At 55.0% G+C, this 57,671-nt stretch carries 52 protein-coding genes, 4 tRNA genes and 1 rRNA gene (1 of these 57 running past the window's edge); 13 read left to right on the top strand and 44 right to left on the bottom strand.

Annotation, left to right across the window (positions count from 1 at the left end):
* Positions 1–49 precede the first annotated feature (49 nt).
* The 5 genes from OGY35_RS11365 to pepQ all read right to left on the bottom strand — a co-directional run bounded on the left by OGY35_RS11365 (position 50) and on the right by pepQ (position 5,963).
* Positions 50–1,591: ribosomal RNA gene (locus OGY35_RS11365) — 16S ribosomal RNA — on the bottom strand.
* 379 nt (positions 1,592–1,970) lie between these two features.
* A complete protein-coding gene (gene hemG / locus OGY35_RS11370) occupies positions 1,971–2,516 on the bottom strand; it encodes a menaquinone-dependent protoporphyrinogen IX dehydrogenase (protein ID WP_178827665.1) in 546 nt (181 codons plus the stop codon).
* 11 nt (positions 2,517–2,527) lie between these two features.
* Positions 2,528–3,979, bottom strand: a complete 1,452-nt coding sequence (trkH, locus tag OGY35_RS11375; protein ID WP_152401016.1) for a Trk system potassium transporter TrkH — start codon at positions 3,977–3,979, stop codon at positions 2,528–2,530.
* Positions 3,980–4,017: 38 nt separating this feature from the next.
* Positions 4,018–4,632 (bottom strand): IMPACT family protein, encoded by a 615-nt coding sequence (locus tag OGY35_RS11380; RefSeq protein ID WP_286632329.1) that lies wholly within the window; start codon positions 4,630–4,632, stop codon positions 4,018–4,020.
* The gene (gene pepQ / locus OGY35_RS11385) at positions 4,632–5,963 is read right to left on the bottom strand and encodes a Xaa-Pro dipeptidase (protein WP_286632330.1); all 1,332 of its coding nucleotides are present in this window, start codon (positions 5,961–5,963) and stop codon (positions 4,632–4,634) included. The genes OGY35_RS11380 and pepQ overlap by 1 nt, the downstream gene beginning before the upstream one ends.
* A gap of 188 nt (positions 5,964–6,151) precedes the next feature.
* Here pepQ and fadB point away from each other — a divergent pair, with 188 nt between their 5' ends.
* Both fadB and fadA read left to right on the top strand, forming a co-directional pair.
* Positions 6,152–8,341: a fatty acid oxidation complex subunit alpha FadB gene (fadB, locus tag OGY35_RS11390; RefSeq protein WP_152401000.1), complete on the top strand. Its 2,190-nt coding sequence runs from the start codon at positions 6,152–6,154 to the stop codon at positions 8,339–8,341.
* Positions 8,342–8,350: 9 nt separating this feature from the next.
* Positions 8,351–9,514: an acetyl-CoA C-acyltransferase FadA gene (fadA, locus tag OGY35_RS11395; RefSeq protein WP_178823346.1), complete on the top strand. Its 1,164-nt coding sequence runs from the start codon at positions 8,351–8,353 to the stop codon at positions 9,512–9,514.
* Positions 9,515–9,784: 270 nt separating this feature from the next.
* Here the strand turns inward: fadA and fre are convergent, their stop codons facing one another.
* Positions 9,785–10,486, bottom strand: coding sequence for an NAD(P)H-flavin reductase (fre, locus tag OGY35_RS11400; protein ID WP_152400996.1), 702 nt, complete (start codon positions 10,484–10,486; stop codon positions 9,785–9,787).
* 38 nt (positions 10,487–10,524) lie between these two features.
* Positions 10,525–12,018, bottom strand: coding sequence for a 4-hydroxy-3-polyprenylbenzoate decarboxylase (ubiD, locus tag OGY35_RS11405; protein ID WP_178826689.1), 1,494 nt, complete (start codon positions 12,016–12,018; stop codon positions 10,525–10,527).
* 168 nt (positions 12,019–12,186) lie between these two features.
* Here ubiD and rfaH point away from each other — a divergent pair, with 168 nt between their 5' ends.
* Positions 12,187–12,675 carry a transcription/translation regulatory transformer protein RfaH gene (gene rfaH, locus OGY35_RS11410; RefSeq protein ID WP_152400991.1) on the top strand — a complete coding sequence of 163 codons (489 nt, stop codon included), beginning with the start codon at positions 12,187–12,189 and terminating at the stop codon, positions 12,673–12,675.
* Positions 12,676–12,682: 7 nt separating this feature from the next.
* On the opposite strand, the gene tatD is transcribed toward rfaH, so the two are convergent.
* The 9 genes from tatD to udp all read right to left on the bottom strand — a co-directional run bounded on the left by tatD (position 12,683) and on the right by udp (position 20,628).
* Positions 12,683–13,465, bottom strand: coding sequence for a 3'-5' ssDNA/RNA exonuclease TatD (gene tatD, locus OGY35_RS11415; RefSeq protein ID WP_286632331.1), 783 nt, complete (start codon positions 13,463–13,465; stop codon positions 12,683–12,685).
* Positions 13,466–13,506: 41 nt separating this feature from the next.
* Positions 13,507–14,298 (bottom strand): Sec-independent protein translocase subunit TatC, encoded by a 792-nt coding sequence (tatC, locus tag OGY35_RS11420; RefSeq protein ID WP_152400987.1) that lies wholly within the window; start codon positions 14,296–14,298, stop codon positions 13,507–13,509.
* Between the two features lie 2 nt (positions 14,299–14,300).
* On the bottom strand, positions 14,301–14,831 hold the full coding sequence (gene tatB, locus OGY35_RS11425; protein ID WP_178826684.1) for a Sec-independent protein translocase protein TatB: 531 nt from the start codon (positions 14,829–14,831) through the stop codon (positions 14,301–14,303).
* Between the two features lie 3 nt (positions 14,832–14,834).
* Positions 14,835–15,104 carry a Sec-independent protein translocase subunit TatA gene (gene tatA, locus OGY35_RS11430; protein ID WP_061075744.1) on the bottom strand — a complete coding sequence of 90 codons (270 nt, stop codon included), beginning with the start codon at positions 15,102–15,104 and terminating at the stop codon, positions 14,835–14,837.
* A gap of 78 nt (positions 15,105–15,182) precedes the next feature.
* Complete coding sequence (gene ubiB / locus OGY35_RS11435) at positions 15,183–16,823, bottom strand: ubiquinone biosynthesis regulatory protein kinase UbiB (protein ID WP_286632332.1); 1,641 nt, start codon at positions 16,821–16,823, stop codon at positions 15,183–15,185.
* Positions 16,820–17,425 carry a ubiquinone biosynthesis protein UbiJ gene (gene ubiJ, locus OGY35_RS11440; protein WP_286632333.1) on the bottom strand — a complete coding sequence of 202 codons (606 nt, stop codon included), beginning with the start codon at positions 17,423–17,425 and terminating at the stop codon, positions 16,820–16,822. The genes ubiB and ubiJ overlap by 4 nt, the downstream gene beginning before the upstream one ends.
* A 13-nt stretch (positions 17,426–17,438) precedes the next feature.
* Positions 17,439–18,194, bottom strand: a complete 756-nt coding sequence (gene ubiE / locus OGY35_RS11445; protein WP_046493037.1) for a bifunctional demethylmenaquinone methyltransferase/2-methoxy-6-polyprenyl-1,4-benzoquinol methylase UbiE — start codon at positions 18,192–18,194, stop codon at positions 17,439–17,441.
* 94 nt (positions 18,195–18,288) lie between these two features.
* Complete coding sequence (rmuC, locus tag OGY35_RS11450; RefSeq protein WP_286632334.1) at positions 18,289–19,716, bottom strand: DNA recombination protein RmuC; 1,428 nt, start codon at positions 19,714–19,716, stop codon at positions 18,289–18,291.
* A 150-nt stretch (positions 19,717–19,866) separates the two neighbouring features.
* Positions 19,867–20,628: a uridine phosphorylase gene (gene udp / locus OGY35_RS11455; protein WP_042998824.1), complete on the bottom strand. Its 762-nt coding sequence runs from the start codon at positions 20,626–20,628 to the stop codon at positions 19,867–19,869.
* 259 nt (positions 20,629–20,887) lie between these two features.
* Here udp and OGY35_RS11460 point away from each other — a divergent pair, with 259 nt between their 5' ends.
* On the top strand, positions 20,888–21,697 hold the full coding sequence (locus OGY35_RS11460) for a dienelactone hydrolase family protein (protein ID WP_286632335.1): 810 nt from the start codon (positions 20,888–20,890) through the stop codon (positions 21,695–21,697).
* Positions 21,698–21,735: 38 nt separating this feature from the next.
* Here OGY35_RS11460 and metE read toward each other — a convergent pair whose 3' ends face one another.
* A complete protein-coding gene (gene metE / locus OGY35_RS11465) occupies positions 21,736–23,997 on the bottom strand; it encodes a 5-methyltetrahydropteroyltriglutamate--homocysteine S-methyltransferase (protein ID WP_286632336.1) in 2,262 nt (753 codons plus the stop codon).
* A 235-nt stretch (positions 23,998–24,232) separates the two neighbouring features.
* Here metE and metR point away from each other — a divergent pair, with 235 nt between their 5' ends.
* Positions 24,233–25,186 (top strand): HTH-type transcriptional regulator MetR, encoded by a 954-nt coding sequence (metR, locus tag OGY35_RS11470; RefSeq protein WP_286632337.1) that lies wholly within the window; start codon positions 24,233–24,235, stop codon positions 25,184–25,186.
* Here metR and bioP read toward each other — a convergent pair.
* The 3 genes from bioP to pldB all read right to left on the bottom strand — a co-directional run bounded on the left by bioP (position 25,074) and on the right by pldB (position 27,885).
* Positions 25,074–25,973 (bottom strand): biotin transporter, encoded by a 900-nt coding sequence (bioP, locus tag OGY35_RS11475; protein WP_152400971.1) that lies wholly within the window; start codon positions 25,971–25,973, stop codon positions 25,074–25,076. The two genes, metR and bioP, sit on opposite strands and share 113 nt — an antisense overlap.
* Positions 25,974–26,053: 80 nt before the next feature.
* The gene (yigL, locus tag OGY35_RS11480) at positions 26,054–26,854 is read right to left on the bottom strand and encodes a sugar/pyridoxal phosphate phosphatase YigL (RefSeq protein WP_152400969.1); all 801 of its coding nucleotides are present in this window, start codon (positions 26,852–26,854) and stop codon (positions 26,054–26,056) included.
* Between the two features lie 8 nt (positions 26,855–26,862).
* Positions 26,863–27,885 carry a lysophospholipase L2 gene (gene pldB, locus OGY35_RS11485; protein ID WP_286632338.1) on the bottom strand — a complete coding sequence of 341 codons (1,023 nt, stop codon included), beginning with the start codon at positions 27,883–27,885 and terminating at the stop codon, positions 26,863–26,865.
* Between the two features lie 111 nt (positions 27,886–27,996).
* Between pldB and rhtB the strand changes: the two genes are divergently transcribed.
* Positions 27,997–28,617 carry a homoserine/homoserine lactone efflux protein gene (rhtB, locus tag OGY35_RS11490; protein WP_061075760.1) on the top strand — a complete coding sequence of 207 codons (621 nt, stop codon included), beginning with the start codon at positions 27,997–27,999 and terminating at the stop codon, positions 28,615–28,617.
* Between the two features lie 42 nt (positions 28,618–28,659).
* On the opposite strand, the gene rhtC is transcribed toward rhtB, so the two are convergent.
* The 3 genes from rhtC to pldA all read right to left on the bottom strand — a co-directional run bounded on the left by rhtC (position 28,660) and on the right by pldA (position 32,131).
* Positions 28,660–29,280 carry a threonine export protein RhtC gene (gene rhtC / locus OGY35_RS11495; protein ID WP_042998816.1) on the bottom strand — a complete coding sequence of 207 codons (621 nt, stop codon included), beginning with the start codon at positions 29,278–29,280 and terminating at the stop codon, positions 28,660–28,662.
* A 67-nt stretch (positions 29,281–29,347) separates the two neighbouring features.
* Positions 29,348–31,177 (bottom strand): ATP-dependent DNA helicase RecQ, encoded by a 1,830-nt coding sequence (recQ, locus tag OGY35_RS11500; RefSeq protein ID WP_286632339.1) that lies wholly within the window; start codon positions 31,175–31,177, stop codon positions 29,348–29,350.
* 84 nt (positions 31,178–31,261) lie between these two features.
* Positions 31,262–32,131 carry a phospholipase A gene (pldA, locus tag OGY35_RS11505; protein WP_046493012.1) on the bottom strand — a complete coding sequence of 290 codons (870 nt, stop codon included), beginning with the start codon at positions 32,129–32,131 and terminating at the stop codon, positions 31,262–31,264.
* Positions 32,132–32,295: 164 nt separating this feature from the next.
* Between pldA and yigI the strand changes: the two genes are divergently transcribed.
* Positions 32,296–32,763, top strand: a complete 468-nt coding sequence (gene yigI, locus OGY35_RS11510) for an acyl-CoA thioesterase YigI (RefSeq protein ID WP_152400963.1) — start codon at positions 32,296–32,298, stop codon at positions 32,761–32,763.
* Between the two features lie 43 nt (positions 32,764–32,806).
* Positions 32,807–33,700, top strand: coding sequence for an EamA family transporter RarD (gene rarD, locus OGY35_RS11515; protein WP_286632340.1), 894 nt, complete (start codon positions 32,807–32,809; stop codon positions 33,698–33,700).
* Between the two features lie 90 nt (positions 33,701–33,790).
* Here rarD and corA read toward each other — a convergent pair whose 3' ends face one another.
* The 8 genes from corA to lptM form a co-directional block, all read right to left on the bottom strand.
* Positions 33,791–34,741, bottom strand: coding sequence for a magnesium/cobalt transporter CorA (gene corA, locus OGY35_RS11520; RefSeq protein WP_046492960.1), 951 nt, complete (start codon positions 34,739–34,741; stop codon positions 33,791–33,793).
* A 153-nt stretch (positions 34,742–34,894) separates the two neighbouring features.
* Complete coding sequence (gene ysgD, locus OGY35_RS11525) at positions 34,895–34,951, bottom strand: YsgD/CorL family protein (RefSeq protein WP_212723238.1); 57 nt, start codon at positions 34,949–34,951, stop codon at positions 34,895–34,897.
* Positions 34,952–35,099: 148 nt separating this feature from the next.
* Complete coding sequence (gene uvrD / locus OGY35_RS11530) at positions 35,100–37,262, bottom strand: DNA helicase II (protein ID WP_152400958.1); 2,163 nt, start codon at positions 37,260–37,262, stop codon at positions 35,100–35,102.
* A 146-nt stretch (positions 37,263–37,408) separates the two neighbouring features.
* A complete protein-coding gene (gene yigB / locus OGY35_RS11535) occupies positions 37,409–38,125 on the bottom strand; it encodes a 5-amino-6-(5-phospho-D-ribitylamino)uracil phosphatase YigB (protein WP_152400956.1) in 717 nt (238 codons plus the stop codon).
* A complete protein-coding gene (xerC, locus tag OGY35_RS11540; RefSeq protein WP_152400954.1) occupies positions 38,125–39,021 on the bottom strand; it encodes a tyrosine recombinase XerC in 897 nt (298 codons plus the stop codon). The genes yigB and xerC overlap by 1 nt, the downstream gene beginning before the upstream one ends.
* A complete protein-coding gene (locus tag OGY35_RS11545; protein ID WP_061075765.1) occupies positions 39,018–39,725 on the bottom strand; it encodes a DUF484 domain-containing protein in 708 nt (235 codons plus the stop codon). The genes xerC and OGY35_RS11545 overlap by 4 nt, the downstream gene beginning before the upstream one ends.
* Positions 39,722–40,546 (bottom strand): diaminopimelate epimerase, encoded by an 825-nt coding sequence (dapF, locus tag OGY35_RS11550; protein ID WP_042326115.1) that lies wholly within the window; start codon positions 40,544–40,546, stop codon positions 39,722–39,724. The genes OGY35_RS11545 and dapF overlap by 4 nt, the downstream gene beginning before the upstream one ends.
* A gap of 36 nt (positions 40,547–40,582) precedes the next feature.
* A complete protein-coding gene (gene lptM / locus OGY35_RS11555) occupies positions 40,583–40,786 on the bottom strand; it encodes an LPS translocon maturation chaperone LptM (RefSeq protein WP_286632341.1) in 204 nt (67 codons plus the stop codon).
* Positions 40,787–40,923: 137 nt separating this feature from the next.
* Here lptM and cyaY point away from each other — a divergent pair, with 137 nt between their 5' ends.
* Complete coding sequence (gene cyaY / locus OGY35_RS11560) at positions 40,924–41,244, top strand: iron donor protein CyaY (protein WP_152400950.1); 321 nt, start codon at positions 40,924–40,926, stop codon at positions 41,242–41,244.
* Between the two features lie 33 nt (positions 41,245–41,277).
* Here cyaY and cyaA read toward each other — a convergent pair whose 3' ends face one another.
* Positions 41,278–43,824, bottom strand: coding sequence for a class I adenylate cyclase (gene cyaA / locus OGY35_RS11565; protein ID WP_152400948.1), 2,547 nt, complete (start codon positions 43,822–43,824; stop codon positions 41,278–41,280).
* A gap of 390 nt (positions 43,825–44,214) precedes the next feature.
* Here cyaA and hemC point away from each other — a divergent pair, with 390 nt between their 5' ends.
* The 4 genes from hemC to hemY are packed head-to-tail and all read left to right on the top strand — an operon-like array spanning position 44,215 to position 48,304.
* Positions 44,215–45,156 carry a hydroxymethylbilane synthase gene (gene hemC, locus OGY35_RS11570; protein WP_286632342.1) on the top strand — a complete coding sequence of 314 codons (942 nt, stop codon included), beginning with the start codon at positions 44,215–44,217 and terminating at the stop codon, positions 45,154–45,156.
* Positions 45,153–45,893: a uroporphyrinogen-III synthase gene (gene hemD, locus OGY35_RS11575; protein ID WP_152400944.1), complete on the top strand. Its 741-nt coding sequence runs from the start codon at positions 45,153–45,155 to the stop codon at positions 45,891–45,893. Before hemC ends, hemD begins: the two co-directional genes overlap by 4 nt.
* Before the next feature lie 21 nt (positions 45,894–45,914).
* Entirely contained in the window at positions 45,915–47,105 is a 1,191-nt protein-coding gene (hemX, locus tag OGY35_RS11580; RefSeq protein ID WP_286632343.1) for a uroporphyrinogen-III C-methyltransferase, read from the top strand.
* A gap of 2 nt (positions 47,106–47,107) precedes the next feature.
* Positions 47,108–48,304, top strand: a complete 1,197-nt coding sequence (hemY, locus tag OGY35_RS11585; RefSeq protein ID WP_178827873.1) for a protoheme IX biogenesis protein HemY — start codon at positions 47,108–47,110, stop codon at positions 48,302–48,304.
* Between the two features lie 575 nt (positions 48,305–48,879).
* Here hemY and OGY35_RS11590 read toward each other — a convergent pair.
* The 12 genes from OGY35_RS11590 to rfbA all read right to left on the bottom strand — a co-directional run.
* Positions 48,880–48,956: transfer RNA gene (locus OGY35_RS11590), tRNA-Pro, on the bottom strand.
* A gap of 42 nt (positions 48,957–48,998) precedes the next feature.
* Positions 48,999–49,085: transfer RNA gene (locus OGY35_RS11595), tRNA-Leu, on the bottom strand.
* Between the two features lie 19 nt (positions 49,086–49,104).
* Positions 49,105–49,180, bottom strand: a tRNA-His gene (locus OGY35_RS11600).
* 56 nt (positions 49,181–49,236) lie between these two features.
* Positions 49,237–49,313: transfer RNA gene (locus OGY35_RS11605), tRNA-Arg, on the bottom strand.
* A 102-nt stretch (positions 49,314–49,415) separates the two neighbouring features.
* Entirely contained in the window at positions 49,416–50,801 is a 1,386-nt protein-coding gene (gene thrP, locus OGY35_RS11610) for a bifunctional threonine/serine APC transporter ThrP (RefSeq protein WP_152400939.1), read from the bottom strand.
* A gap of 203 nt (positions 50,802–51,004) precedes the next feature.
* On the bottom strand, positions 51,005–51,745 hold the full coding sequence (gene wecG, locus OGY35_RS11615) for a lipopolysaccharide N-acetylmannosaminouronosyltransferase (protein ID WP_286632344.1): 741 nt from the start codon (positions 51,743–51,745) through the stop codon (positions 51,005–51,007).
* 2 nt (positions 51,746–51,747) lie between these two features.
* Positions 51,748–53,100, bottom strand: coding sequence for an ECA oligosaccharide polymerase (wzyE, locus tag OGY35_RS11620; RefSeq protein WP_286632345.1), 1,353 nt, complete (start codon positions 53,098–53,100; stop codon positions 51,748–51,750).
* Complete coding sequence (locus OGY35_RS11625) at positions 53,097–54,176, bottom strand: TDP-N-acetylfucosamine:lipid II N-acetylfucosaminyltransferase (protein WP_178825261.1); 1,080 nt, start codon at positions 54,174–54,176, stop codon at positions 53,097–53,099. Before OGY35_RS11625 ends, wzyE begins: the two co-directional genes overlap by 4 nt.
* Positions 54,173–55,423, bottom strand: a complete 1,251-nt coding sequence (gene wzxE, locus OGY35_RS11630; RefSeq protein WP_286632346.1) for a lipid III flippase WzxE — start codon at positions 55,421–55,423, stop codon at positions 54,173–54,175. The genes OGY35_RS11625 and wzxE overlap by 4 nt, the downstream gene beginning before the upstream one ends.
* Position 55,424: 1 nt before the next feature.
* On the bottom strand, positions 55,425–56,555 hold the full coding sequence (gene rffA, locus OGY35_RS11635; protein ID WP_152400927.1) for a dTDP-4-amino-4,6-dideoxygalactose transaminase: 1,131 nt from the start codon (positions 56,553–56,555) through the stop codon (positions 55,425–55,427).
* 4 nt (positions 56,556–56,559) lie between these two features.
* On the bottom strand, positions 56,560–57,237 hold the full coding sequence (rffC, locus tag OGY35_RS11640; protein ID WP_286632347.1) for a dTDP-4-amino-4,6-dideoxy-D-galactose acyltransferase: 678 nt from the start codon (positions 57,235–57,237) through the stop codon (positions 56,560–56,562).
* Positions 57,215–57,671: the 3' portion of a glucose-1-phosphate thymidylyltransferase RfbA gene (gene rfbA, locus OGY35_RS11645; protein WP_178825751.1), read on the bottom strand. It continues 425 nt past the right edge of the window; the window shows 457 of its 882 coding nt (coding positions 426–882); its start codon lies off the right edge, out of view; its stop codon occupies positions 57,215–57,217. The genes rffC and rfbA overlap by 23 nt, the downstream gene beginning before the upstream one ends.

Raw genomic sequence — 57,671 nt, forward strand, 5'->3', positions numbered from 1 at the left:
TTTTCATCAGACAATCTGTGTGGACACTACAAAGGCAGGTTCTTTAAGGTAAGGAGGTGATCCAACCGCAGGTTCCCCTACGGTTACCTTGTTACGACTTCACCCCAGTCATGAATCACAAAGTGGTAAGCGCCCTCCCGAAGGTTAAGCTACCTACTTCTTTTGCAACCCACTCCCATGGTGTGACGGGCGGTGTGTACAAGGCCCGGGAACGTATTCACCGTGGCATTCTGATCCACGATTACTAGCGATTCCGACTTCATGGAGTCGAGTTGCAGACTCCAATCCGGACTACGACATACTTTATGAGGTCCGCTTACTCTCGCGAGGTCGCTTCTCTTTGTATATGCCATTGTAGCACGTGTGTAGCCCTGGTCGTAAGGGCCATGATGACTTGACGTCATCCCCACCTTCCTCCAGTTTATCACTGGCAGTCTCCTTTGAGTTCCCGGCCGGACCGCTGGCAACAAAGGATAAGGGTTGCGCTCGTTGCGGGACTTAACCCAACATTTCACAACACGAGCTGACGACAGCCATGCAGCACCTGTCTCACAGTTCCCGAAGGCACCCTCTCATCTCTGAAAGGTTCTGTGGATGTCAAGACCAGGTAAGGTTCTTCGCGTTGCATCGAATTAAACCACATGCTCCACCGCTTGTGCGGGCCCCCGTCAATTCATTTGAGTTTTAACCTTGCGGCCGTACTCCCCAGGCGGTCTATTTAACGCGTTAGCTCCGGAAGCCACGCCTCAAGGGCACAACCTCCAAATAGACATCGTTTACGGCGTGGACTACCAGGGTATCTAATCCTGTTTGCTCCCCACGCTTTCGCACCTGAGCGTCAGTCTTCGTCCAGGGGGCCGCCTTCGCCACCGGTATTCCTCCAGATCTCTACGCATTTCACCGCTACACCTGGAATTCTACCCCCCTCTACGAGACTCAAGCCTGCCAGTTTCGAATGCAGTTCCCAGGTTGAGCCCGGGGATTTCACATCCGACTTGACAGACCGCCTGCGTGCGCTTTACGCCCAGTAATTCCGATTAACGCTTGCACCCTCCGTATTACCGCGGCTGCTGGCACGGAGTTAGCCGGTGCTTCTTCTGCGGGTAACGTCAATTGCTGCGGTTATTAACCACAACACCTTCCTCCCCGCTGAAAGTACTTTACAACCCGAAGGCCTTCTTCATACACGCGGCATGGCTGCATCAGGCTTGCGCCCATTGTGCAATATTCCCCACTGCTGCCTCCCGTAGGAGTCTGGACCGTGTCTCAGTTCCAGTGTGGCTGGTCATCCTCTCAGACCAGCTAGGGATCGTCGCCTTGGTGAGCCGTTACCTCACCAACAAGCTAATCCCATCTGGGCACATCCGATGGCAAGAGGCCCGAAGGTCCCCCTCTTTGGTCTTGCGACGTTATGCGGTATTAGCTACCGTTTCCAGTAGTTATCCCCCTCCATCGGGCAGTTTCCCAGACATTACTCACCCGTCCGCCACTCGTCAGCGAAGCAGCAAGCTGCTTCCTGTTACCGTTCGACTTGCATGTGTTAGGCCTGCCGCCAGCGTTCAATCTGAGCCATGATCAAACTCTTCAATTTAAGTTTGATGCTCTTAGAATTAAACTTCGTAATGAATTACGTGTTCACTCTTTGAGACTTGGTATTCATTTTTCGTCCGAGGACGTTAAGAATCCATGTCACTTTGAGTGCCCACACAGATTGTCTGATAAATTGTTAAAGAGCAGTGCCGCTTCGCTTTTTTCTCAGCGGCGCGGGGTGTGCATAATACGCTTTCCCGCTTCAGAGTCAAGCATTTATTTCGCTTTTCTCTGTGGGCGTTCATCTCTGAACCCCGCTGACCCGGCGGCTTGCGTGCCGTTGTTCCGTGTCAGTGGAGGCGCATTATAGGGAGTTATTTCGGGCTGACAAGGGGAAATTTAAAATAATTTTCCGAGTGCGCATTTTTTATTCTTTACGTTTATTTAACCAACGAATCGGGGGTTAACTGAGCGATTTCTCGGGCAAAACTCGCGACTTGTTCCCAGTCGGTATAAATAACTTCTTTACGCGTATCCGTTTCGCCGCCCGACATTTTCATAATGAGTTTAATCATCATTCGGTCATACCAGCGATAGCGCGGATAAAGTAGCGCCCCGGCGATAACCGCAGAACGGTCTGGCCGCCACTGCGAGTTCATTAAAAACTTGCGCGCGTAGCTGTTGGTTTGCGGCGTCCGCTTTTCCGGTTTCCGCGCCACCAGGTTGACGGAGTAAAACGCACTTGGCATGCGATTCAAGCGTGTTGCATGTTTCTTCACAAACGCGAGGAAGGCAGAATGATAGTGCCCATAACGAATCGATGCGCCAATGACTACCCGGTCATAGCGTTCCCAGTCAGGTTCATCGGTACGATGCAGATTGACCACATCCGTGCAGATACCAAGTTCTTTGAGTTCTGACGCCAGATAAGCGGCGATTTCCTGGGTCTGCCCGTCACGGGATGAGAAAAGAATCAGTGTTTTCACGTGTTACTCCATTATTCACGCCAGAAAGTCGGGGTAAAAAGTACCAGCAGAGTGAAGACTTCCAGACGACCGAACAGCATGTTGGCAATCAGGATCCATTTCGCCACCGGATTCATACTGGCAAAGTTGTCCGCCACGACGCCCAGCCCAGGCCCAAGGTTGTTCAGCGTCGCCACCACGGAAGCGAAAGCGGAGAAATCGTCCACACCGGTCGCGATAATCGCCAACATACTGATAATGAAGACCAGCGCATACGCCGAGAAGAATCCCCAGACGGCTTCAAGAATACGTTCCGGCAGCGCGCGGTTCCCCAGCTTGATGCTATAGACCGCATTGGGATGCACCAGACGCTTCAGTTCGCGGTTCCCCTGTTTGAACAGCAAGAGGATACGGATAACCTTCAATCCCCCGCCCGTTGAGCCCGCACAGCCACCTATAAACGCGGAACATAGCAGCAGTACCGGCAGGAAAAGCGGCCAGCGCGCAATACTGTCGGTCGTAAATCCGGCCGTGGTGGCCATCGACACTACCTGGAAAAAGGCCTGGTTGAGCGTCGTCAGCGCGGAGCTATAGATATTATGGAACCAGAGCACTAATGTGCAGATGACCACCAGCGTCAGTTGGACACCAATGAACATACGAAATTCGGGGTCACGCCAGTAAACCTTCAGGCTGCGGCCACTCAGTAACGAGAAGTGCAGACCGTAGTTACAGCCGGAGATTAATAAGAAGATAGCAATAATGGTGTTAATCGTTGGGCTGTCAAAGTAGCCCACGCTGGCATCATGGGTGGAAAACCCGCCGATCGCGATAGTGGCAAAACTGTGTCCGATGGCATCAAACGCCGGCATGCCGGCAAACCATAGCGCCAGTGCACAGGCCACCGTCAGCAGGACATAGATCAACCACAGCGTTTTTGCCGTCTCGGCAATACGCGGGCGCATCTTGTTATCTTTCAGCGGTCCGGGCATTTCAGCGCGATAGAGCTGCATCCCACCGACACCGAGTATTGGCAGAATCGCGACGGCCAGCACAATGATCCCCATCCCGCCAAACCATTGCAGCATCTGGCGATAAAAGAGGATCGCATGTGGTAGCGAATCCAGCCCCACCAGCGTAGTGGCACCGGTCGTGGTCAGTCCGGAGAATGATTCGAAGAACGCATCGGTAATCGTGAGGTTCGGGCTTTCAGAAAAGATGAAGGGCAACGCACCCACGCTGCCCAGCACAGTCCAGAACAGCACGACGATCAAAAACCCTTCGCGGGATTTCAGTTCGCCTTTCTCACGACGGTTCGGCCACCACAGCATGGAGCCAATCACCAGCGCGACAAAAAAGGTTTGCGTAAATGCGCGTCCCGCCCCATCACGATAGATAAGCGCTACCAGCCCCGGGAGGATCATCGTGCCCGAAAATAAGATGACCAGTAGTCCTACGATTCGGGTAATGGCGCGAAAATGCATCTCTGCCGCTTCCTTAGTTCTTCAAAATGAGGTGGGGATTATTCTTCAATCGCTAACAATTGCAATGAACCACGACTAAAATCCGCCAGCTTTGCTGAAAATTCATCCACTTTCGCATAAGGAAGCGCTACCCGTAACCGAATGAATGCCTGGTAATCACTGGTGACGATTTTGCCGTCATGTTGACCCAGAAGTGCTTCAACGCCAGCCAACTGCGCGTACTCACACTGCAAAGTATATTCGGTTAATGGCGTCTTGCGCTGCGTCGTTAACTGACGCAATGCCTGGTTTACGCCACCGCCGTAGGCTTTAACCAGTCCGCCGGTGCCGAGCAAGACTCCGCCGTAGTAGCGCACCACAACGGCGGTGATTTCCCCAACGCCGCTGCCCATCAACTGCGCGAGCATCGGCTTACCTGCCGTTCCCGCCGGTTCACCGTCATCAGAAAAGCCCAGTTGCTGTGAATCATCCGGCGCGCCCGCCACCCACGCCACGCAATGGTGGCGGGCGCTCGGGTGCTCCGCTTTCACTGACTCCACAAACGCTTTTGCCGCCTCTACGCCCTCGGTATGCGACAGCAGCGTAATGAAGCGGCTTTTTTTGATCTCTTCAACAACGGTGACCGGCGCCGCAGGGATTAACCAACTGTCCATTACGCCAGTTTCAGATCCCGCGTCATGTTCTCAACGTTGTTTTCGTGGATCACCACGTTGTCTTCAATACGAATACCGCCAAACGGTTTCAGTGCTTCAATTTTTTGCCAGTTGAAGTGTTTGCTGAACGGCCCTTCACGCCACGGCGCGAGCAGCGATTCGATGAAGTAAAAGCCTGGTTCAATGGTCAGCACCATACCCGGCTGGAGCACACGGGTGCAGCGCAGATACGGATATTTAGACGGCGCGGCGAGATGCGTACCAGAGTCATCCTGCATAAAGCCAGCAACATCATGCACCTGCAAACCCAGTGGATGGCCGATACCGTGCGGCATAAACGGTCCGGTGAGATCGTTTTCGACCATCGCCTCTTCGCTCAGATCGGTGACGATCTGGTGCTTACGCAGCAGTTTCGCAATACGCTGATGGAACTGAACGTGATAGTCCACATAGCTGACGCCCGCTTTCATAGTGGCGATCAGCGCCAGCTGTTCGTCATTCACATCTTTCACTAACTGCGCATACTCATTGTCGCTTTTCGCCGACCAGGTACGGGTCAGGTCTGCGGCATAGCCGTTATACTCCGCACCGGCATCCAGCAGGAAGCTGCGGATTTCAGACGGTGCCTGATGATCCAGTTTCGTGTAATGCAGAACCGACGCATGCTCGTTCAGCGCCACGATATTGCTGTACGGCACATCGGTGTCGCGATGACCGGTTGCGGTCAGATAAGCCAGGTTGATGTCGAACTCACTCATCCCTGAACGGAAGGCTTCTTCCGCCGCACGGTGCCCATTCACCGCCATTTTCTGCGCTTCACGCATGCAGGCCAGTTCGTAATCCGTTTTGTAGGCACGGTAATAATGCAGATAGTCGATCACCCCTTTCGGGTTGATGTTGTTGGCCGCAATCTCCAGTTGCAGTGCACGCTCCGGAACCGGGCCAATATAGCCAATATTGCCACGAGCGGCTGGCAGTTGACTGCCAATACCATCCGCTTTCGGCAGGGCAATCACCTCAACTTCTTCAGTCCAGAAGGAGGTCGGCAGCGGCTCAACGTTGTGCCAGTAGTCGACCGGCAAGTAGAACCACAGTTTGGGTTTGTTCACCCCATCAACCAGCAGCCAGCAATTTGGCACCTGAGTCACCGGTACCCAGGCTTTAAACTGCGGATTGACCTTAAACGGGTAAGGATGATCGTCGAGGAAAACATTAAACAGCTCGCCGGAGTGAATAAGAAGCGCATCAAGCTTAAAGCGTTCCAGCGCATCACGCGTCCGTTCTTGTAGGGTAACGATATGATTTTTATAGAGTGCGGCCAGTGATTCCATTTTCTATCCTTCTGTTTTTCGACCTCAAGTCTCCGCATCTTAGCACATCGATTCGAGAGAGCGTGATTTCTGCCAGGTGTGATCGGATCGGCATTTCTTTAATCAGTCATTTGCATTTTATTAACATAAAATACACACTTCGCTTCATCTGGTATGACCAGATCACCTTGCGGATTCAGGAGACTGACATGCTTTACAAAGGCGACAACCTGTACCTCGACTGGCTGGAAGATGGCATCGCCGAACTGGTGTTCGATGCCCCAGGCTCAGTGAACAAACTCGACACGGCAACCGTCGCCAGCCTCGGCCAGGCGCTGGACGTACTGGAAAAACAAACAGATTTAAAAGGGCTGCTGCTGCGTTCGAACAAAGCGGCCTTTATCGTCGGTGCGGATATCACCGAATTCCTGTCGCTGTTTCTCGTTCCCGAAGAACAGCTCAGCCAGTGGCTGCATTTCGCCAACAGCGTCTTTAACCGTCTGGAAGATCTGCCGGTCCCGACCCTTTCTGCCGTTAACGGCTATGCGCTGGGCGGCGGCTGCGAATGCGTGCTGGCGACCGATTACCGTCTGGCGACACCGGATCTGCGTATCGGTCTGCCAGAAACAAAGCTGGGTATCATGCCAGGCTTTGGCGGCTCCGTACGTATGCCGCGCATGTTAGGCGCGGACAGCGCGCTGGAGATCATTGCAGCCGGTAAAGACGTTGGGGCCGAGCAGGCGCTGAAAATCGGCCTGGTCGATGGCGTTGTGAAAGCAGAAAAGCTGATTGAGGGCGCAAAAGCGGTATTACGTCAGGCCATCAACGGCGATCTGGACTGGAAAGCGAAGCGCCAGCCGAAGCTGGAACCGCTGAAGCTCAGCAAAATTGAAGCCACCATGAGCTTCACCATTGCTAAAGGCATGGTCGCGCAAACGGCAGGTAAACACTACCCGGCTCCGATGACAGCGGTGAAAACCATTGAAGCCGCCGCGCGCTTTGGTCGTGAAGAAGCACTGAATCTGGAAAACAAAAGTTTTGTCCCGCTGGCGCACACCAATGAAGCCCGCGCGCTGGTCGGTATTTTCCTTAACGATCAGTATGTGAAAGGCAAAGCGAAGACGCTGACCAAAAACGTTGAGACGCCAAAGCAGGCTGCAGTGCTGGGCGCGGGCATTATGGGCGGCGGCATCGCGTATCAGTCGGCATGGAAAGGCGTGCCGGTTATCATGAAAGATATCAACGACAAATCCCTGACCCTCGGGATGACCGAAGCCGCGAAACTGCTGAACAAACAGCTTGAGCGCAACAAAATTGACGGTCTGAAGATGGCTGGCGTGATTTCGACCATTCATCCTACGCTGGACTACGCCGGTTTTGAGCGCGTAGACGTCGTCGTCGAAGCCGTCGTTGAAAATCCAAAAGTGAAAAAAGCGGTACTGGCGGAGACGGAAGATAAAGTTCGCCCGGACACCGTGCTGGCATCGAACACCTCCACTATTCCCATCAGCGAGCTGGCAAGCGTGCTGAAGCGCCCGGAAAACTTCTGCGGGATGCACTTCTTTAACCCGGTTCACCGGATGCCGCTGGTTGAGATCATTCGTGGCGAAAAAAGCGCCGATGAAACCATCGCGAAAGTGGTCGCCTGGGCCAGCAAAATGGGCAAAACGCCGATCGTGGTCAACGACTGCCCTGGCTTCTTTGTTAACCGCGTGCTGTTCCCTTACTTCGCCGGATTCAGTCAGTTACTGCGCGACGGTGCGGACTTCCGCAAAGTCGACAAAGTGATGGAAAAACAGTTCGGTTGGCCGATGGGCCCGGCGTACCTGCTTGACGTCGTGGGCATTGATACCGCGCATCACGCACAGGCCGTGATGTCCGCAGGTTTCCCGCAGCGAATGCAAAAAGATTATCGCGACGCGATTGATGCGCTGTTTGACGCCAGTCGTTTTGGTCAGAAGAACGGTCTGGGCTTCTGGCGCTATAAAGAAGACAGCAAAGGTAAGCCGAAGAAAGAAGAGGATGCCACCGTTGACGGCCTGTTGGCTGACGTCAGTAAAGCGAAGCGGGATTTCAGCGACGAAGAGATTATCGCCCGCATGATGATCCCGATGGTCAACGAAGTGGTGCGCTGTCTCGAAGAAGGCATTATCGCCAGTCCGGCAGAGGCCGACATGGCGCTGGTTTACGGTCTGGGCTTCCCTCCGTTCCACGGCGGGGCGTTCCGCTGGCTGGATACGATCGGCAGCGCGAAATATCTCGATATGGCGCAACAGTATCAGCACCTCGGTCCGTTATACGACGTTCCGGAAGGTCTGCGTAATAAAGCGCGTCATAATGAACCGTATTATCCCCCGGTTGAGCCTGCCCGTCCGGTTGGCGACCTGAAAACGGCTTAAGGAGTCACAATGGAACAGGTTGTAATTGTTGATGCGATCCGTACCCCGATGGGCCGTTCGAAAGGGGGCGCATTTCGCCACGTGCGCGCGGAAGATCTCTCCGCGCATTTGATGCGTAGCCTGCTGGCGCGAAATCCGGCGCTGGAAGCGGCAGCGCTTGACGATATCTACTGGGGCTGCGTGCAGCAAACGCTGGAGCAGGGCTTTAACATCGCCCGTAACGCGGCGCTGCTGGCGGAAGTCCCGCATTCCGTTCCGGCGGTGACCGTCAACCGGCTGTGCGGTTCCTCCATGCAGGCATTGCATGACGCGGCGCGGATGATCATGACCGGTGATGCGCAGGCCTGTCTGGTGGGCGGTGTGGAGCATATGGGCCATGTGCCGATGAGCCACGGTGTTGATTTCCACCCGGGCCTGAGCCGCAATGTCGCCAAAGCGGCGGGCATGATGGGGCTGACAGCAGAGATGCTCTCCCGCATGCACGGTATCAGTCGAGAAATGCAGGATGTCTTTGCCGCACGTTCACATGCCCGTGCCTGGGCTGCAACGCAGTCTGGCGCGTTTAAGAATGAAATTATCCCAACCGGCGGGCATGACGCCGATGGCGTGCTGAAGCAGTTTACCTATGACGAAGTGATTCGTCCGGAAACCACGATTGAAACGCTGTCCACCTTGCGTCCGGCGTTTGATCCGGTCAGCGGTACGGTTACGGCAGGTACTTCTTCCGCACTCTCCGATGGCGCGGCCGCCATGCTGGTGATGAGCGAAAGTCGTGCGCGTGAGCTGGGTCTGAAACCGCGCGCCCGCGTGCGCTCAATGGCGGTGGTGGGCTGCGATCCTTCCATCATGGGATACGGTCCGGTTCCGGCATCAAAACTGGCGCTGAAAAAAGCGGGACTTTCCGCCAGCGATATCGGTTTGTTTGAGATGAACGAAGCGTTTGCCGCGCAGATCCTGCCGTGCATTAAAGATCTGGGCTTGATGGAGCAGATCGACGAGAAGATCAACCTTAACGGCGGTGCGATCGCGCTCGGTCACCCGCTGGGCTGCTCCGGTGCGCGTATCAGCACCACGCTGCTGAATCTGATGGAACGCAAAGATGTCCAGTTCGGTCTGGCGACGATGTGTATCGGATTGGGTCAGGGTATCGCGACGGTGTTTGAGCGGGTTTAAGTTCATGTAGGCCGGATAAGACGCGCCAACGTCGCCATCCGGCATGTTTGCCGGGGGCGCTTCGCTTGCCCGGCCTACAACAGTGTTATCTCAAAGCCATTGGTGCCAGAACAAGGCGGCAAGCGAACGAATCCCGATGAGCTTACATAAGTAAGTGATTCGGGTGAGTGAGCGTAGCCAACGCAGTTATGGTGACAATGGCGAAGAGAGAGTTTAGTTGCCGTTCTTCCCGCCTGTCAGGGGCGGGTTTTTTCTGCTTCATTTTTCTTCTTAGATAAATGCAAACGCATCGCCAAACAGGCGATCTTCCCGCGCACTGCGCTCATTACAGAACAGGTCACGCGCGATTTTCGCCATCTCAAAGCGGCCCGCAATGTAGATGTCATGCTCAGCCAGCGTTCCGTGATCCTGCATCACCGCCGTTAAGACCGTTCCCGTACGCCCACGCCAGCCGGTTTCAGGCTGTTCCACCACCGCTTCAACGCGCAGGTTAGGATGGTTGACAGAGAGCGCTTCAAGTTCAGAGAGATCGTAGAGGTGCTTCTCTTCACGGCCGCCCCAGTATATGGTGACCTCACGATTGGGATTACGCGCCAGCGCCGTCAGCAGAATGGAACGGGCGTAGGAAAAGCCTGTGCCCCCGGCGATCAGGATCAGCGGACGCTCTTCATCATCACGCAGCCACGCGTCGCCGTGTGGAATATCCACCGTAATTTCATGGTCCTTCAGGATGCGATCCATCACCGCTTTGGCATAGAGGTTAATTTCTGATGCGCCAATGTGGAGCTCAATAAAACCCTGATCATTCGGCGTAGAGGCCATCGAGAACGGACGTTTATCCCGCTCATCCATCACGACCATCAAATATTGACCGGCGCGAAAGGAAAATGCCGCATCGGGTACTAAACGAACACGGTATACGGTATCAGTGATAGCTTCTACCGAGGTCACTTTACAGCTTAAGGTTGTCATGCGCTCCCTCTATGGGTCTGTAGGGCAAAACGAGCGCCTCAGGCGCCTTTACCGTCATTAAAGATGGCCAGTTCATCCCAAATCGCATCGATACGGGCGGTAACGTCAGGATCTTTTTTAATTGGACGTCCCCACTCGCGTTGGGTTTCACCTGGCCATTTGTTCGTGGCATCCAGCCCCATTTTTGAACCCAGGCCGGAAACCGGCGAGGCAAAATCCAGATAATCAATTGGCGTGTTTTCTACCAGCACCGTGTCCCTGGCCGGATCCATTCGGGTGGTAATCGCCCAAATCACATCATTCCAGTCGCGTGCATTGACGTCATCATCACAAACGATAACAAATTTGGTGTACATAAACTGGCGTAAAAATGACCAGACACCCATCATGACGCGTTTCGCATGACCGGCGTACTGTTTTTTGATCGTGACGACGGCCAGACGATAAGAGCATCCTTCCGGCGGCAGATAAAAATCGACGATTTCCGGGAACTGTTTTTGCAGAATCGGCACAAACACTTCGTTTAGCGCGACGCCGAGCACGGCGGGTTCGTCCGGTGGACGACCGGTGTAGGTCGAATGGTAAATCGCGTCCTCACGCTGGGTAATATGCGTGACGGTAAAAACCGGGAAGCTATCCACTTCATTGTAATACCCCGTATGGTCGCCATACGGGCCTTCCGGCGCCATTTCACCCGGGTCGATATACCCTTCCAGCACAATCTCCGCACTGGCGGGCACTTCAAGATCGTTAGACAGGCATTTGACCACTTCGGTTTTTGTGCCACGCAGCAGACCGGCAAACGCGTACTCTGAGAGCGTATCCGGTACCGGCGTCACCGCGCCAAGAATGGTGGCAGGGTCGGCACCCAGCGCAACGGAGACCGGGAAACGTTCACCCGGATGCGCCGCACACCACTCCTGATAATCAAGCGCGCCGCCACGGTGGGACAGCCAGCGCATGATCAGTTTATTTTTGCCAATCAACTGCTGGCGATAAATGCCCAGATTCTGCCGCTCTTTATGCGGGCCACGCGTCACGGTCAGCCCCCAGGTGATGAGCGGTGCGGCGTCTTCAGGCCAGCAGGTCATGATTGGAATACGGTTTAAGTCGACGTCATCGCCAGAGATGATTTTTTGCTGACAAGGCGCACCACGCAGTCGCTTCGTCGGCATATTCAGCACCTGCTTGAACTGTGGCAGCTTATCAAACAGATCGCGAAAGCCTTTCGGCGGCTCCGGCTCTTTCAAAAATGCCAGTAATTTACCCACTTCCCGCAGCGCGGAGACATCATCCTGCCCCATGCCCATCGCGACACGTTTTGGCGTACCAAACAGGTTGCACAACACCGGCATCGAATAGCCTTTGGGGTTTTCAAACAGCAGTGCAGGGCCACCAGCACGTAGCGTGCGGTCGGCAATCTCGGTGATTTCCAGGTGCGGATCCACTTCAAGCGTGATGCGTTTGAGTTCACCCTGTTGTTCAAGCAGCGTCAGGAAGTCGCGTAAATCGTGATATTTCATGGCGTCCATTATGGCCTCTTCGTAAGCGCCTCATTATACGGCGTTCACCATCGTGATGCTGTATTTTTGTTAAATTAGCGTGAACTCTGGCAGCCCACCGGCTCCACCGGGATTATAATTAACTTCACGCTTTGCTTTTGCTATGCTTGCGCCCCGGACAAGCGGATAAGAGTTATTATGCAATCCTGGTATTTACTGTACTGCAAGCGCGGGCAACTTCAGCGTGCCCAGGAACACCTCGAAAGACAGGCAGTGAGCTGCCTGACGCCGATGATCACCCTGGAAAAAATGGTGCGAGGAAAACGTACTGCAGTCAGCGAACCGCTGTTCCCAAACTATCTGTTCGTGGAATTTGATCCGGAAGTGATTCATACCACGACGATCAATGCCACGCGCGGCGTCAGCCATTTTGTCCGCTTTGGCGCATCACCCGCGATAGTCCCTTCCACGGTGATTCACCAGCTCTCCGTTTATAAACCGGAAGGCATTGTCGATCCCGAAACGCCTTACCCCGGCGACCGCGTGGTCATCACGGAAGGGGCTTTTGAAGGCCTGCAGGCTATTTTCACTGAACCGGACGGCGAGGCGCGCTCCATGCTACTGCTCAACCTGCTAAATAAAGAGGTGAAGCAGAGCGTGATAAATACCGGTTTCCGTAAGCTTTAACGGCGACTCAGAACGAAATTCCAAACAGCTTCCTGACATTCGCATCCGTTATGGCGGAAAGCCATTGCGGATCGTCTCCACGCCAGTGAGCAATACGCTCAAGAATATGTGGCAAATGCGCCGGTTCGTTACGCCGCGACGCGGGCTTCGGCGAAAGATCGCGCGGCAACAGATACGGCGCGTCGGTTTCAATCAGCAGTTGTTCGGCCGGAATAAACGGTAGCAATTCGCGCAGCTCAAGCCCACGACGTTCATCACATACCCAGCCCGTAATACCGATGTACATGCCCCTGTCGACACACTCCTGCATCTCCCCGCGCGTACCGGTAAAACAGTGCAGCACCGCGCCCGGGAGTTTGTCCAGCCACGGTTCCAGCAGCGTCATGAATCGCACGTGCGCATCACGACAATGCATAAAGACCGGCATTTGTAACTCAGCGGCAATACGCAACTGCGCGTCAAACGCCCGCTCTTGTTCCTGCGGAGTGGAAAAATTGCGATTGAAATCGAGGCCACATTCGCCAATCGCCACGACCTCCGGCTGGTTCGCCAGTGCCACAATCGCCTCCTCTGTTTCAGGTTGCCACTGGCTGCTGTCATGCGGGTGAACACCGGCCGTCGACCAACAGTGAGGATAAGTCTGCGCCAGCCGTTGCGCCTGCTGGCTTTCATGTAGATTGGTTCCGGTAAGAAGCAGCCCCTTCACGCCAGCAGCAGTCGCGCGTGCGACGACCTCATCACGGTCTTTCAAAAACTGCGAACTGGTTAAATTAACGCCGATATCAAACATGCTTCGCTCCATATAACAACCGCCCTGACGGGCGGTTGAATTTACTCTTCTGTCTTCTCGGCTTTCTCAGCTTCGGCTTCTGATTCCGCCTCGTTATCTTCATCCCGCGTCTGTCGCTTGCCGACGTAGAAACGTGAGAAGAAAACGCCGACCTCAAACAGGCAGTACATCGGAATCGCCAGTAACGTCTGCGAAAAAACATCCGGCGGCGTCAGCAGCATCCCTACCACAAACGCACCAACCAGCACGTAAGGCCGTTTTTTACGCAAGTCATCCGGTGTCGTCACACCCATCCAGCAAAGCAGCACGATGGCAACAGGCACCTCAAACGAGACGCCGAACGCCATAAACAGTGCCATAACAAAGCTCAGATAGCTGGCAATATCCGTCGAGACCTGCACACCTTCCGGCGCAGTATTGGCAAGGAAGCCAAACGCCAGCGGGAACACGACAAAGTAGGCAAACGCCATACCGATATAGAACAGTAAAGAACTGGAGACCAGCAGCGGTACCACCATGCGCCGTTCATGCTTGTACAGCGCTGGCGCGATAAACGCCCAGACCTGATAAAGGATCACCGGCGCTGACAGGATCAGCGACACCATGAAGGTCAATTTGATCGGGGTGAAGAACGGTGATGCGACATCCGTCGCGATCATGGTCGCACCCTGCGGCAACTGTTTGATGAGCGGCGAGGAGACCAGGTGATAGATGTCATTGGCAAAATAGACCAATGCCAGAAAGATCACGATAACCGCAATAATGCAGTTAAGCAGACGTTTACGCAGCTCAATCAGGTGCGTGATAAGCGGTTGAGTATCTTCTACAGCCATGTTTACGGTTTATCACTCGACGTAGGGGAGGAGCCAGCAACAGGGGCAGCGGTTTTCGGTTCAGCGTCCTTCACGTTGACGGCAGGGGGAGTTTCCCCGGCAATCTCTGGAGCCTGTTCCGGTGCGCTGGCCTGGACTTCAGCAGTGGCGGGCGTGACCCCTTCATGCTGTTCTTCATTCCCTTTCACCACCGGGTTATGGATGGTATGCGCTTCGTCGCTCGCTTTTTCGGGCTCGTTCACGCTATAGGAACGTTTCATTGACTCCGCCGCCTGACGCAGTTCATCCATCGAGGCTTTTAGCTCGGGAGTCAGATTTTCCAGGCTCGCTTTCTCAACCTTTTTCAGGCTGTCCTGAAACTCCTGGAGCTTAAGCTCCTGGGTCAGTTCATTCTGAACGGTTGTCGCAAGGGATCGCAGTGCGCGTACCCAGCCAGCTATCGTTTTGACGGCTACCGGCAATCGCTGCGGCCCCAGAACAACGAGGCCGATAATAAACACCAGTAACAGTTCGCTAAAACCGATATCAAACACGAATTACACCTGCTCTTTATCGTGGCTTTTCGCGTCTTCTTTTTTCGCAGTTTCTTTATCAGCGTCTGCCGGTTTGTCAGTAATAGATTTCGCGGTAAAGTCAGCGTCCTGACTGGCTTTATCCTGTTTAGCATCATCATCACTCATGGCTTTTTTGAAGCCTTTGATGGATGCGCCAAGATCGGAACCGATGGAGCCGAGCTTCTTGGTGCCAAACAACAGTACAACGATGACGGCAATGATCACCAACTGCCAAATACTGATACCACCCATACATGTTCCTCTGTGATAGATGATGAATTAATAAGGCCGTAGTATACGTTACCCGGCCTGCCTTGAGCGATGAAAAAATCAGCGAGTTTTGCGCCAGCCGACAATCCAGGCAACCAGGCCGCCCGCCATTAACCAACCGGGCATGTAGCCCCATTCAGGGCGATTAATCAACAAGAACGTCCCACTTAACAGCAACGTTGCGCCAATTCCCAATAAGTAACGGGATTGCCCCTGACGGACATGATTCTCCTGAAGCTCGCGCGCAATCTTATCAACACTGTGCTGTAAATATTTGCCCTGGCGCAAACTGTCGTACACCAGTTCAGGGAGTTCTGGCATTTTTTCGACCCAGAACGGCGCTTTTTCCTTAAATGCTCTGATCAGCGCTGGAATACCGACCTGATCTTTGATCCATGACTCCAGAAAAGGCTTCGCTGTTTTCCAGAGATCCAACTGCGGATAGAGTTGGCGGCCTACGCCCTCAACATACAATAATGTCTTCTGCAACAATACCAGTTGCGGCTGCACTTCCATGTTAAACCGACGCGCCGTATTGAAAAGGTTTAACAAAACGTGGCCAAACGAGATTTCCGCCAGCGGCTTCTCGAATATCGGCTCGCACACCGTACGAATCGCAAATTCAAACTCTTCAACGTTGGTATCCGGTGGTACCCAGCCAGAATCGACGTGCAGTTCCGCAACTTTGCGGTAATCACGATTAAAAAACGCGATGAAGTTCTCCGCAAGGTAACGCTTATCTTCCTTATTTAACGAGCCAACAATGCCGCAATCAATGCCAATATATTTCGGGTTTTCCGGGTGTTCATAGCTGACAAAGATGTTACCGGGGTGCATATCCGCGTGGAAGAAGCTGTCACGAAAGACCTGAGTGAAGAATACCTGTACGCCGCGCTCCGCCAGCAACTTCATGTTGGTGCCGTTTTTCTCCAGCGTCACCACATCGGAAACCGGGATACCGTAAATGCGTTCCATCACCATCATATTCTCACTACAGTAGTCAGAATACACTTCCGGGATGTAGAGCATTGGGCTGTCTTCAAAGTTTCGCCGCAGTTGAATAGCGTTGGCGGATTCACGCAGCAGATTCAGCTCATCAATCAATGTCTTTTCATATTCCCGCACGACTTCCGTCGGACGCAGGCGGCGGCCATCTGGCAGCAAGCGTGGCACCCAGCGAGCAAGACGATAGATCAGTCTCAGATCCGCTTTGATAACCGGCAGAATGTCCGGGCGGATGACTTTGATGACAACCTCTTTGCCGTTCGATTTCAGTCTCGCCGTATGCACCTGGGCAACCGACGCCGACGCCAGCGGTTGAATATCAAATTCATCAAACCAGGCTTCAACAGGCAGTCCGCCCATGGCTTCTTCGATTTGCGCTTTCGCAAGTTTTCCATCGAAGGGAGCGACTTTGTCCTGTAACAACGCCAGCTGATCGGCAATATGCGGGGGAAAGAGATCGCGTCGGGTCGAGAGCATTTGACCAAACTTGATCCACACCGGCCCTAACTCCTGCAGAGCCAGTCTCAGTCTCTCTCCCAGTAGTTTTTCTTTATGTCGGTTTGGCATCCAGAACAGGCAATAACGCCATAACCGCAGCGGCAGCGTGATCCGCATTTTTGGGATGAGCTCATCAAGTCCGTAACTTAAGAAAGTGCGAATGATGAAATATAGGCGCCGTACTTCACCTGGCGTCATTTAGCCTCCAGTTTTTCCAGCCGCCGGGTCAGTGCATCGACAGCACGCTCCACGGCTGCCGTTTCTTCCGCAAACCAGGCAACCTCAAGCGATCCGGGTGCCATTCGCCACTCTTCCGTAATGGCTTCGGCAACATAGCGTTGCTGACGTTGGATCCCGTGTCGGAGAAATTTGACCCCGCCGCGTAGCGCTTTGCTGATCCCTTCTGCTGCGATGTCGCCGGTATAAGGAGCCAGCAGTTCAGCAGGATCGAATTCCGCCAGATCGGCAAGGGCAACGAAATTCTGTACAACCTGAATATCACCCTGCACTTCCAGTTCGCCACTGCGAATCAGCGCGGTCAGTTGCTGGCGGTCGCGTAATTTTGGCAACACGCTGGCATGGGTGATTACCGTGCAGTCGGCCTCGCCAGCCCACTCGCCCAGCACGTCAACCTGACGTTCGCTGAACAGCAGAATTAATGATGTCGAAAAGCCTTTTAGCTCCACACGCAGCACTTTTCCCAGCAGACGCGCTCGCGCCGTTTTCAACGCCGGCGAACGATACAGGAATGAATTAAGCAGACTTTCCATTCCTGCAGTCACTAAGGGTTTAAAAGGCATCCCCGTTCTCCTGTCAGAACTTATAGCCACGATGCAGCGCAACCACACCCGCTGTCAGGTTGTAATAGTCGACGCTTTCGAACCCGGCGTCCTGCATCATCGCTTTCAATGTGTCCTGATCGGGATGCATACGGATGGATTCCGCCAGATAGCGATAGCTGTCGGCATCATTGGCGACCATAGAACCAATACGCGGCAAGATATGGAAAGAGTAGGCATCGTACGCTTTACTCAGCGGTTCGATAATCGGTTTAGAAAATTCCAGCACCAGCAGACGGCCGCCCGGTTTCAGGACTCGGTACATGGAGCGCAAGGCTTTGTCTTTGTCCGTGACGTTACGCAAACCGAAGGAAATGGTAATGCAGTCAAAGGTATTGTCCGGGAACGGTAGCGCTTCCGCATTGGCCTGAACGTATTCCACGTTGCCAATCACGCCGATATTGCGCAGCTTCTCGCGACCCATTTTGAGCATTGAGTCATTGATGTCCGCCAGAATAACCTTGCCGGTCTCACCGACCAGGCGAGAGAATTTGGCCGTCAGATCGCCGGTCCCCCCGGCTAAGTCCAGCACTGTCTGACCACGGCGAACGCCGCTACAGTCGATGGTGAAGCGTTTCCACAAACGATGAATGCCAAAAGACATCAAATCATTCATGACATCATATTTTGATGCCACAGAATGAAAAACGTGGGCCACCATGTCCGCTTTATGCTCTTTAGCGACAGTCTGAAAACCAAAGTGCGTCGTTTCTTGTGAATTATCCACCATCTCAGTGCCTGCTCATCTAAAAATTGTTCGAGAAGTGTAACAGATTGGGGCGCATTGCCCTACCCTTCTGCCCGTCCCGGCTGACCCGAACGGACTAATTCGATTGCTGCTTTATCCCGTCATCGTCGGAATAAGACGTGTTTTCCTGCTCTTCGGGTACCGATCGCAACCGATACTCTTCATCCTGCGTCGTGGCCTGTTCCGCCAGTTCAGGATTAATCTCGCGCTTAATTTCGACTCCTAAACCGCGAAACGCTTCGGCCTGCGCCAGCACGTTACCACGTCCCGACGAGAGTTTTTTCATCGCCTGACGATAGTTATCTTGCGCTTTATCCAGGCTCTGCCCGATGGCGGACATATCATCGACAAAGAGGCGCATTTTGTCATAGAGCTTGCTCGCACGGTCTGCAATCTGTTGCGCATTACGACTTTGATGTTCGTAGCGCCACAGATTCGCAATGGTCCGCAACGCCACCAGTAATGTCGTTGGGCTGACCAGCATAATATTATTTTTAAGCGCCTCGGTAATCAGTTCAGGCTGTCGGTCAAGCGCCAACAGAAAAGCGGGCTCCACAGGGATAAACATCAGCACGTAATCCAGGGTGCGCAGCCCCGGAAGTTGCTGGTAATCCTTACGCCCCAGCAGACGAATATGGTTACGCACCGAGGCAATGTGCTCCTGGAGCGCGTTTTCGCGGGTGTCATCATCTTGCGCATTAAAATAGCGCTCATAGGCCACCAGCGTCATTTTGGCGTCGATCACCACATCTTTGCCCTGCGGCAAACGCACGATCACGTCAGGCTGCATACGGGAACGAACGTCATTTTCAATGCTGACCTGCGTTTCGTACTCGTACCCTTCGCGCAGTCCGGACGCCTCCAGCACACGGGTGAGCACCACCTCGCCCCAGTTCCCCTGCGTTTTGTTGTCGCCTTTTAGCGCACGCGTCAGGTTGACCGCTTCCTGGGTCATTTGCGCATTAAGCTGTTGGAGATTGCGAATTTCATGCGCCAGGGTATGACGCTCGCGCGCTTCCTGACCAAAGCTCTCCTGGACCTGGCGACGAAAACCGTCCAGTTGTTCTCGCAGCGGCGTCAGCAGACCGTTCAGGCTCTGTCGGTTTTGCTCATCAACCCGGCGATTGCTCTGTTCAAAGATTCGGTTCGCCAGATTTTCAAACTGTTCGCTCAGACGCTGCTCGCTGTTGATCATCTGGCGGATTTTATCTTCCGCATGCTGCTGCGTCGCTTCCATCCGCGTAGTCACTTCACGCAGATCCGCTTCCAGCGAGGTGTTAATACTGCGCAGGCTACGTAATTCGTTATTGAGCAACTCACACTCATCGCGCCAGTGTTCGCTTTGGGCTATCTGTTGTTTTGCTGCGCTTAATGCCGCAACCATCTCTTCACGTTCAGCGAATTGCTCGGCTTTCTGTTGTGCATGCTGATAGCTGGCCAGCAGCCAGCCAAGCGCAACACCCACCAGCGCAATAACCGCATAAATGATGATTGAGATATCCAAAATGCCTCCCGACGCCATACATCACCCGCACAAAATAGAATTGTGCTGTATAAACGTCCAGTTTTAAAGAACTTTCCTGCGAGGCGCTACGCAAATAATCGCGTAAAGCAAAAGGCCGAACGCGTCGGCCTTTTATGGAAGGGAAGAGGATTAGATCAGACGACGCGCCGCTTCCACCACGATTTTCACCGCATGGCTTTCGGTCTGTTTCATCGTCTCAGCATTCGGGATCTCCTGCTGAGTACGGTTAACGATCACGCCCGCTACCATCCCGGCGCGCAGGCCCTGGCTTGCGCACATGGTCAGCAGCGTGGCGGACTCCATTTCGTAGTTCATCACGCCCATTGACTGCCACTCTTCCATAGAGCCTTTGAAACGACGCACCACGCGACCGGAGAAGGTGTCGTAGCGTTCCTGACCTGGGTAGAAGGTGTCAGAAGAGGCGGTCACGCCCACATGAGTGGTGGCACCGATGGATTTTGCCGCTTCAACCAGCGCGGTGGTGCATTCAAAGTCAGCGACTGCCGGGTACTCCATCGGCGCAAAATGCAGGCTCGCGCCATCCAGACGAACGGACGCCGTGGTGACCAGCACATCGCCGACATTAATATGCGGCTGAATAGCACCGGTGGTGCCGATACGCAGGAAGGTACGAATGCCCAACTGAGCCAGTTCTTCCACCGCAATAGAGGTAGACGGGCCGCCGATACCGGTCGAGCAGACAATGACGGCTTTACCGTCCAGTTCTGCACGCCAGGTGGTGAATTCACGGTGAGATGCCAGTTTAACCGGCTTCTCCATCAGCGCGGCGATCTTTTCCACACGTTCCGGATCGCCAGGGACGATAGCCAGCGTAGCCCCTTGTAAATCGTTCTTGGTGAGGCCGAGATGAAAAACGTCAGACCTGGACATATAAAACTCCTCTGTGATTCGGTTTTTGTCAGAAGAAGCAAAAAGACACTTTACCGAAGGACTTAAGATATTTTCGTGACCCTCATCACCATGACACAAATCAGTTGCATAAACTTACCGATAAATAGTGATTCAAATCACATTAACGGCCCGATTTTTTCTTTCTCCGCAAAAAAGCGAGCCGTTTGAGGCAGTGTGAATGGTTAAAGGCTGTCTATAGTTAATAGTGCGCTATTTTTCTAAGGGTACGGAGAATACCATGACATCAACACAACAAACCGGTTTTGCACCTGCAGCATCCCCGATTGCCTCTACCTCAGTTCATACCCCGGACGACACTATTGTCGCGGGCATTACGTCGATCCCTTCCCAGGGTGACGACATGCCGGCGTATCACGCGCGCCCGAAAAAGAGCGATGGCCCTCTGCCTGTGGTCATTGTAGTGCAGGAAATCTTTGGCGTGCATGAACATATCCGCGACGTCTGCCGTCGCCTGGCGCTGGACGGGTATCTGGCTATCGCGCCAGAACTCTATTTCCGCGAGGGCGATCCGAATGATTTCGCCGATATTCCGACCCTGCTCAGCGGTCTGGTGGCGAAAGTGCCGGATTCTCATGTACTGGCCGATCTGGATCACGTTGCCAGTTGGGCGTCCCGTAACGGTGGGGATGTTCATCGCCTGATGATCACCGGCTTTTGTTGGGGCGGACGTATTGCCTGGCTGTACGCGGCGCATAACCCGCAGTTGAAAGCCGCAGTGGCCTGGTATGGAAAGCTGGTGGGTGATAAGTCGTTGAATTCGCCGAAGCATCCTGTCGATGTGGCGACCGATCTGAACGCCCCGGTGCTGGGTCTGTACGGCGGTCAGGATAACAGTATTTCGCAGGAAAGCGTGGAGACCATGCGCCAGGCGCTACGCGCCGCTAACGCCAACACGGAGATTATCGTCTATCCCGATGCCGGTCATGCCTTCAATGCCGACTATCGCTCGAGCTATCACGAAGAATCCGCCAAAGACGGCTGGCAAAGAATGCTGGCATGGTTTGCGCAGTACGGAAGTAAGAAATAAGTTCTGGCCCGGAAACAACCGGGCCAGATTTTTCAGGATCACGCCTGACGCAGATTCTGTGCTGCCTGGACCATGTTTGCCAGCGCGGCGCGGGTTTCTGCCCAACCGCGGGTTTTCAGGCCGCAGTCCGGGTTCACCCACAGGCGTTCAGCCGGGATACGCTGCGCCGCTTTTTGCAACAGCGCCTCAATCCACTCTACGCTCGGGACGTTCGGCGAGTGAATGTCATACACGCCCGGTCCAATTTCGTTTGGATAGTCGAACTCTTCAAATGACTCCAGCAACTCCATGTCGGAACGTGAGGTCTCAATGGTTATCACGTCGGCATCCAGCGCGGCGATAGAATCCATGATGTCGTTAAACTCGCAGTAACACATGTGGGTGTGGATCTGGGTATCATCCTTCGCCACCGCTGCATTGATACGAAATGCCTCCACGCCCCACGCCAGATAGGCGGCCCAGTCGCTACGGCGCAGCGGAAGCCCTTCACGTAGTGCGGGTTCATCAATCTGGATGATGCCAATGCCTGCCGCTTCAAGATCTGCCACCTCGTCACGTAGCGCCAGCGCGATCTGTTTGGCAATCGTTTCACGGCTGACATCTTCACGCGGGAACGACCAGCAAAGAATCGTCACCGGGCCGGTCAGCATCCCTTTCACCGGTTTGTCGGTCAGAGACTGGGCGTATTTCGCCCACTCGACGGTAATCGCTTCCGGACGACTAACGTCACCGATCACCACCGGCGGTTTAACACAGCGGGAACCGTAGCTCTGCACCCAACCGTTCTGGGTGAAGACGAAACCGTCCAGATGTTCACCAAAATATTCCACCATGTCATTACGCTCGGCTTCACCGTGAACCAGCACGTCCAGCCCCAGCCGCTCCTGCTCAACAATCGCCTGCTTGATATGCTCCGCGATGCCGGTGCGGTAGTGGTTGGCATCGAGATTGCCCTTTTTGAAGTCCAGACGCAGGCCGCGGATTTCAGTGGTCTGCGGGAAAGAACCGATAGTGGTCGTTGGCCAGGCCGGCAGGTTGAAGCGCGCACGCTGGGCTTCAGCACGCACCTCATACGGGTTCGCGCGCTGGCTGTCCTGTGCGGTGATGGCCGCCAGACGTTTTTCCACTGCCGCATTGTGTACACGGGTTGAGTGGCGACGAGCCTGAATCGGTGCGCTCCATTCGGCGATGGCGGCGGTATCGCCGCTGTTCAGCGCATCGCGCAGCAGCGTCAGTTCGCCACATTTTTGCAGAGCAAAGGCAAACCAGCTCTTCACTTCCTCATCCAGACGCGTTTCGACGCTCAGGTCGATCGGGCTATGCAGCAGCGAGCAGGAAGAAGCCACCCACAGCGCACGAAGGCCTACGATATCGTTAATCTGGGCATATTTTTCTGTCAGATCGGCACGCCAGACGTTACGTCCATTGACCAGACCGGCAGACAGCAGCCAGTCAGACGGCAGGCGTTTGTGCAGCGCCGCCACGTCATCTTTACCGTGGACCAGGTCAACGTGCAGCCCCTGTACCGGCAGCGCGGTAATGGTATCAAGGTTCGGCGTTACGCCTTCAAAGTAAGTGGTCAACAGCAGTTTCACCTGCCCGGAAAGTGCATCGTAGGCCGGTTTGAAGGCGTTCAGCCACGCCTGCGGCAGCTCCAGCACTAACGCCGGTTCGTCAATCTGCACCCACTCGATACCGCGTTTTGCCAGCTCAGCCAGCACCTGTTTGTACACCGGCAGAATGTCATTCAACAGGCTCAGGCGGTCGAACGATTCGCCTTTCACTTTCCCCAGCCACAGATACGTCACCGGCCCCAGCAGCACGGGTTTCACCTTGTGACCCAGCGCCAGCGCCTCGTCCACTTCATCCAGCAGCTGTGTCCAGGTCAGTTTGAACTGCTGACCTTTAACGAACTCCGGCACCATGTAGTGATAGTTGGTGTTAAACCACTTGGTCATTTCCGCTGCTGCCGCAGGTTCACCGGTCGGCGCACGACCACGACCAATGCGGAACAGCGTGTCGATATCGACACAACCGTCTTTGTTCTGATGACGAGCCGGCACGTTGCCGAGCAGCAGGCTGGTGGTCAGAACATGGTCATACCAGGCGAAGTCACCCACCGGCAGAAGATCGATACCCGCTTGCTTTTGTTGATCCCAGTGGCGCGCTCGCAGCTCGCGGCCCACCGCCAGTAGCTCTTCACGGGTCGCATTACCCGCCCAGTAGCTTTCTTGCGCTTTTTTCAGCTCGCGACGCAGGCCAACGCGAGGGAAACCGAGGGTGTGATTCAATATTGTCATTTTACTGCCTCTAATTATATGTAAATCCTATGGATTTTGAATTTAGGGAAGGCGGCAAGTTTGCTCATCCCCGGGAGCTTACTGAAGTAAGTGACCGGGGTGAGTAAACGCAGCCAACGCACCATAAATTTAAAAGACGAAGGATTTTAGACGTCCAGATGTTTACACATCCATAATTGACAGTTACTGTATATTCCTCAAGCGCAATTTGTTCATGCCGAAGTGAAGGACTTTCATGATCGAGATTAAACACCTGAAAACGCTCCAGGCGTTGCGGAATACCGGGTCGCTGGCAGCCGCCGCGGCGACGCTGCATCAAACCCAATCCGCCTTGTCTCACCAGTTCAGCGATCTGGAGCAGCGCCTTGGCTTTCGGCTATTTATTCGTAAAAGCCAGCCGCTACGTTTCACCCCTCAGGGTGAGATCCTGCTACAGCTGGCCGGTCAGGTCCTGCCGCAAATTAACCGCGCGTTGCAGGCCTGCAACGAACCGCAGCAGACTCGTCTGCGCATCGCTATTGAGTGTCATAGCTGTATTCAGTGGCTGACCCCGGCGCTGGAAAACTTCCGCGCTAAATGGCCGCAGGTGGAGATGGATTTTAAATCCGGCGTGACGTTTGACCCCCAGCCTGCGCTCCAGCAGGACGAACTGGATCTGGTAATGACCTCTGACATTCTGCCGCGCAGCGGGCTGCACTATTCGCCAATGTTCGATTTTGAAGTTCGCCTGGTGCTGGCCCCCGATCATCCGCTGACCAGCAAGACACAGGTAACGCCGGAAGATTTAGCCAGCGAAACGCTGCTGATCTATCCGGTACAGCGCAGTCGACTGGACGTCTGGCGCCATTTTCTTCAGCCAGCGGGGGTCAGCCCGTCACTGAAAAGTGTGGATAACACCCTGCTGTTGATTCAGATGGTGGCAGCAAACATGGGCATTGCCGCCCTGCCGCACTGGGTCGTGGAAAGTTTTGAACGCCAGGGTCTGGTGGTGACCAGAACCCTGGGGGATGGCTTGTGGAGCCGTCTGTACGCCGCCGTGCGTGACGGAGAGCAGCGTCAGCCGGTGACTGAGGCGTTTATTCGATCGGCGCGCAATCACGCCTGCGATCATCTGCCATTTGTACGGAGCGCGGAGCGACCCATTTTCGATGCACCCACAGTGACGCCAGTATCACAGCCGCACCCGTAATAAAGCTCGGCCAGTGAGGCTGTTGGTGCCAAATCGCCAGGTTGACCAGCAGTCCTGCGGGCACATGCATGTTGTTCATAATACCCAGCGTGCCCGCATCGACCTGTGTGGCACCGTAGTTCCACATAAAGTAGCCGATCCCTGAAGCCGCCACGCCGAGGAACACCAGAATGCCCCACTGGAGTGTCGTCTCCGGCATTTTCTGCGCATTGCCCAGCATGAACCAGGCGACCACGGCCACCAGAAACGCGCCGAGGTAAAACCACGCAAATGCATTATGCTGCGGCATCGGGCGCGTCTCCATCAGGCGCTTATAGCCCACCATCCCGATGGCAAAGCTAATGTTGGAAAGTTGGACCAGCAGCAGGCCCGTCCAGAAGTGATCGGTCACCTGGTCATAGCGAATAATCCCTGCGCCAATCACCGCCAGCAGCGCGCTGAAAGCATAGCCCCAGCGCAGGCGACGCTTGCTCATTAGATCGTAAATCAGCGTGATATAGAGCGGCGTCAACACGGTAAACAGCAGCAGTTCAGAAACGGTCAGGTAGAGATAAGCGTGGAAACTCAGCATATACATGATGCCAAGCTGCATGGCCCCCACCAGCATATACAGGCCGATAGTTTTCAGGCTGTGCCCGCGGGTACGCAGGAAAGGCAGGAATACCAACGCCGCCAGACCGACCCGAACCAGCACCGCAAAGTAGCTATCGACGTGTCCGGCAAGGTACTCCCCAAACAAACTGAAGGAGAAGGCCCACAGGATCGTAGTAATGATCAGTAACGCCACAATGGATATCTCTGAGAATAAGGAGTATCCATTGTAGCGGAGAGTTAAGTTGACGACTGGTTAATTAATGAGCATTCATTTTAGCGCAAGAAAAGATCGCGCAGGTAGTGCGGTACCGCGTCATCGACGTTGATGCCAATCACTTCCAGTTCCGGATGCAAATCCTTCAGACGCTGGTGCGCATTGCCCATAATGCAGCCTTTACCCGCCATCGACAGCATTTCAGCGTCGTTCATGCCGTCGCCAAAGGCGATGCAGTCTTTAAGGCTGTAACCCATCGCTTTGGCAACCGCTTCCAGCGCATGACCTTTCGACACGCCGCCCGCCATCACTTCCAGGCAGGTGAGCGTGGAGAAACTCACGTTGACGCGATCGCCCCAGCGCGCATTAATAGCCTGTTCCAGCGGCAGCAGAATGTCATGAGAATGGCTGGTAAAGAACACTTTGCTGACGCCTTCCGGCTCCAGTAAACCGGGTTCAAACAGCGTGTAATGGAACACCGCCTCTTTGAAAAAGCGCATCTCATCCGGACGATGGCGGTTCATAAACCATTCGTCATCACGATAGACGTTGGTAATGATATCCGGGTTAGTGTTCACCACCCCAAACAGATCGCTGGCAATATCGCGATCCAGGTTATGGGTAAACACCAGATTTCCGTCCATGTCATGTACACGCGCACCGTTGGAGGTGATCATCCAGGACTTAATCCCCAGGTTATCGCGGATCTGTCCCACGTCGACATGGTGACGACCCGTCGCAAAGACAAAATTAACGCCGCGCGCGGTCAATAGCTTCAGCGTTTCTTTCGCGTAGGGAGATAGGGTATGGTCGGGAGAAAGCAGTGTGCCATCTAAATCAGACGCAACAACCTGATACATATAAAAATTCAACCTCTGAGCAAAGCGGTTTCCGCTGATGAGTTATGCTTGTTGAAAAAACCAACAATAGCCTGAAGCGCAACTGAGCGCATAGCGTCCTTTTCAAAAAGGATCTCATGGTAAGCGCCTTTAATGACCAGCGGATGACCCCCTTCGACAGGATGGCCCGCTGCGGCGCGGCGTTCACAAAAACGTTCGTGCATGCGGTTATCCACCACACGCTCTTCTTCGGCCTGAATCAGCAGAGTTGGCGTGGCGTCATCGCCCGCGCCTGCCAGCGCTTGTTCAGCAGCCAGGATGCCTTCCCGTACCCAGTGATAGGTCGGGCCGCCGACACGCAGCTGCGGCTCATCCGCATAAAAACGTAAATTACGCCGATAGCGCTGTCGACTGTGGGTTAATACATTCATGCTAAAAGGCAATGCCCGCCAGCGTCCGGTGCCTATCGCATACCCTTCCCGGATACGCTGATGGCCTTCAGCCCAGTCCAGAATATGGCGGACCATCCAGTCCGGCAGCCGCATTACAATACCAAACATCGGCGCACAGAGCGCGATAGCATCGCACTGATGCGGATGACGCTGCAAAAACAGCGTCGCAATCGCCCCGCCCATCGAATGCGCCAGAATATAACGTTTACGCCACGGCCCCGGCTGAACTTCTTGTTCCCAGAACGCCGATAAATCATCGACATAGTCGTTGAAATTGTCGACATGACCGCGATTGGGATCCGATAGCATACGCCCTGAACGTCCCTGGCCGCGATGGTCAATAATGAGGATATCAAAGCCCAGATGAAACAGGTCATACGCCAGTTCGGCGTACTTCACATAGCTTTCTATTCGCCCCGGGCAGATGACGATGACACGATCGTTATGCTCAGCGCGAAACCGGACAAAGCGCACCGGCACCCGGCCCACACCGGTCAATTCCGCTTCCTCGCGCTGACGCCAGAAGTCTGTTAACGGCCCCATGGAAAAAGCCGCAAACGCGTTTTCTCTCGTTTCCCAGTCTTTTTGCTGCTGAAACATCGGGTATCCAGCCTCGTTTACCAGGTAAAAATCGTTTTTTCAGTAGCGCGTAACACTTTACTGTGACAGTAGCGTATTGTGGCATAAAAACCGACAATCAGGGAGTTTCTCATGACCTTCGAATGGTGGTTCGCCTACCTGCTGACATCCATAATTTTGAGCCTTTCACCCGGTTCTGGCGCCATCAACACCATGACGACTTCCATTAATCACGGCTATCGCGGCGCAGCGGCGTCGATTGCCGGGTTACAGGCCGGGCTGGGCATTCATATCGTGCTGGTCGGCGTGGGTCTGGGTACCCTGTTTTCACGCTCCGTCATCGCCTTTGAGGTGCTGAAATGGGCGGGCGCCGCCTATCTGATTTGGTTAGGTATTCAGCAATGGCGCGCCGCCGGGGCCATTGACCTGAATACAATGGCCCAGACCCAGTCACGCGGTCGCCTGTTCAAACGCGCGGTATTCGTGAATCTGACGAACCCCAAAAGCATCGTCTTTCTGGCAGCCCTTTTCCCGCAGTTCGTGATGCCAAAGGAACCGCAGCTGATGCAGTACATCGTGCTTGGCGTGACCACCATTGTGGTCGATATCGTGGTGATGATCGGTTACGCCACGCTGGCGCAGCGTATCGCCTTGTGGATCAAAGGGCCGAAGCAGATGAAAGCGTTAAACAAAGTGTTCGGTTCGCTGTTTATGCTGGTGGGTGCACTACTGGCGTCAGCACGCCATGCCTGACAGGTTGCCGGATAGCGGCTGGCGCGTATCCGGCACGAAGACTTATCGCGAAATGATCAGGTGGATACCAAATCCAGCGAACAACGCCCCGGCAAAACCGTCGATCCATTTCGCCATGCGCTGATAGCCGCGACGCATTTTCGGTAGCGCAAACAGGCTGGCGACCACGGTAAACCACGCGAAGGTCTCAACAATAATCAGCACGAAAATCCCCCAGCGCGCGGCGGTACCGACGCTGTCGCCGACGAACAGAGAAAAGACCGAACCGAAGTAGATGATGGCTTTCGGGTTAGCCAGATTCGTCAGTAACCCCTTCAGGAAACTGCGGCCGCTTTGCGCCAGCTCAACCTGCGGCGTGGGGGCGGCAACATCCTGCTTTTTCAACGCCCCACGCAGCATCTGGTAACCCATCCAGCACAGATACAGACCGCCGCCCACCATGATAATAGTGTGTAGCCAGGCCATTTTTTCGATGATCAGATGCAGGCCGAGCAGCGCGATGCCCGCCCAGACCATGACGCCACAGGTAATGCCCAACACACCCATCATCGCTTCTTTGCGCGAGCGGCTGACCGCCGTCTGCGAGACAAAAAAGAAATCCGGCCCTGGGCTCATCAGTGCCACAATGTGCACCATCGCCACGGTGAGAAATAACATTAGCATGATCGAAAATACTCGCGGGGGAAACAGTTCAGTGAGTCACCATCCTGGCACTTTTTTGCCCGGCTGACTACTCTTCGTCATCACCATCGACGTGGGCGCGGATCAGCGCCATAAACTCTTTACCGAAGCGCTCCAGTTTACGCATTCCCACCCCATTGACGCTGAGCATTTCGCTCGCGGAAACCGGCATCTGTTCCGCCATCTCTATCAGCGTGGCATCGTTAAAGACGACGTATGGCGGGATGTTCTCTTCATCGGCAATGGCTTTACGCAGCTTGCGCAGTTTGGCGAACAGTTTGCGATCGTAATTGCCGCCAAAGGATTTCTGCATCACGCGTGGTTTCAGGGCGACAATACGCGGCACCGCGAGTTGCAGCGCGACCTCGCCTCGCAGCACCGGACGCGCGGCTTCGGTGAGCTGGAGCGCCGAATGGTGAGCAATGTTCTGCGTCACCAGCCCCAGGTGAATCAACTGGCGGATCACGCTCACCCAGTGTTCGTGGCTCTGCTCACGACCAATGCCATACACCGGCAGTTTATCGTGTGCCAGTTCGCGGATACGCTGACTATTCGCGCCGCGCAGCACCTCCACGACGTAGCCCATCCCGAAGCGCTGGTTAACGCGATAAATCGTCGACAGCGCTTTGCGCGCATCCATCAGACCGTCGTACTGTTTTGGCGGATCGAGACAGATATCGCAGTTGCCGCACGGCTCCTGACGCCCTTCACCGAAGTAGTTAAGCAGCACCAGACGACGGCAGGTTTGCGCCTCGGCAAACGCGCCCATCGCGTTTAGCTTATGCCGTTCAATATCCTGTAGCTGCCCCTGCGGTTTTTCTTCCAGGCAACGGCGCAGCCACGCCATATCCGCCGGATCGTAAAACAGCATTGCCTCCGCAGGCAGGCCGTCACGCCCGGCGCGACCGGTTTCCTGGTAGTAAGATTCAATGTTGCGGGGAATATCGAAATGCACCACAAAACGCACGTTGGGTTTGTTGATGCCCATGCCAAAGGCGACGGTCGCCACCACGATTTGCAGATCGTCGCGCTGGAATTTCTCCTGCACGTCGGCACGGATGTGATTTTCCAGCCCCGCATGGTACGCGGCGGCGCTAATACCCCGGCTTTGCAGACGCGCGGCGGTGTCTTCCACCTTCGCACGGCTGTTACAGTAAATAATCCCGGATTTACCGCGCTGTTCCTGCACGTAGCGCATCAACTGATCGAGCGGTTTAAACTTCTCCATCAGCATGTAGCGAATGTTTGGCCGGTCAAAACTGCTGATCTGGATTAAGGGATCGTTCAGCCCCAGCAGGCGAACAATGTCCAGCCGCGTGGTTTCATCAGCTGTCGCGGTCAGCGCGACGAACGGCAGTGCAGGAAAACGCTGTCTGAGCTGCCCGAGTGCGGCATATTCCGGGCGGAAGTCATGCCCCCACTGCGAGATGCAGTGCGCTTCGTCCACGGCCAGTAACACCGGATTCCAGTGCGCCAGATGCTCAAGGAAGTTATCCAGCATCAGGCGTTCAGGGGCGATATAGAGCAGACGGATTTGCCCGGTGCGACACCCTGTCATCACCTCAAGCTGCTGCTCGCGGGTTTGCGTCGAGTTCAGACAGGCGGCCGCCACGCCGTTCGCCAACAGTTGGTCGACCTGATCTTTCATCAGGGAGATCAGCGGCGAAACGACCACGGTCAGACCGTTGAGCAATAAGGCAGGGATTTGATAGCAGAGGGATTTTCCGCCCCCGGTCGGCATCACGACCAGGCAGTCGCGCCCCGAAACGACGGTGTCGATGATCGCTTCCTGACCCGGGCGAAACTGTTGGTAGCCAAAGGTTTCTTGCAAAACCTGTTTAGCACCTGATTCCAGATTCAACACTTCCGCCTGCGCCACATTAACCCCGTTCGCTTAAATCAAAACAGGCGCTATTTTCAGCGCCTGAGGGAGAAACTGCAATGTTTAAAACACAATCATCGATCAGAAGATATCGTTGAGCATCACGCCCACACCGACACGCGTCTGATTAAAGTTATAGTCGATCAGCGATTCGCCGTACCCGCTATACACCTGGGTATAGAGACGAATATGCTTCGTCATCGGATAACTCAGTCCCAGCTCCGCACCGCCATAACCGGTATTCCAGTTGTACTGGCCCTTCGCGCTCAGCACCGCATCACCCAGATGATAGCCGACCTTAAGCTGATAATAGCCCATGTATTTGGTGATATCCGGGTTATCGTCGGTACTGCCGATGACGTACCACGGTTTGACCTCCACCAGCCAGTTACCGTTTTCCGCCATCAGGCGCGTGTAAAGTCGGTTCCAGCTACGTGATGTCGGATCGGAACGCCCGTTCGAATCATGGTTGTAACCCATTTCCACGTCGCGCAGTGTCCATCCGGCAACGCGATAATCCGTCGCAAAGCCCAGGAACAGCTGCGGTTCGTAGTTGGTTTCACGAAAGGGCGACGACTCTTCTGTGTTGGATAGCTGCCACCAGGACTTCTGCGTATACGAGGCGCCCAGAACCGAGTTTGGCCCCGCAATCCCACGCCAGATCGGAAACGCCAGACTCAGTTGGAACTTCACTTCATCTTTGCGGGCGTTTTCGGACCAGTTGTAGGAACTAATCGCTTCTTTGTTCATGTCGCTGGTATTGGTGTAGATCAGGTAGTTCGTATCGTAGGGGTAAAGCGTAAAAGGATTATCATGCTCCTGCAGCATATTGGCGATAATACTGCCCCGCACCGCCGGTGCATCATGAACCTCTTTCACCGTCGCCTCTTGCGCATACGCCGTCAGCGGCAGCATTGCTGCTGGTAGCAACCAAGCCAGAATCGCCCGCATTCTTGTTGTTCTCCTGAACGAAAGATTTTTGATTTGTTTATTATTCTGCCAACCATTTTACATATTTACACACCACCTCGTTAGTTATCCCGTCTTAAAGTGGAAAACAACATTTAAGAAGCATAACATCAACATTTCATTAACCATTGGAGTGTCGAAATCGTATGTCTGCCGTACTGACTGCTGAGCAAGCCCTGAAGCTCGTGGGCGAAATGTTTGTCTATCACATGCCGTTTAACCGGGCGCTGGGACTGGAACTGGAGCGCTACGAAAAAGAATTTGCCCAACTGGCCTTTAATAATCAGCCAATGATGGTCGGGAACTGGGCGCAGAGCATTCTGCATGGCGGAGTGATAGCCTCTGCTCTGGACGTGGCAGCCGGACTGGTGTGTGTCGGCAGTACCCTGACGCGCCATGAAACCATCAGTGAAGACGAACTGCGTCAGCGTCTGTCCCGCATGGGGACCATCGATCTGCGCGTGGACTACCTGCGTCCGGGTCGGGGCAATCGCTTTACCGCCACCAGCAGTCTGCTGCGCGCGGGGAACAAAGTCGCCGTGGCTCGTGTGGAACTGCATAACGAAGACCGGCTTTATATTGCCAGCGCTACCGCCACTTATATGGTGGGGTAAAAACAGGTAAACTGCTGTTACATTTCAGACATGAGTTTTCCCGATGGATGCAAAACAAACGCGGCTGGGCGTGTTACTCGCTCTTGCCGCCTATTTTATTTGGGGGATCGCTCCGGCGTACTTCAAGCTAATTTATTACGTCCCCGCAGATGAAATCCTGACCCATCGCGTGATCTGGTCGTTTTTCTTTATGGTGGCGCTGATCAGCATCAGCCGTCAGTGGTCGAGCGTGAAGGCGCTGCTGCAAACGCCGAAAAAGATCTTCCTGCTGGCGCTCTCTGCGGTACTCGTGGGGGGTAACTGGCTGCTGTTTATCTGGGCGGTAAACAACCACCATATGCTGGAAGCCAGCCTGGGTTACTTTATCAACCCGCTGGTGAATATTGTGTTGGGGATGCTTTTTCTCGGTGAACGCTTTCGCCGGATGCAGTGGCTGGCGGTGATTCTGGCGACCTGTGGCGTTCTGGTGCAGCTCTGGACCTTCGGCTCATTGCCCATTATCGCGCTGGGACTGGCGTTCAGTTTTGCTTTTTACGGTCTGGTGCGCAAGAAAATCGCCGTTGAAGCGCAAACCGGGATGCTGGTGGAAACCCTGTGGCTGCTGCCCATTGCCGCAATATACCTGTTCGGCATCGCCGACAGCTCAACCAGCCATATGGGACAGAACCCGATGTCGCTCAACCTGCTGCTGATTGCCGCCGGGGTGGTGACCACGGTGCCGCTGCTGTGCTTCACCGGTGCGGCGACCCGTCTGCGGCTTTCTACGCTGGGCTTTTTCCAGTACATCGGCCCGACGCTAATGTTCCTGCTGGCCGTGACGTTCTACGGGGAGGTTCCAGGATCGGATAAAATGGTGACGTTCGCCTTTATCTGGGTCGCGCTGGCGATCTTCGTGACGGATGCGATTTATACGCAGAGACGGGGACGTCGGAGTTAGGGGGTTGCCGGATGGCGGCTGTGCCTTATCCGGCCTACGATGATGTACTTTTTGTAGGCCGGATAAGCGAAGCGCCATCCGGCATGACAATTACAGCCAGTTCTTGCGCTTAAAGTACAGATACGGCGCCAGGCCTGCGAGCAGCATGAAGATAATCGCGCCCGGATAACCAAAGCTCCAGCGCAGTTCAGGCATGAACTCGAAGTTCATCCCATAGCTGGATGCCACCAGCGTCGGCGGTAGGAAAACCACGGAAACCACCGAGAAGATCTTGATGATCCGGTTCTGCTCGATGTTGATAAAGCCCATCGCCGCCTGCATCAGGAAGTTCACTTTCTGGAACAGGGATTCGTTGTGCGGCAGCAGGGATTCGATATCTCGCAGGATCTCGCGCGCCTGTTCCAGTTGTCCGCCCGGCAAACGCGCTTTGCGAACCAGGAAGTTCAGTGCGCGCTGGGTATCCATCAGACACAGGCGAACTTTCCAGCCGATATCTTCCAGTTCCGCCAGCGTCGAGAGCGCCTCATCGTACTCATCGCCCTGATGACCTTCCATAATCACCCGACTCAGCTCTTCCAGATCGCTGTAGATGTTTTCAATTTCATCCGCCAATTGCTCGATTTTGGTTTCGAACAGATCCAGCAGCAGTTCGTAGGCGTTACCGTCAACCATGGCCTGGCTACGAGCACGCATACGATACAGACGAAACGCGGGCAGCTCACGTTCACGCAGAGTAAACAGGCGGCCATCGCGAATGGTGAATGCCACGGTGGAGTTACCCGCGTGGTCTTCCGCATCTTCGAAGAAGAAAAAGGAGTGGATGTGCAGACCGTCTTCGTCTTCGAAGAAACGGGCGGATGCTTCGATGTCTTCCAGTTCAGGACGTGTCGCCAGGCTTTGGCCCAGCTCAGATTGTACGCGCAGTCGCTCGTCGTCGTCCGGCTCGACCAGGTCGACCCATACGGCATCAATCAGGGTTTGTGACTCTTCGACTTCCAGCCGGATGAGTCGGTTATTTTCCAGTTGAAATGCGCTCAACATGACCGGGACTCCCAATGCTTAAAAATATCGGACAGTTCGGTGGGCACACAGAAACAATTGGGTTTCAGACCATTAAACAGCCTGACTCAGCGCGACGGGAAAATAGAGAAGGTCGCTGACAACCGCTAAGGCTATCAGCAAAAAGGGATAGCCTTAGGAGTTGATCCTGGATGACAGGATAATGAGCCAGTATCTACTGGGTGTGTCCAAGGCGAATGTCCTCTTAGCGTAATCGTGCGCGCATGTTACGCCAGCAAAAATTTGCCGTCAACACGCAACGAAACGCGAAAAAGTAATAATTTCCCCTTATGCAGAAAGGTTAGCAGAGAGGGAAATTTAAGTGATATTTATCTATAAGTTAGACCGTTTCCAGCTTCGCATACGCGGCGACGAGCCATTTGATTCCCTGTCCCTGGAAGGCCACCTGCAACCGGCTGTGTTCGCCGCTGCCTTCCAGATTCACAATGGTGCCCTCGCCGAACTTAGCATGACGCACACGCTGGCCCAGCTTGTAGCCGGTGTCGTTCTCCGCCATCGGCGTCCCCATCCGCTGATGGCTTACCGGACGGCTGATCGTTGCACGCAGGCGCACCTCTTCAACGCACTCTTCCGGCAACTCGCCGATGAAGCGTGATGGACGGTGATACACCTCTTTGCCATACAGCCGGCGCGTTTCGGCATAGGTTAACGTCAGTTTTTGCATCGCACGGGTCACGCCGACGTAGGCCAGACGACGCTCTTCTTCAAGTCGTCCGCCCTCATCCAGCGACATCTGGCTGGGGAACATCCCCTCTTCCATCCCGACGATAAACACCTGCGGGAACTCCAGCCCCTTCGCCGAGTGCAGCGTCATGAGCTGTACCGCGTCCTGCCAGGTATCCGCCTGCCCTTCGCCCGCTTCCAGCGCCGCATGGGAGAGAAATGCCTGCAACGGCATCAGGTCTTCGTCTTCTTCGTTGTAGCTGAACTGGCGCGTCGCCGTCACCAGTTCCTCTAAGTTCTCGATGCGCGTCTGGCCTTTCTCGCCTTTCTCCTGCTCATACATCATGCGCAGGCCTGAGTCTTTAATCACCCGGTCGGTCTGCACATGCAGCGGCATGTCGGCGGTTTCCTGCGCCAGCGCGTCGATCAGTTCCATAAAACGTTGCAACGCACTGGCGGCACGACCGGCCAGCGCTTTTTCCTGCAACAGTTCACGACACGCCTGCCACAGCGTGAGCTGGCGATCGCGCGAAGCCTGGCGCACCACGTCCAGCGTCCGATCGCCAATCCCGCGCGTTGGGGTATTCACCACGCGTTCAAAGGCAGCGTCATCATTGCGGTTTGCAATCAAACGCAGATAAGAGAGGGCGTCTTTGATTTCCTGACGTTCGAAGAAGCGCATGCCACCGTAGATACGGTACGGCATGCTGGCCTGTAACAATGCCTCTTCCAGCACACGCGACTGGGCGTTACTGCGATAGAGAATGGCGCACTGCTCAAGCGCACCGCCGTTGTCCTGCCAGGTTTTGATCCGGTTGACGACAAAACGCGCTTCATCCAATTCGTTAAACGCGCAGTAGAGCGAAATCGGCTCGCCTTCGACGCCATCGGTCCACAGTTTTTTACCCAGACGCCCGTTGTTGTTCTCGATCAGGGCGTTAGCCGCGCTGAGGATATTGCTGGTTGAGCGGTAGTTCTGCTCAAGGCGGATCGTTTGTGCGCCGGGGAAGTCGTTCAGGAAGCGCTGGATGTTCTCTACCTGCGCGCCGCGCCAGCCATAGATAGACTGGTCGTCATCGCCGACAATCATCACTTTGCCGGTATCGCCAGCCAGCAGACGAATCCAGGCATACTGAATGTTGTTGGTATCCTGGAATTCGTCCACCAGGATATTGGTGAAACGCTCGCGGTAGTGCTGAAGAATATGCGGCTTGTTGAGCCACAACTCATGCGCGCGCAGCAGCAGTTCGGCGAAATCCACCAGTCCCGCACGATCGCACGCTTCCTGATAGGCCTGATAAACCTTTTGCCAGGTTTGCTCAATCGGGTTACCAAAGCTCTGAATATGATGCGGGCGCAGACCTTCGTCTTTCTGCCCGTTGATGTACCACATCGCCTGACGCGCCGGCCACTGCTTCTCGTCGAGGTTCATCGCCTTGATCAGACGCTTAAGCAGGCGCAGCTGGTCTTCACTGTCAAGGATTTGGAAGTCCTGCGGCAAATTCGCATCCATGTGATGCGCGCGCAGCAGTCGGTGCGCCAGACCGTGGAAGGTGCCCACCCACATGCCGCCCTGGCTGGTGCCCATAATCTGGCCGATGCGGTGACGCATCTCCGCCGCCGCTTTGTTGGTAAAGGTGACCGCCATAATCGAGTACGGCGAGTTATTTTCTACCGTCAACAGCCAGGCGATACGGTGTACCAGCACGCGTGTTTTACCACTCCCCGCCCCCGCGAGAACCAGCATGTTGCTACGTGGCGCGGCCACCGCTTCGCGCTGTTTATCATTGAGGCTGTCGAGCAGGTAAGAAACGTCCATTGGCACCGCCGCGTTAGGAATAGATAAACTGCGAAATGCCCGATGGCGCTTCGCTTATCGGGCCTACGTGATCGCAGTCAGCGTAGGGCAGATAAGCGTAGCGCCATCCGCCAAAACCCTGGAATTTTATACAGAACTGCGGGTGATTATATCAGCGAGGTCAGAGATGCCAACTGTGAAATTTCGATATGCGGCAGTAAACGGCTGTCAACGGTGTGCATCAGGTCAGCATTTTCTGGCTTGATCCAGCAGGCCTGCAATCCGCTGCGGATCGCCCCGGCAACGTCGGTCGTCAGATCGTCGCCCACGTGCAGGATCTCGCCGATCGGTACATTCAGCTTTTCCGCCGCCAGGAAGTACATATCACTGAACGGTTTTGAACGTCCGTCCGGACCGGCACGCAGTACAAATTCGAAGTAATCGCCGAGGCCAAACAGTTCCGGCTGCGCGTTACCGTTGGTGATCGCCACCAGCGGCCACTTTTTCGCTAAGGCTTTCAGCGTATCGTGTGTCTCTTGCGGGACATCGACCCGACTGCGCCACTTCGCAAAGTTCATCATCGCGGCGTTCGCACCAGCCACCGCCTCTTCCGCGGAAAGCCCGGCGTTCAGCATCGCCCGCTCAACAGCGCGATGCCGCCAGCGGGTCACGTCGTGATAAATTTCCGGCTCGGCTTCACGCACCGCCTGACGCAAACGTTGCAGGTCGGCATTTTGTAGTGTACGGAGTGCCGGATGGTAGCTTTGCACAAAGGCGAGCGCTTCCTGCTCGGTGCGCTGGATAACCGGACGGTTATCGTAAAGGGTGTCATCGAGATCGAAAGTGATCGCTGAGATGGGTCCTGGAGACCGGTAAAAACGCATTATTTCCCCCGTTTGGCGCGTGGATGCGCCGCATCGTACACCGAGGCCAGGTGTTGAAAATCAAGATGAGTATAGATTTGCGTGGTCGAGAGGTTGGCGTGCCCCAACAGTTCCTGTACGCCTCGCAGGTCGCCGCTCGACTCCAGCATATGCGTGGCAAAGGAGTGACGCAGCTTATGTGGATGCACGTGGCTGTTTAACCCCTGCTTAATGCCCCATTCGGCAAAACGCTTTTGCACGTTGCGCGCGGATATACGGTTGCCCAGCTTTGACAAAAACAGCGCGTCTTCATCACTGCCAAACAGCCCGCGCAGATCCAGCCAGTGCTCAATCCACGCGACCGCATTGCGACCAATAGGCAGGCGACGCTCTTTGCTGCCTTTCCCCATCACCCACACTTCGCCGGTGTCGAGATCCAGATGTTTGATATCCAGTCCCACCAGTTCCGACAAACGCAGACCCGCGCCGTACATCACCTCGAGCATCGCGCGGTCGCGCACGGCGAGTGGATCGTTAAGATCGATATCCAGCAGACGGTTAACGTCATCAACGTCGATATTTTTCGGCAAATGGCGCGGCGCTTTGGGTGCCTGTACCCCTTTCGCCGGATTGGCTTTCAGCTTGCCTTCGCTGACCATCCAGTCGAAGAAACTGCGCAGAGCAGAAAGACGTAGCGCGAGGCTCGCGGGCCCAAGGCCTTTGCGGCGACTGCGCACCGCAAAACTGCGCACCATTGCAGCGTCACATTGTTGCCAACTTTGCAGCCCGGCTTCTCCGGCCAGGGCGATGATGGCATCAAGCTGACGCTGATAGTTCTTCAGCGTGATGGGGCTAAGCTGGCGTTCTACGCCCAGATAGCGCAGAAAGCGGGTAACATCGGTGGTGAAGTCCGTCATACACGTTCAATCCAGCGCTCCAGCAGATCCGGCATCATCAGCGCAATTTCATGCAAGAGTTGCGTTCCCTGGCCCGCCTGATAGTGATGCATATCGCGACTGCTGAACAGAATGACGCCCAGATCGCCGTCACGTCCCAGCATCGACATCGCCACCGAACCAATCGCCTTCGCCTCGGGAAGCACCACCAGCAGTTCCGGACCATTCAGGGTGCCCAGATAGTGCTGTTCCTGCCCCAGCCGCTGTATCCGCAGCGGTTCGAAGGCCTGACGGCTTAACGCCAGATGGGTATAGCTCGACGGCGCGCCGAGACGCCAGCGATCGGGAAACAGACGCACCGTCGCACCGGCAAGGCCCAGTTCACGCGCCCAGCGATGAAAGCGCATCAGCATATCATCAAGGCTGGTGGCTGCGACCAGACGTCCCTGCAAATGCAGCAGGCGATAAAACAGGCTTTCGTTCGCATTCGCCTGCGCCATCAACAACGACATGTTTTCTTCAAGGACGTTGATGTGGTTGCGCGCGCGGGCCATATGCCACTCGACGAGCGAGACGGTGCCTCGCACCGGATGCGGCACCCGCATGGCTTCCACAGCATGCGCGTTGCGGATAAAAAACTCAGGGTTTTTCTGCAGATAGTCGACGACCGCCCGGTCATCGAGTTCCGTAAGCGTTTCCTGTAGTTCTTCCCCTGGTTGCTTCATAGATGGATAAACCCGTCATAGACATGTGCCGCCGGGCCAGTCATGTATAACGGATGACCCGGGCCTTTCCAGGCGATATCAAGGCGACCGCCAGGTAATTCCACGCGGACTTCTTCCGCCAGCAAACCTTGTTGGATGCCGACGGCGACGGCCGCGCATGCGCCGCTCCCACAAGCCTGCGTCTCTCCCGCACCGCGCTCATAAACGCGTAAACGAATATGCTCGCGCTTCACGACCTGCATAAAACCAATATTTGCCCGTTCAGGAAAACGTTCGTGGCTTTCCAGAACCGGTCCCAGCGTTTCCACGGTCGCCGTGTCGACATCATCGACCTGAATCACGCAGTGCGGGTTGCCCATTGAAACCACACCGCACAATATTGTTTGTTCCGCTGCTCGCATAATATAAGTCTTTTCCGCTTTGTTAGCGCGAAAAGGCACCTGCGACGGTTCAAAGTTGGGTTCGCCCATGTTGACGCGCACCAGTTCATCGTCCGTCACGCTCAGCACCATCCGCCCATTCGCCGTGCTGACGCGAATGTCACGTTTGTTGGTTAACCCTTTGAGGCGCACAAAACGGGCAAAGCAGCGCGCGCCATTCCCGCATTGCGACACTTCGCTGCCGTCGGCATTAAAAATGCGGTAATGAAAATCCAGCTCAGGATCGTACGGAGGTTCAACCACCAGCAGTTGATCAAATCCCACCCCCAGATGTCTGTCTGATAAGCGACGGATCAATTCTGGCGAAAAAAAGACATTCTGCGTTACCGCGTCGACGACCATAAAATCGTTGCCAAGGCCATGCATTTTAGAGAATTGCATTGTTCACTCCGTTCACGCGGGTACAGAAACACACCGTCAGTAGTTCACCTGGGAAGGCCCATCTCCCGTAGCACGATCGTTTTGTTCGGGCTGAGTTGATTGCGTTTGTGTATCAACCGGTTTAGTCGGCGGCGGTGCGGTTTTATCAACCGGTGGGAAGTAGAGTGGCCCTTTGAGGCCACACCCCGTCAGGCTGAACAGAGTGAGAAGAACAGCGAGTGCCTGAAACACGTTTTTCATTATGGATTGCCTGTAAGTTCATACTTTCTGTTTTCTATCATCGCAGGAGAAGGCGTAAAAGCAAGAGTTTGCCTGTAATCTGCAACGCGATTTGTTTCAGGTTATACTGCCGCCATCACGAAAAACGGGAAACGACAATGAACGACAGTGAATTTCATCGCCTGGCCGATACCCTGTGGATGACCATCGAAGAGCGTCTTGACGACTGGGATGGCGACAGCGATATCGACTGTGAAATCAACGGCGGCGTGCTGACCATTAGCTTTGAAAACGGCAGCAAAATCATTATCAACCGTCAGGAGCCGCTGCACCAGGTGTGGCTGGCGACCAAACAGGGCGGCTACCATTTCGACCTGAAAGGCGACGAATGGGTTTGTGACCGAAGCGGGGAAACCTTCTGGGATCTGCTGGAACAGGCGGCTACGCACCAGGCGGGCGAAGACGTCAGCTTTCGTTAAGTCTTATTTGCCGGATGGCATCCGGCAAAACCATTACGAGAAATACTGCTGCAACTGCGGCGTGTCGTTATCCTGATTGGCTGGCGGAACGTTACCAAGCGACTGCGCGCGGAACGGGATCACCTGTGCGCGCCCTTCCGTGTTCACAATCTGATAGAACTGCGGCAGGTTGAAGTTGATGAAGCTGGAGCCGTAGGTAAAGCGGTCGTGCGATGAGGAGTAGAAACGGCTGACATCGCGCACCAGCTCCTCTTTGCTGCCTTCGCAGTGGTGATACACTTCCGCACGATTACTCTCGTCCAGAATGTAGATGTTAAAGCCCTTCTCATCGCCAGTCTCTTCAAAGAAGAACTGAATAATTCCCTCGCTGGCGAAACCATCCACGACCGACGGCAGTTTCACCTGATTGGTCTCCACCTGAACGGACAGACCATGCAGTTTGTTATGCGATATCGCGCCGTAGAATTCGATGGCGTTTTCCAGCTTCTGTACCGACACGTTCAGGCGTTCAAAGAACAGACCCCAGGTTTGACCGGAAACGCGCAGCGCCTTAAAGCGTCCTGTCTCCTGACGGGTACTGGAGAGACGAAGCTCAATGCACTCTGAAACCAACTGCTGCACGCGGGTACGAATCAAACCGCGCAGATGCTGGCTGTAGCAGAACACTTCTACGCTATCGGGTGGCGCGGCGTCCTGGTGCATTTTGCCCAGAATCGTTTTCAGCGCTTCTATCATCGCCTGTTCGCCGTTGAAATGCAGCGTTCGCACTTCGTTCCACGAGTTGCGATACAGCAGATCTACGCTGCCCACCAGGCAATTCTGCTCTTCGCCAAAACTGAAGACATCCAGCTTACGGAAGTCAAAATGGACCACCTGATTGCGGAACGCCGCCGTCGGGTCATATTCGAGATTGACGATAATCGCCAGATGGCGAATTTCACACGGGCTGTAGAGCGCTTTCGGCGTCGGTGCAGGCAGGCGCAGCGGGAAGTGGTGCGACACATCGGCCACCATCTCCTGCAACTTCGGCAGATCGACAATGCCATTGCCCTTAATAAACAGATGCGTGCGCGACGTCAGCAGACCGTTAAACCACGCCCAGGCCACCAGCTTGTTCAGATAGCGGTTATATTCCAGCGGCTGATGGCTGATGATGGAATCCATGTTTGGCGCACGGTTGTAGAGATACCAACCTGAACGGTTGGCACGACCCGGCGGAACGTGGATAAACGTTAAATTCGGTTCGGAGAGGTCCGGTGAAATCTGCGGGTTTACCAGCGTGACTTTACCCGGCAACGCTTCAAACGCGGCATACAGCTTACGGGTCAGAACGCCAATATCCTGCGGGCTGGCGCTGACGCTGAGATTATTACGACGCGCAAAGCGGATCAGATTACGGTAGCTCTGCATCATGGCATCGAGCAGTTCGTTGTGCGCTTCACGCACCTGATCGATCTTCCAGTTCGCCCGGTTGTCGAGCATAGACAGACGGGCGTCGTCCCATCCCCACTCACTCACTAACTGACTGAGCACTTCACGACGCCAGCCCACGCAGGCGCGTTCGCGGCTCAGTTTCTCACACACTTTTAAATAGAAACATCGGCGCACCAAATCCAGGCGCGTCGGGTCTTCAATCGCCGTGAGGTATTCGGTCACGCGTTCCAGCATCATGCAGTATGGGTCAAGACCAAACGAGACGATCTCACCATCATGCAGGCGCTGTTTAATGTCTTTCGCCAACAGGCGTGGATTGGGATATTCCCAGGAGTAGGCTTCCAGCAGCAGCGTTTTCAGCACCGCTTTGTACGGTGAATCGATACTTTTATACAGTTGCCAGAGGCTTGCGCCAAAGTACTCTTCAGCGGAGAGCGAGCTTAAGCCGCCCAGATCCAACCATTCGTTCGGCGTGAGCACGCCCTGGGCGTAGAGCGTCATGACGTAGTCGTCGTAATGCTCTTCTTCATCGCCCGGCACCATATTCCACAGAATACGCTTACCGGCAAGACGCACCGCGGTACGATAGAATTCATCCAGCAGCAGAATGTGCTGCGTCGAGCCACAGTCTTCACCCCCCAGACTGCCGCTTTCATTATGGCGGAAACGGTTTTCATCAATCAGGAAGAAGCTGACTTCCACTCCCAGCGAGGCAGCCCAGCTTTCCAGCAGGCTACATTTACGCTGCAACAGTTGCCGTTCGTCGCTGTCGAGCCAGGACTGGTGGCACACCCAGATATCGAGATCCGACGAACAGCTTTGTCCCACAGAGGAGGTGCTGCCCATAGAGTAAACGCCGGTGATCGGCAGTTCACCTTTTGGCGGATCCTGCGGTGCCAGACCGCGATACAGTTCCAGTTCGTTCAGATAGTGGCGTTGGGTTTCATCAGGCGTGTAGAAGCAAATGCCTCTGGGAACGTTACCATCAAGGTACCCTGGCATCAGCGGATGGTGATAGTGCAATAATGTCGGCAGAAGACTGTATACCTGCTGGAAAGCAGGGCCCATGGCAGCAAGCGCGCGATCTACACGCAGTTGATTAATGGCATCCAGCCTCTGTTTCAGAGTCTCAATATAGAGGTACAAGACGTATCGCCTGATGTTGCTACCCGTCATGCTGTCGATTGCCGCAGCGCGATCCGCTTACCAACAACCACCACCATTCGGGATAAACCAAATGACAAAAATAACCGTTACCTTTTACGACCTTTTTTTTGTGCGTTCAGTCGAAAAAATGGTCTAAAACGTGATCAATTTAACACCTTGCTCATTGACCGTAAAGAAAGATGCGCTACATACAAGTGTAGCACTAATCGCTTCGCGTAAATTCTGAGGTACGATCGGACGGTTCCTCGTCATTAAATAGTGCCAGCCGCAACGCAGCGCCTTATCCTTGACTTACCTTTGACCGTAACACTGACATCCCACTTGTAAGGATGTTAGGATGAACCACGGACGATAATGACGGTAACAAGCATGTTAGACAATGTTTTAAGAATTGCCACACGCCAAAGCCCCCTTGCGCTCTGGCAGGCACATTATGTCAAAGACGCCCTGATGGCGAACCACCCCAGCCTGGTCGTGGAACTGGTGCCTATGGTGACGCGTGGCGACGTAATTCTTGATACCCCACTGGCGAAAGTAGGCGGTAAAGGCTTGTTCGTAAAAGAGCTGGAAGTTGCGCTGCTCGAAAAACGTGCCGACATCGCGGTGCACTCGATGAAAGATGTTCCGGTCGAATTCCCGGAAGGTCTGGGACTGGTCACCATCTGCGAACGCGAAGATCCGCGCGACGCCTTTGTCTCGAACACTTACAACACCCTTGATGAACTGCCTGCTGGCAGCATCGTGGGAACCTCCAGTTTACGCCGTCAGTGTCAACTGGCTGAACGCCGTCCGGATCTCGTCATCCGTTCTCTGCGCGGCAACGTTGGAACCCGCCTGAGCAAGCTGGATAACGGCGACTACGATGCCATTATCCTGGCCGTTGCCGGTTTAAAACGCTTAGGGCTGGAATCACGTATTCGCACTGCGCTACCGCCAGAAGTGTCGCTGCCGGCCGTGGGACAAGGCGCGGTGGGCATCGAATGCCGCCTCGACGACAGCCGGACTCAGGCGTTGCTGGCGCCGCTGAATGATGAAATTACCGCACTGCGCGTCAAAGCCGAACGTGCGATGAATACCCGCCTGGAAGGAGGCTGTCAGGTGCCCATTGGCAGCTATGCTGAATTCAATAACGGTGAGATTTGGCTACGTGCGCTGGTCGGTGCACCGGACGGTTCGCAAATGGTACGCGGAGAGCGCCGTGGCTCGCCCGAACAGGCGGAACAGATGGGCATTTCACTGGCCGAAGAGCTGCTGGATAACGGTGCGCGCGCCATTCTGACAGAGGTCTATAACGGAGAATCCCCCGCATGAGTATCCTGGTCACCCGCCCGTCTCCCGCAGGGGAAGCGTTAGTGAGCCGTCTGCGCACACTGGGGCAGGAGGCCTGGAGTTTTCCGCTCATCGAATTTACCCCGGGTCGGGATTTATCGCGGCTGGCCGGGGCGTTTTCGGCGATCACCGATAACGATCTGCTCTTTGTGTTATCACAGCACGCGGTCTCTTTTGCCCATGCGCAACTGGAACGTGAAGGGCTGAAGTGGCCCGCCGCCGCGCGCTATTTTGCCATTGGTCGCACGACCGCTCTGGCACTGCATACCGTCAGCGGATACGACATTCGCTATCCGCTGGATCGGGAAATCAGCGAAGTCTTGCTACAATTACCTGAATTACAAAATATTGCGGGCAAACGTGCGCTGATTTTACGCGGCAACGGCGGTCGCGAGCTGTTAGGTGAAACCCTAACGGCACGCGGCGCTGATGTCACGTTTTATGAATGTTATCAACGTAGTGCTAAACATTACGATGGAGCACAAGAAGCGATGCGCTGGCAGTCGCGCGGCGTGACAACGGTAGTGGTCACCAGCGGGGAAATGCTGCAACAGCTCAACGCGCTGATCCCGCAGTGGTATCGTGAAAACTGGTTACTACGCTGTCGGCTTATCGTCGTCAGCGAGCGTCTGGCGCACCTCGCCCGGGAACTGGGCTGGCAAGATATTAAGGTCGCTGATAACGCCGACAACGATGCGCTACTGCGCGCATTACAATAACTCTCATAATGGGAAGCCATAATGACGGAACAAGAAAAATCCTCCGCCGTGGTTGAAGAGACCAGGGAGGCCGTGGAGACTCAGCCACAGCCAGCTACTGCTGAAAAAAAGAGTAAAAACGGCACTGCGCTGATACTGAGTGCGGTGGCGATTGCCATTGCGCTGGCCGCAGGTGTTGGGCTCTATGGCTGGGGAAAACAACAGGCGACCACGCAGACCGCAACCAGCGATGCGCTGGCTAATCAGCTGACCGCGCTGCAAAAAGCGCAGGAAAGCCAAAAAGCGGAACTGGAAGGCGTCATTAAACAGCAGGCAGCACAACTGGAGCAGGCCAACCGTCAGCAAACTGAGCTGGCGAAACAGTTGGATGAAGTCCAACAGAAAGTCGCCACCATCTCCGGCAGCGATGCCAAAACCTGGCTGCTCGCGCAGGCCGATTTCCTGGTCAAACTGGCCGGGCGTAAGCTGTGGAGCGATCAGGATGTCACGACGGCGGCCGCGCTGCTCAAAAGTGCAGATGCGAGCCTCGCGGACATGAACGATCCCAGCCTGATTACCGCGCGCCGGGCAATCACCGATGATATCGCCAGCCTTTCCTCTGTGGCTCAGGTCGATTACGACGGCATCATCCTGAAAATTAACCAGCTCTCTAACCAGATAGATAACCTGCGTCTGGCAGACAACGACAGCGACGGTTCGCCGATGGACTCCGACAGCCCTGAGCTTTCCAGTTCGATCAGCGAGTGGCGCGTCAATCTGCAAAAAAGCTGGCAGAACTTTATGGACAGCTTTATCACCATCCGCCGTCGCGATGATACCGCCGTCCCGCTGTTAGCGCCGAATCAGGATGTTTATCTGCGGGAAAATATCCGCTCTCGTCTGCTGGTTGCCGCACAGGCAGTGCCGCGCCATCAGGAAGAGACCTACCGTCAGGCGCTGGATAACGTCTCCACCTGGGTACGTGCTTACTACGATACCGACGACGCCACGACGAAAGCGTTCCTTGAGGAAGTGGACAAGCTAAGCCAGCAGAGCATCACGATGAACGTACCGGAAACGCTGCAAAGCCAGGCGATCCTCGAAAAACTGATGCAAACCCGCGTACGCAACCTGCTGGCACAACCGGCTGCCGCACCGTCTGAAGCGGCTCCCGTCCCTGCGCCTGAAGCACCGCAGGCAGAAGCCCCGGCAGCCGCGCCGCAAGGAGAATAATGATGCTAAAAGTATTATTGCTCTTTGTGCTGCTGATCGCGGGTATCGTGATCGGCCCGATGATTGCCGGTCATCAGGGTTACGTCCTGATCCAGACCGACACGTACAACATTGAAACCAGCGTAACAGGACTGGTCATCATCCTGATCCTGGCGATGGTCGTCCTGTTTGCCATTGAGTGGTTGTTACGCCGCATCTTCCGTACCGGCGCACATACGCGCGGTTGGTTTGTTGGCCGTAAACGTCGTCGCGCCCGCAAACAGACCGAACAGGCGCTGTTGAAACTGGCGGAAGGTGACTATCAGCAGGTTGAGAAGCTAATGGCAAAAAATGCCGATCATGCTGAACAGCCGGTGGTGAACTACCTGCTCGCCGCAGAAGCGGCGCAACAGCGCGGCGATGAAGCCCGTGCGAACCAGCATCTGGAACGTGCGGCAGAACTCGCCGGTAACGACACGATCCCGGTTGAGATTTCACGTGTCCGCCTGCAACTGGCGCGCAACGAGAATCATGCCGCGCGCCACGGCGTGGACAAACTGCTGGAGGTGACTCCGCGTCATCCGGAAGTATTACGTCTGGCGGAACAGGCCTACATCCGCACCGGCGCCTGGAGTTCTCTGCTCGATATCATCCCGTCAATGGCGAAAGCTAACGTCGGTGATGAAGAACATCGTGCGATGCTGGAACAGCAGGCGTGGATTGGTTTGATGGATCAGGCGCGTGCCGATCAGGGCAGCGATGGTCTACGCGAATGGTGGAAAAACCAGAGCCGTAAAACCCGCCATCAGGTCGCCCTGCAGGTGGCAATGGCTGAGCATCTAATTGAATGCGACGATCACGATATGGCGCAGCAGATTATTATCGACGGTCTGAAGCGTCAATATGACGATCGCCTGGTGCTGCCAATTCCGCGTCTGAAAACCAATAACCCGGAACAGCTGGAAAAAGTGCTGCGTCAGCAGATCAAGACCGTCGGCGATCGTCCGCTGCTATGGAGCACGCTGGGCCAGTCGCTGATGAAGCATGGCGAATGGCAGGAGGCGACCGTTGCCTTCCGCGCGGCGCTCAAGCAACGCCCGGATGCGTACGATTACGCCTGGCTTGCTGACGCGCTCGACCGCCTGCATCAACCGGAAGAAGCGGCCACCATGCGCCGTGACGGCCTGATGCTGACGTTACAAAACACGCCCCCGCAGTAACGCCCTAACGCCCGGTGGCGCTTCGCTTACCGGGCCTACAAATTTCCCCACCGCAGAAATAAAAAAACGCCTGCTCTTTTGGAGCAGGCGTTAAACAGGTCTGTATGACAACATAAATGGGTGCTTCACTCAACGTTATGTCCATGGTGTTTGATGAGGCCGAAGCGACATCTGTCTGTGGACGATAAGCACCGTAAACGGCTCTGCATCATTCCTGAGTTTATGAGGCACTATGGCGAGCATAAGAGATGGAATGAGCATCTACCCGTATATTATTGCACATTGCATGCCAGGATTGCACCGCTAAAAATAAGGATTAAGACAATTCACGATCCCTGTGCTGGCGCGGGTTGTCGGCAGCTTTCCCTATTTCTGCCCACCGGACACGCGATGAATTGTCGCTCAGCAGAGACAGATCTCACCCGATACACGAAAGCGCTGAAATATCAGAAAGTTAATCGTCACCAAATGGCGACAATGGCAAACAGGGTTGTCTCTGAGAAGCAACAGCAGAAAAGAAGAAGAAATTAAGTGGTGCAGAAAAAGAAAAACCCCGCCGAAGCGGGGTTCAAAATTGGTCGGCGAGAGAGGATTCGAACCTCCGACCCACTGGTCCCAAACCAGTTGCGCTACCAAGCTGCGCTACTCGCCGATGTACTGCTTTTTTGAATTTTTAGTTCAATTCATTAAGTCGTGGTGCGAGGGGGGGGACTTGAACCCCCACGTCCGTAAGGACACTAACACCTGAAGCTAGCGCGTCTACCAATTCCGCCACCTTCGCATTTCACAACTTTTAATAATGGGGTGGCTAATGGGATTCGAACCCACGACAACTGGAATCACAATCCAGGGCTCTACCAACTGAGCTATAGCCACCACTACAAATCTTTTTACGCGGTATCGAAACCACCGCAGCTCCAGCACCGGGTGAATGGTGCGCCCGACAGGATTCGAACCTGAGACCTCTGCCTCCGGAGGGCAGCGCTCTATCCAGCTGAGCTACGGGCGCTTAGCGCCGTTGCGGGGGTGGATAATACGGACTTCACACCCCGCTGTCTAGTGCCTTTTTAAATAAAATGCGCGTTTGGTTACGCTTTGCGCGTTTTGCCGCTTATTCCCCCGTTTTCTGGGCGATACCCTGACGGTTGAGGCCAAAAACCTTGTAAACAAGCGTCACGGCGCACAGGAAGATGATACCGACAAACAGCGACATACGGGTATCTTCATTAAAGTACATACCGATCAGAACGCAAACCAGGAACGCCATCGTCAAATAGTTTGCCCACGGGAACAAAATCGAACGGAACGGATGGCTGGCCATCGCCGCTTTATGCGCCCGGCGAAAACGCAGCTGGCTAATCAGAATCACAAACCACGGCACCATCCCCGGCAGCACGCTTGCACTATAAACATAGACGAAGACGCGCTGCGGATTAGGAATGATGTAGTTCAGGCACGAACCGACCAGCAGAATCAGAATCGATAGCGCCACGCCCGCCACCGGAACGCCATGACGAGAGACTTTCGCCATCGCCGCCGGCAGTTGACGGTTCTTCGCCAGCGCGTAGAGCATACGCCCACAGCTGTACATTCCGCTGTTACAGCCAGACAGCGCAGCGGTCAGCACGACAAAGTTGATAATCGCCGCGGCGGTGGTGATACCAATTTTGGCAAAGGTCAGGACGAACGGACTGCCGTTGCTGCCAATTTCGTTCCACGGGAAGATGGTGACGATCACGAATATCGCGCCCACGTAGAAGATCAGAATACGCCATAACACCTTGCCAACCGCGCTACGCAACGTAACCTGCGGGTTCTTGGCTTCACCCGCCGTAATCCCGATCAGCTCCACCCCCTGATAAGAGGCGACCACAATACACAGCGCGGTGAGGAAGCCTTTCCAGCCGCCAGCAAAGAAGCCGCCGTGCTCAGTCAGGTTGCCAAAGCCAATCGGCTGGCCGCCGTTGCCCAGGCCGAAGAAAATCACGCCCAGACCCACCACAATCATCACGATGATGGTAGTGACTTTAATCATCGCGAACCAGAACTCGATTTCGCCATACAGCCGAACGGCCGCCAGGTTTGCCAGCGCCACCAGTCCAACGGCTATCAGCGCCGGTATCCATTGCGCCATCTCCGGGAACCAGAACTGGACATAGACGCCGATCGCGGTGATTTCCGAGATACCAACCGCCATCCACATAAACCAGTAAGACCACGCGGTGAGATAACCGAAGAACGGACTCATGTAGCGGTGAGCATAAACGGCGAAAGATCCGGCTACTGGCTCCAGGAACAGCATCTCACCCATTGAGCGCATAATAAAAAAGACGAACAGGCCGGCGACGATATACGCCAGCAACACCGAAGGTCCTGCCCATTTCAGGGTGCTTGCCGCCCCCATAAACAGACCGACGCCAATGGTGCCCCCCAGGGCAATCAATTCGATATGACGAGCCTCCAGCCCACGCTGTAGCTCAGGTTTTTTCTCTGCCATAAATCCTCTTGTCGTGTTTGTTTGCTTTCCGGCATTGCCGGTTATTGTTATGGGTACATCGCTGGGGGCGCATGTTTTCGCAAATTTGGCAAAATGGCAAACGAAGCATTAAAAAAATGCATATTTTGTATAATAACGGAGCAAAAATGCGGCAGTGAGGTAGCGCATGGAGCAGAATGCGCTACCCACACGAGGAAGGGGTTTCAGATATTTCCGCTGTAGTGCCAGCGCAGGTAACGCAGTAAACGGAGCTGACGAGTAATGCGGCTCGGCTGCGACAGCAGGCGATACAGCCACTCCAGCCCCAGGTTCTGCCACACTTTCGGCGCGCGTTTTACGTGACCAGTGAAGACGTCATAAGTGCCACCGACCCCCATATAGAGCGCATGCGGATGCACCTGTCGGCAATCGCGCATAAAGATTTCCTGTTTCGGCGATCCCATCGCCACGGTAACGATTTTCGCTCCGCTGGCATGGATCTGCTCAAACAGCGCAGAACGCTGCTCTGGCGTAAAATAGCCGTCCTGGCTACCCACAATGTTCACATTCCACTGGGCGCGCAGTTTCGCTTGCGTTTGCGCCAGCACGTCTGGTTTTCCGCCCACCAGGAATACCGGCGTACCTTCCTCGCCCGCGCGGGCCATCAACGCTTCCCAGAGATCGGCACCCGCCACGCGAGAAACCTGGGCATCCGGAAATTTTTTGCGTACCGAGCGCACGACGCTAATCCCGTCGGCATATTTATACTCAGCCGCCTCAATCAGGGCGCGGACTTCCGGGTTATCTTCCGCCGTCAGAACCTTTTCTGCGTTAATCGCCACCAGCGTACCTTGCTTAAGCTGGCCGCCAGCGTAGAGATAGTCCAGCGCATGGTGCATATCTCGCCAGCCAATCAGCTGGAGCCCGCGCAGATCGTAAATCGGTGCCGTTGTATTATCAGTCATTGCTATCCTTCAACCTGTTTGTCTGGCAGGGCTCGCAAACGTTTATGGATCAGTCCGGCCTGGTCAAACAGCCAGAACAAAAGTTTTGCCACCAGCAAACAGGCACCAAAAACCACCAGGAAAAAAACAACACGCGAGACAAACGAGTCCAGTCCCTCTCGCGCCAGCACGATCATATTAAAAATCGCGCCAAAGCAGAAACTATGCAAAATCGCGGCCTTGTAGCGGTTTGTCTCACGATTACCCAGCGCATACAGCCAGTCGAACCATTTGATGATCAATCCCACCACAATCGCTCCCAGCGGGATAAACAACGCCCCGCCCATCACCACCAGCGACCCAATCAGCGTCGGCGAGATCGCCAGACCGGAATGGTTGTTCAGCACTTCCCACGTAAAATAGTTCGCGGTATTCAGCACCACGCTCGGTCGCCCCGGCCACAGCCAGGAGGGAATAAAGACATAGAAATCGCGGACAATCGGCGCCAGCCCCTGGAACTCAATCTTGTCGTAGTTTTGCAGCAGCAGCGCCAGGTTCTCCCACGGAGAAAACGTGTCGCGGGTGAGATAGAGAAACGTGTAGAACGCTTCGTCACCGCTGACGTTCAGTCCGTAGCGCTTCAGCGCCAGCCAGAACATGCCGACAATCCCCAGCACACCCGCCGCTGCCAGCATCCACAACGAGATCCAGCCGCGAATAATGCCGATGAACAGGAAAATGGCGAAGGCGATGATGATATTGGCGCGGGTACCGCCGACGATCATATACGTCAGTAAGCCAAATGCGACCGTGCTGACCAGGAAGAACAGCCACGCTTTGCTGTCCTGACGCAGGAAATAGACCACCAGCATCGCCGGGATAAAAAAGTAAAAGAAGCGCTTTAGCGCCACACCGGAGACTTCGCTGGAGAAAATCTGGCTGTACGACTGTAGACGGAACAGCAAAAAGCCGTTGTGCATGAAGAAGATGCCCACGCTGATGAGCGCAATCCCCATCAGAATCACCCAGGTAAGATGGGTTTCTACCCGGTTCATAGTGAACAGCGGTTTGCGCGGCACATCTGACACCCGTTTGCGTAAGCGGGTCTTATAGGTCACATAGTAGATCGCGTAGAAACAGGCGGCGGAAAGCAGCGCCTGTAGCAGGATTTCCGGCGGCGCGACGGCGACGTCAAAGCGGAACGCCAGCACGCTGGTTAGCGGAAAGCCAAAAAAGAAGGTCAGTAAAAACAGCAGCGAGAAAAACACGTTGAAGTTGAAGCGCACGCGGCGGAATTCAAACCAGGTCAGCGTAGCGATAAACAACGTGGAGAGGAGCCAGACGACAAACAGGCCGCTGAACTGCATCAGGCTCATAGTGCCTCCCCTGCGGCGACCTGCAATGCGTGATGCCAGGGCTGCAAATAGTTCGGGCTAAAGAAGGTAATGGCGTTTTTATCCACGGATGCCAGTTGGCGCTGCGCCTCGCGCACCACCTGTTCGTTCAGCTCGTCGCTCGTGAAGAGCACCGGAAGATGCTGTTCCACCATGTCCTGCCAGAACGGATTCTCGCGGTTCAGCACGCACGGTACACCCGCCTGAATTAGCAAGCATAAGGTGCCAATTCCCTGCTGACGGGCAAAAATAAAGTACCCGAGATCGCACTGCCGAAGCAGCGCCAGATAGTCCTCGAACGCCAGCTTGTCGCTGAGGATCTGCAGGTTATCTGCGCTGAACAAGCTCAGTCCCGCCTGGCGGACTTGCGCAATATACGCGTCGTTGTTCGGCGGATAGCCCATCGGGACCACCACGTTTACCGTGTCGCCAAACTGCTGATGCACCGCCCGCAGCGCAGCAATATGTTCGTTACTGCGATCGCCAGAGTTACCCACCAGAATGGTCATTTTTCCGCTGCGTTGGCGAAAGTTCACCATATTGTTGAGCGAGGGATCCATTCGCGTCGGGAAATAGAGCAGCTCACCCGGCACGCGCGGGTGCTGTTGAGCGAAATAGTTCAGATCGCCACGGGTGGCAAAAATGCCCCCGACACGGCTTTGCGCCAGGCGGCGAATCGGGTAAAACAGTTTGAATTTCAGTCCGCTGGAGACTTCATACAGATCTGCGCCCCAGATATGCCAGTAAAACTGGCTGGGCTTGATTCCCCCGCTCAGTAATGCCAGCCACAGCGTCGTATTAAACTGACCGTGGAAGAAGAAGCGCTGTTGTCTGTTCGCTTTGGCTTGCGCAATCACCGCCTCCGCCAGCGATTTTTTACCGCTGAAGAAACGAATGGACAGCGCCGGGCAGCTTTCCGTCAGCCCGGCATCCTGACCCGCAACCATGAAGACACGGGCATGCTCGCTGGTCGATGCCAGCGTATCGTTGAAAAACCGCAGCACGGTTTGATTATGGTGAGGGATATCCGATCCCAGTACGTGAATCAATACTGTCATGCCCGCCTACGCCAGAGTAAAAATACGCAACAACACAGAGAGAAATAGACGACGTACGTGGCCATGTAGGCCTGTGCCGCACCCAGCGCGCCGTGTGCCGGGATCAGCCAGTGCGCAAATGCCGTCAGTAAAATGAACTGGCTGATTTCAGCCAAAATATAAAATCGCAGTGATGCTTTGGCGATCACCAGATAACCGAAGACATACGCCCCGACCTTCAACACATCTCCGATTAACTGCCAGGCAAACAGATCGCGCATGGCGGTGAATTTTTCAGAGAACAGCAGCCAGATAGCAAAATCACGCAGCAGCCAGACGGTGAAACTCGCGGCGGCCACCGCAGGCAGAACAAACTTCAGCGACTTCACCACTTCTCGCGTGATATCCCGTTTTTCGGTGAGGCGCGACAGCGTCGGCAACAGGTAGACGCTGAACGAAGCGGTAATAAATTGTAGGTAAGCATCCGAAATACTGCTCACCCCTTGCCAGATCCCGACGTCGTCCCAGCTGTAGTGCGCAGCCAGCAGGTTTCGCATCATCACATAGGCCACGGGCAGCGTGACGGAGGTGATCAGCGCCATCAGGGTAAACTTGCTGAGTTGCCCCGCCAGCCCCTTGTCCCAGGACGGCCACAGATAGCGCAGCGGGATCGTCCCGCGTTTCATCAGCATGGCAGCCGCAGGGATCACCACCAGCGCGGGCACCAGCGCCAGACCAAGGAGCGCGCCTTCATAGCCGCCCAATCGGTAACAGCCATAGTAGGCAATGACGCCCACCAGGCTGCCGACCATCAGTGACAGCGCATTTCCGGCCGCATCACGAAATCCTTTCATCAACGCCAGCAGCAGGTTGGCCCAGGCAATCCCCATCTGCACCAACGCCACTAAGCGCACCAGCCCCTGATACTGAGTATGGCCGAATAGCGCCTGGCTAATCGGTGCCGCCGCGAGCAAAAACACCAGCGCCAGCAGCGTCGAAAAACCCAGCACCATGGCCGAGGACGTACCGACAACCCGCCGCAGTTGTTCCGGATTATCATGGGACTGCGCGACGTATTTGGTGACGCCATTGAAAATCCCGGCCCCCGCCAGGACACCGAGTACGGTGACCATCTGACGGAAGTTTCCAGCCTGGCCGACGCCAGCCGGACCGAAAGATACCGCCAGCAACTTAACGACCAGTAACCCCGCGCCAATTTTGACCAGCGTGCTGGCCGCCGTCCACAAGGACGCTTTCGCAAGCGACATATCAGGCGAAATAGTTAAGCAATGTCGTCATCACCGTACGCTGATTCACTGCCGACAGGTTATAAAACAGCGGCAGGCGCAGCAGGCGCTCACTCTCTTTGGTGGTGTAGCGATCCTCGCCGGAAAATTCACCAAACTTGTCGCCCGCCGGGCTGTCATGCAGCGGAATGTAATGGAACACCGCCATAATTTCAGCTTCTTTCAGGAAGTTAATCAGCGCATTACGATCGTCAATGTCGCGCAGCTTGATATAAAACATATGGGCGTTCTGTTTACAGTCATCCGGAATGGACGGCAGTTCAATTCTGCCGGCACGCGCCAGCGGTGCGAGGGCATCGTAGTAGGTCTGCCACAGCGCCAGACGCTGCTGATTAATACGGTCCGCCGCTTCCAGTTGTGCCCAGAGATAGGCGGCCTGTAGATCGGACATCAAATAGCTGGAACCAATATCGCGCCAGGTATATTTGTCGACCTGACCGCGGAAGAACTGGCTGCGGTTAGTGCCTTTTTCGCGAATAATTTCCGCACGCTCGATAAGGCTGCGATCGTTAATCAGCGTTGCGCCGCCTTCGCCACCCGCCGTGTAGTTTTTCGTTTCGTGGAAGCTGAAGCAGCCGATGTGGCCTATCGTTCCCAGCGCACGGCCTTTGTAAGTCGACATGACGCCCTGCGCGGCATCTTCCACGACAAACAGGTTGTACTTATCCGCCAACGCCATGATGGTGTCCATCTCACAGGCCACGCCCGCGTAATGAACAGGCACAATCGCCCGCGTTTTTTCGCCGATCGCGGCTTCAATACGTGTTTCGTCGATGTTCATGGTATCCGGACGGATATCCACAAAGATGATTTTGGCACCGCGCAGCACAAACGCATTCGCGGTCGACACGAAGGTGTAACTCGGCATGATCACTTCATCACCCGGCTGAATATCCAGCAGCAGTGCCGCCATCTCCAGGGAGGCGGTACAGGAAGGCGTCAGCAACACCTTCGCACTGCCAAAACGCTGCTCCAGCCACTGCTGACAACGACGAGTAAAGCCGCCATCGCCGCACAGTTTGCCGCTGCCCATCGCAGACTGCATATAGTCAAGTTCGGTTCCCACCACCGGCGGTGCGTTAAACGGAATCATGTTGTCACCTGTATAACCAGTACGCGGTGCTTTCAATATTCGCACCGCTTTGTATATAACGTTTAAGCGCGGCGGTGTTGCCCATCTGGGTCGCCACCCGCAATGTTGTTTTGCCGCGCGCCTGCGCCCAGCCCAGCGCCGCCTGCATCAGCTCGGCTCCTGCGCCATACCCGGCGAGTAAGCCGATGCGCGCCTCACCGTCATCAAGTTCGCGCAGTGAAACATAGCCGCGAATATCGCCGTTTGAGGTACGAAGCACCAGACACTGATGATCAAACGTGCCGTGTACCGCGTTTTCAATCCACTGCGCATAAAAGCGGGCGCTGGCGTCAGGCGCGTACCACGGCGCACGAAAGCGACTTTGCGCAAAGGCCGCCGCAGCGAGTTGACGCAATGCCGGAATGTCCGTCAGTTGTGCAATTTCTGCGCCAGTTTGCCCGCAGGTTTTCCCGACGCTGACGGCAAGATCCACTTCCCCTTCCACCAGCGCAAAGCCAAGCTGTTGCAAGGCATCCAGCGCGGCGGTATTGGCCGCCGGAATTTTAGCCTGCACCCGTGACCAGGGCTGTAAGACTTCAGCGGTTAAAAACGGCGCCACGGGATCCAGCCGGACAATCGCACTGTTCACGCCAAAGAAGCGGTTTTCCCAACCCAGCGGTTCAATACTGGCGCGGACGTGCACGAAGCAGCTCCAGCAAATATTGGCCGTAGCCCGTTTTCGCTAAGGCGCTGGCGGCACGTCTCACGCCGTCATCATCCAGCCAGCCATTGCGCCAGGCAATCTCTTCCAGACAGGCAATTTTGAATCCCTGACGCTTTTCAACCGTCTGCACAAAGGTACTCGCCTCAATCAGGCTGTCATGCGTCCCGGTATCGAGCCAGGCAAAACCGCGCCCCAGCAACTCAACTGTCAGATCGCCCGCTTCAAGATACATCTGGTTGATAGAGGTGATCTCCAGTTCGCCGCGTTCAGACGGTTTCACACGCTTCGCGTACTCCACCACGTTGCGGTCGTAGAAATAGAGCCCGGTCACCGCCCAGTTAGATTTAGGCTGCTTCGGTTTCTCTTCTAACGAGATGGCGCGGAAATTGTCATCAAACTCCACCACGCCAAAC

The sequence above is a fragment of the Citrobacter sp. Ct235 genome (assembly GCF_030332305.1).
GTDB classification, from domain to species: Bacteria; Pseudomonadota; Gammaproteobacteria; order Enterobacterales; family Enterobacteriaceae; genus Citrobacter_A; species Citrobacter_A telavivensis.

Coding starts and splice junctions, on each gene's coding strand:
- lptM (WP_286632341.1), bottom strand. CDS start 40,786: ATGAAAAACGTGTTTCAGGCACTCGCTGTTCTTCTCACTCTGTTCAGC.
- fadA (WP_178823346.1), top strand. CDS start 8,351: ATGGAACAGGTTGTAATTGTTGATGCGATCCGTACCCCGATGGGCCGT.
- dapF (WP_042326115.1), bottom strand. CDS start 40,546: ATGCAATTCTCTAAAATGCATGGCCTTGGCAACGATTTTATGGTCGTC.
- hemC (WP_286632342.1), top strand. CDS start 44,215: ATGTTAGACAATGTTTTAAGAATTGCCACACGCCAAAGCCCCCTTGCG.
- hemY (WP_178827873.1), top strand. CDS start 47,108: ATGCTAAAAGTATTATTGCTCTTTGTGCTGCTGATCGCGGGTATCGTG.
- wzxE (WP_286632346.1), bottom strand. CDS start 55,423: ATGTCGCTTGCGAAAGCGTCCTTGTGGACGGCGGCCAGCACGCTGGTC.
- OGY35_RS11380 (WP_286632329.1), bottom strand. CDS start 4,632: ATGGACAGTTGGTTAATCCCTGCGGCGCCGGTCACCGTTGTTGAAGAG.
- wzyE (WP_286632345.1), bottom strand. CDS start 53,100: ATGAGCCTGATGCAGTTCAGCGGCCTGTTTGTCGTCTGGCTCCTCTCC.
- pldA (WP_046493012.1), bottom strand. CDS start 32,131: ATGCGGGCGATTCTGGCTTGGTTGCTACCAGCAGCAATGCTGCCGCTG.
- metE (WP_286632336.1), bottom strand. CDS start 23,997: ATGACAATATTGAATCACACCCTCGGTTTCCCTCGCGTTGGCCTGCGT.
- yigB (WP_152400956.1), bottom strand. CDS start 38,125: ATGCGTTTTTACCGGTCTCCAGGACCCATCTCAGCGATCACTTTCGAT.
- xerC (WP_152400954.1), bottom strand. CDS start 39,021: ATGACGGACTTCACCACCGATGTTACCCGCTTTCTGCGCTATCTGGGC.
- trkH (WP_152401016.1), bottom strand. CDS start 3,979: ATGCATTTTCGCGCCATTACCCGAATCGTAGGACTACTGGTCATCTTA.
- wecG (WP_286632344.1), bottom strand. CDS start 51,745: ATGACTGATAATACAACGGCACCGATTTACGATCTGCGCGGGCTCCAG.
- fre (WP_152400996.1), bottom strand. CDS start 10,486: ATGACAACCTTAAGCTGTAAAGTGACCTCGGTAGAAGCTATCACTGAT.
- rhtB (WP_061075760.1), top strand. CDS start 27,997: ATGACCTTCGAATGGTGGTTCGCCTACCTGCTGACATCCATAATTTTG.
- hemX (WP_286632343.1), top strand. CDS start 45,915: ATGACGGAACAAGAAAAATCCTCCGCCGTGGTTGAAGAGACCAGGGAG.
- pldB (WP_286632338.1), bottom strand. CDS start 27,885: ATGTTTCAGCAGCAAAAAGACTGGGAAACGAGAGAAAACGCGTTTGCG.
- tatA (WP_061075744.1), bottom strand. CDS start 15,104: ATGGGTGGTATCAGTATTTGGCAGTTGGTGATCATTGCCGTCATCGTT.
- uvrD (WP_152400958.1), bottom strand. CDS start 37,262: ATGGACGTTTCTTACCTGCTCGACAGCCTCAATGATAAACAGCGCGAA.
- ubiD (WP_178826689.1), bottom strand. CDS start 12,018: ATGGACGCCATGAAATATCACGATTTACGCGACTTCCTGACGCTGCTT.
- OGY35_RS11460 (WP_286632335.1), top strand. CDS start 20,888: ATGACATCAACACAACAAACCGGTTTTGCACCTGCAGCATCCCCGATT.
- corA (WP_046492960.1), bottom strand. CDS start 34,741: ATGTTGAGCGCATTTCAACTGGAAAATAACCGACTCATCCGGCTGGAA.
- thrP (WP_152400939.1), bottom strand. CDS start 50,801: ATGGCAGAGAAAAAACCTGAGCTACAGCGTGGGCTGGAGGCTCGTCAT.
- udp (WP_042998824.1), bottom strand. CDS start 20,628: ATGTCCAGGTCTGACGTTTTTCATCTCGGCCTCACCAAGAACGATTTA.
- yigI (WP_152400963.1), top strand. CDS start 32,296: ATGTCTGCCGTACTGACTGCTGAGCAAGCCCTGAAGCTCGTGGGCGAA.
- cyaY (WP_152400950.1), top strand. CDS start 40,924: ATGAACGACAGTGAATTTCATCGCCTGGCCGATACCCTGTGGATGACC.
- tatC (WP_152400987.1), bottom strand. CDS start 14,298: ATGGCTGTAGAAGATACTCAACCGCTTATCACGCACCTGATTGAGCTG.
- OGY35_RS11545 (WP_061075765.1), bottom strand. CDS start 39,725: ATGAAGCAACCAGGGGAAGAACTACAGGAAACGCTTACGGAACTCGAT.
- yigL (WP_152400969.1), bottom strand. CDS start 26,854: ATGTATCAGGTTGTTGCGTCTGATTTAGATGGCACACTGCTTTCTCCC.
- tatD (WP_286632331.1), bottom strand. CDS start 13,465: ATGTTTGATATCGGCGTTAATTTAACCAGTTCGCAGTTTTTGAAAGAC.
- rhtC (WP_042998816.1), bottom strand. CDS start 29,280: ATGCTAATGTTATTTCTCACCGTGGCGATGGTGCACATTGTGGCACTG.
- fadB (WP_152401000.1), top strand. CDS start 6,152: ATGCTTTACAAAGGCGACAACCTGTACCTCGACTGGCTGGAAGATGGC.
- OGY35_RS11625 (WP_178825261.1), bottom strand. CDS start 54,176: ATGACAGTATTGATTCACGTACTGGGATCGGATATCCCTCACCATAAT.
- ubiB (WP_286632332.1), bottom strand. CDS start 16,823: ATGACGCCAGGTGAAGTACGGCGCCTATATTTCATCATTCGCACTTTC.
- rarD (WP_286632340.1), top strand. CDS start 32,807: ATGGATGCAAAACAAACGCGGCTGGGCGTGTTACTCGCTCTTGCCGCC.
- rfaH (WP_152400991.1), top strand. CDS start 12,187: ATGCAATCCTGGTATTTACTGTACTGCAAGCGCGGGCAACTTCAGCGT.
- metR (WP_286632337.1), top strand. CDS start 24,233: ATGATCGAGATTAAACACCTGAAAACGCTCCAGGCGTTGCGGAATACC.
- ubiE (WP_046493037.1), bottom strand. CDS start 18,194: ATGGTGGATAATTCACAAGAAACGACGCACTTTGGTTTTCAGACTGTC.
- pepQ (WP_286632330.1), bottom strand. CDS start 5,963: ATGGAATCACTGGCCGCACTCTATAAAAATCATATCGTTACCCTACAA.
- rffA (WP_152400927.1), bottom strand. CDS start 56,555: ATGATTCCGTTTAACGCACCGCCGGTGGTGGGAACCGAACTTGACTAT.
- ubiJ (WP_286632333.1), bottom strand. CDS start 17,425: ATGCCTTTTAAACCCTTAGTGACTGCAGGAATGGAAAGTCTGCTTAAT.
- hemD (WP_152400944.1), top strand. CDS start 45,153: ATGAGTATCCTGGTCACCCGCCCGTCTCCCGCAGGGGAAGCGTTAGTG.